The 56,431-nt window shown below is 60.7% G+C and carries 54 protein-coding genes (1 of these 54 cut by a window edge); 23 read left to right on the top strand and 31 right to left on the bottom strand.

Annotated features, from left to right (window positions below; genetic code table 11):
• The 6 genes from KUA23_RS00270 to prlC form a co-directional block, all read right to left on the bottom strand.
• Positions 1–972, bottom strand: the 5' portion of a protein-coding gene (locus tag KUA23_RS00270) for a PA0069 family radical SAM protein (RefSeq protein ID WP_078046235.1). Its footprint begins 87 nt before the window's first position; 972 of the gene's 1,059 nt are visible here — the first part of the coding sequence; its start codon is at positions 970–972; the stop codon falls past the left edge of the window.
• 81 nt (positions 973–1,053) lie between these two features.
• Positions 1,054–2,352: a cytochrome c gene (locus KUA23_RS00265; RefSeq protein ID WP_252993275.1), complete on the bottom strand. Its 1,299-nt coding sequence runs from the start codon at positions 2,350–2,352 to the stop codon at positions 1,054–1,056.
• A gap of 12 nt (positions 2,353–2,364) precedes the next feature.
• On the bottom strand, positions 2,365–4,149 hold the full coding sequence (locus KUA23_RS00260; protein WP_078046233.1) for a GMC family oxidoreductase: 1,785 nt from the start codon (positions 4,147–4,149) through the stop codon (positions 2,365–2,367).
• Positions 4,150–4,151: 2 nt separating this feature from the next.
• On the bottom strand, positions 4,152–4,904 hold the full coding sequence (locus KUA23_RS00255) for a gluconate 2-dehydrogenase subunit 3 family protein (RefSeq protein ID WP_078046232.1): 753 nt from the start codon (positions 4,902–4,904) through the stop codon (positions 4,152–4,154).
• 301 nt (positions 4,905–5,205) lie between these two features.
• Positions 5,206–5,481 (bottom strand): YheV family putative zinc ribbon protein, encoded by a 276-nt coding sequence (locus KUA23_RS00250; protein WP_010207776.1) that lies wholly within the window; start codon positions 5,479–5,481, stop codon positions 5,206–5,208.
• The gene (gene prlC, locus KUA23_RS00245) at positions 5,478–7,577 is read right to left on the bottom strand and encodes an oligopeptidase A (protein WP_177409482.1); all 2,100 of its coding nucleotides are present in this window, start codon (positions 7,575–7,577) and stop codon (positions 5,478–5,480) included. The genes KUA23_RS00250 and prlC overlap by 4 nt, the downstream gene beginning before the upstream one ends.
• Positions 7,578–7,631: 54 nt before the next feature.
• Here prlC and KUA23_RS00240 point away from each other — a divergent pair, with 54 nt between their 5' ends.
• Complete coding sequence (locus tag KUA23_RS00240) at positions 7,632–8,174, top strand: gamma carbonic anhydrase family protein (RefSeq protein WP_016978759.1); 543 nt, start codon at positions 7,632–7,634, stop codon at positions 8,172–8,174.
• A complete protein-coding gene (locus tag KUA23_RS00235; RefSeq protein ID WP_078046229.1) occupies positions 8,171–8,830 on the top strand; it encodes an HAD family hydrolase in 660 nt (219 codons plus the stop codon). Before KUA23_RS00240 ends, KUA23_RS00235 begins: the two co-directional genes overlap by 4 nt.
• Before the next feature lie 93 nt (positions 8,831–8,923).
• On the opposite strand, the gene KUA23_RS00230 is transcribed toward KUA23_RS00235, so the two are convergent.
• Positions 8,924–9,967 carry an aminopeptidase gene (locus KUA23_RS00230; protein WP_214497102.1) on the bottom strand — a complete coding sequence of 348 codons (1,044 nt, stop codon included), beginning with the start codon at positions 9,965–9,967 and terminating at the stop codon, positions 8,924–8,926.
• 142 nt (positions 9,968–10,109) lie between these two features.
• Here KUA23_RS00230 and KUA23_RS00225 point away from each other — a divergent pair, with 142 nt between their 5' ends.
• The gene (locus KUA23_RS00225; RefSeq protein ID WP_252993274.1) at positions 10,110–10,532 is read left to right on the top strand and encodes a PA0061/PA0062 family lipoprotein; all 423 of its coding nucleotides are present in this window, start codon (positions 10,110–10,112) and stop codon (positions 10,530–10,532) included.
• Here KUA23_RS00225 and KUA23_RS00220 read toward each other — a convergent pair whose 3' ends face one another.
• Together KUA23_RS00220 and KUA23_RS00215 are read right to left on the bottom strand one after the other, a co-directional pair.
• Positions 10,533–10,772 (bottom strand): DUF1161 domain-containing protein, encoded by a 240-nt coding sequence (locus KUA23_RS00220; protein WP_010207769.1) that lies wholly within the window; start codon positions 10,770–10,772, stop codon positions 10,533–10,535.
• Positions 10,773–11,008: 236 nt separating this feature from the next.
• The gene (locus tag KUA23_RS00215) at positions 11,009–11,440 is read right to left on the bottom strand and encodes an OsmC family protein (RefSeq protein ID WP_010207768.1); all 432 of its coding nucleotides are present in this window, start codon (positions 11,438–11,440) and stop codon (positions 11,009–11,011) included.
• Positions 11,441–11,657: 217 nt separating this feature from the next.
• On the opposite strand from KUA23_RS00215, the gene KUA23_RS00210 reads away from it, so the two are divergent.
• A complete protein-coding gene (locus KUA23_RS00210) occupies positions 11,658–12,659 on the top strand; it encodes an LLM class flavin-dependent oxidoreductase (RefSeq protein WP_099493303.1) in 1,002 nt (333 codons plus the stop codon).
• A 61-nt stretch (positions 12,660–12,720) separates the two neighbouring features.
• On the opposite strand, the gene KUA23_RS00205 is transcribed toward KUA23_RS00210, so the two are convergent.
• Positions 12,721–12,948 carry a DUF1161 domain-containing protein gene (locus KUA23_RS00205; RefSeq protein WP_078046225.1) on the bottom strand — a complete coding sequence of 76 codons (228 nt, stop codon included), beginning with the start codon at positions 12,946–12,948 and terminating at the stop codon, positions 12,721–12,723.
• A gap of 115 nt (positions 12,949–13,063) precedes the next feature.
• Positions 13,064–13,279: a dodecin gene (locus tag KUA23_RS00200; protein WP_003187305.1), complete on the bottom strand. Its 216-nt coding sequence runs from the start codon at positions 13,277–13,279 to the stop codon at positions 13,064–13,066.
• Positions 13,280–13,435: 156 nt separating this feature from the next.
• On the opposite strand from KUA23_RS00200, the gene KUA23_RS00195 reads away from it, so the two are divergent.
• Positions 13,436–13,762: an ElaB/YgaM/YqjD family protein gene (locus tag KUA23_RS00195; protein ID WP_003170746.1), complete on the top strand. Its 327-nt coding sequence runs from the start codon at positions 13,436–13,438 to the stop codon at positions 13,760–13,762.
• Between the two features lie 5 nt (positions 13,763–13,767).
• Here the strand turns inward: KUA23_RS00195 and KUA23_RS00190 are convergent, their stop codons facing one another.
• The gene (locus tag KUA23_RS00190; RefSeq protein WP_078046224.1) at positions 13,768–14,667 is read right to left on the bottom strand and encodes a LysR family transcriptional regulator; all 900 of its coding nucleotides are present in this window, start codon (positions 14,665–14,667) and stop codon (positions 13,768–13,770) included.
• A 110-nt stretch (positions 14,668–14,777) separates the two neighbouring features.
• On the opposite strand from KUA23_RS00190, the gene trpB reads away from it, so the two are divergent.
• The 4 genes from trpB (at position 14,778) to KUA23_RS00170 (ending at position 19,221) form a co-directional block, all read left to right on the top strand.
• Positions 14,778–16,004 carry a tryptophan synthase subunit beta gene (trpB, locus tag KUA23_RS00185; protein ID WP_078046223.1) on the top strand — a complete coding sequence of 409 codons (1,227 nt, stop codon included), beginning with the start codon at positions 14,778–14,780 and terminating at the stop codon, positions 16,002–16,004.
• Complete coding sequence (gene trpA / locus KUA23_RS00180; RefSeq protein ID WP_252993273.1) at positions 16,004–16,813, top strand: tryptophan synthase subunit alpha; 810 nt, start codon at positions 16,004–16,006, stop codon at positions 16,811–16,813. The genes trpB and trpA overlap by 1 nt, the downstream gene beginning before the upstream one ends.
• Positions 16,814–16,949: 136 nt before the next feature.
• A complete protein-coding gene (locus KUA23_RS00175; protein WP_078046221.1) occupies positions 16,950–17,390 on the top strand; it encodes an anti-virulence regulator CigR family protein in 441 nt (146 codons plus the stop codon).
• A gap of 172 nt (positions 17,391–17,562) precedes the next feature.
• Positions 17,563–19,221: a BBE domain-containing protein gene (locus tag KUA23_RS00170; RefSeq protein WP_252993272.1), complete on the top strand. Its 1,659-nt coding sequence runs from the start codon at positions 17,563–17,565 to the stop codon at positions 19,219–19,221.
• A gap of 38 nt (positions 19,222–19,259) precedes the next feature.
• On the opposite strand, the gene KUA23_RS00165 is transcribed toward KUA23_RS00170, so the two are convergent.
• The 6 genes from KUA23_RS00165 to KUA23_RS00140 all read right to left on the bottom strand — a co-directional run bounded on the left by KUA23_RS00165 (position 19,260) and on the right by KUA23_RS00140 (position 24,927).
• Positions 19,260–20,564, bottom strand: a complete 1,305-nt coding sequence (locus KUA23_RS00165; protein WP_078046219.1) for an MFS transporter — start codon at positions 20,562–20,564, stop codon at positions 19,260–19,262.
• A 177-nt stretch (positions 20,565–20,741) separates the two neighbouring features.
• Entirely contained in the window at positions 20,742–21,890 is a 1,149-nt protein-coding gene (gene dgoD, locus KUA23_RS00160) for a galactonate dehydratase (protein ID WP_003170741.1), read from the bottom strand.
• A 47-nt stretch (positions 21,891–21,937) separates the two neighbouring features.
• On the bottom strand, positions 21,938–22,558 hold the full coding sequence (locus KUA23_RS00155; RefSeq protein ID WP_214497106.1) for a 2-dehydro-3-deoxy-6-phosphogalactonate aldolase: 621 nt from the start codon (positions 22,556–22,558) through the stop codon (positions 21,938–21,940).
• 1 nt (position 22,559) lies between these two features.
• Positions 22,560–23,519 (bottom strand): 2-dehydro-3-deoxygalactonokinase, encoded by a 960-nt coding sequence (locus tag KUA23_RS00150; protein ID WP_078046217.1) that lies wholly within the window; start codon positions 23,517–23,519, stop codon positions 22,560–22,562.
• A 96-nt stretch (positions 23,520–23,615) separates the two neighbouring features.
• A complete protein-coding gene (locus tag KUA23_RS00145) occupies positions 23,616–23,945 on the bottom strand; it encodes a DOPA 4,5-dioxygenase family protein (RefSeq protein ID WP_078046216.1) in 330 nt (109 codons plus the stop codon).
• Between the two features lie 31 nt (positions 23,946–23,976).
• Entirely contained in the window at positions 23,977–24,927 is a 951-nt protein-coding gene (locus tag KUA23_RS00140) for a choline sulfate utilization transcriptional regulator (protein ID WP_100491826.1), read from the bottom strand.
• 103 nt (positions 24,928–25,030) lie between these two features.
• Between KUA23_RS00140 and betC the strand changes: the two genes are divergently transcribed.
• From betC to KUA23_RS00125, 3 genes are all read left to right on the top strand, one after another.
• A complete protein-coding gene (betC, locus tag KUA23_RS00135) occupies positions 25,031–26,545 on the top strand; it encodes a choline-sulfatase (protein WP_078046214.1) in 1,515 nt (504 codons plus the stop codon).
• 15 nt (positions 26,546–26,560) lie between these two features.
• Complete coding sequence (gene choX, locus KUA23_RS00130) at positions 26,561–27,475, top strand: choline ABC transporter substrate-binding protein (RefSeq protein ID WP_078046213.1); 915 nt, start codon at positions 26,561–26,563, stop codon at positions 27,473–27,475.
• 155 nt (positions 27,476–27,630) lie between these two features.
• On the top strand, positions 27,631–29,199 hold the full coding sequence (locus KUA23_RS00125; RefSeq protein WP_099493340.1) for a SulP family inorganic anion transporter: 1,569 nt from the start codon (positions 27,631–27,633) through the stop codon (positions 29,197–29,199).
• Between the two features lie 114 nt (positions 29,200–29,313).
• Here the strand turns inward: KUA23_RS00125 and aroE are convergent, their stop codons facing one another.
• Both aroE and hemF read right to left on the bottom strand, forming a co-directional pair.
• Positions 29,314–30,132, bottom strand: coding sequence for a shikimate dehydrogenase (gene aroE, locus KUA23_RS00120; protein ID WP_252993271.1), 819 nt, complete (start codon positions 30,130–30,132; stop codon positions 29,314–29,316).
• Complete coding sequence (gene hemF / locus KUA23_RS00115) at positions 30,132–31,064, bottom strand: oxygen-dependent coproporphyrinogen oxidase (RefSeq protein ID WP_078046211.1); 933 nt, start codon at positions 31,062–31,064, stop codon at positions 30,132–30,134. Before hemF ends, aroE begins: the two co-directional genes overlap by 1 nt.
• 159 nt (positions 31,065–31,223) lie before the next feature.
• Between hemF and KUA23_RS00110 the strand changes: the two genes are divergently transcribed.
• Positions 31,224–32,201 carry a quinone oxidoreductase family protein gene (locus KUA23_RS00110; protein WP_078046210.1) on the top strand — a complete coding sequence of 326 codons (978 nt, stop codon included), beginning with the start codon at positions 31,224–31,226 and terminating at the stop codon, positions 32,199–32,201.
• Positions 32,202–32,332: 131 nt separating this feature from the next.
• Here KUA23_RS00110 and tsaC read toward each other — a convergent pair whose 3' ends face one another.
• The 3 genes from tsaC to KUA23_RS00095 form a co-directional block, all read right to left on the bottom strand.
• Complete coding sequence (gene tsaC / locus KUA23_RS00105; RefSeq protein WP_252993270.1) at positions 32,333–32,890, bottom strand: L-threonylcarbamoyladenylate synthase type 1 TsaC; 558 nt, start codon at positions 32,888–32,890, stop codon at positions 32,333–32,335.
• 54 nt (positions 32,891–32,944) lie between these two features.
• The gene (gene dprA, locus KUA23_RS00100) at positions 32,945–34,039 is read right to left on the bottom strand and encodes a DNA-processing protein DprA (protein ID WP_252993269.1); all 1,095 of its coding nucleotides are present in this window, start codon (positions 34,037–34,039) and stop codon (positions 32,945–32,947) included.
• Between the two features lie 63 nt (positions 34,040–34,102).
• Entirely contained in the window at positions 34,103–34,879 is a 777-nt protein-coding gene (locus KUA23_RS00095; RefSeq protein WP_252993268.1) for a peptidoglycan-binding protein, read from the bottom strand.
• Between the two features lie 135 nt (positions 34,880–35,014).
• On the opposite strand from KUA23_RS00095, the gene def reads away from it, so the two are divergent.
• The 5 genes from def (at position 35,015) to KUA23_RS00070 (ending at position 39,602) form a co-directional block, all read left to right on the top strand.
• Positions 35,015–35,521: a peptide deformylase gene (gene def, locus KUA23_RS00090; protein ID WP_029290229.1), complete on the top strand. Its 507-nt coding sequence runs from the start codon at positions 35,015–35,017 to the stop codon at positions 35,519–35,521.
• 69 nt (positions 35,522–35,590) lie between these two features.
• Positions 35,591–36,544 (top strand): methionyl-tRNA formyltransferase, encoded by a 954-nt coding sequence (fmt, locus tag KUA23_RS00085; protein WP_078046206.1) that lies wholly within the window; start codon positions 35,591–35,593, stop codon positions 36,542–36,544.
• Complete coding sequence (gene rsmB / locus KUA23_RS00080) at positions 36,541–37,851, top strand: 16S rRNA (cytosine(967)-C(5))-methyltransferase RsmB (protein ID WP_252993267.1); 1,311 nt, start codon at positions 36,541–36,543, stop codon at positions 37,849–37,851. The genes fmt and rsmB overlap by 4 nt, the downstream gene beginning before the upstream one ends.
• Positions 37,852–37,873: 22 nt before the next feature.
• On the top strand, positions 37,874–39,247 hold the full coding sequence (gene trkA / locus KUA23_RS00075; protein ID WP_065875588.1) for a Trk system potassium transporter TrkA: 1,374 nt from the start codon (positions 37,874–37,876) through the stop codon (positions 39,245–39,247).
• Positions 39,248–39,290: 43 nt separating this feature from the next.
• Entirely contained in the window at positions 39,291–39,602 is a 312-nt protein-coding gene (locus KUA23_RS00070) for a hypothetical protein (RefSeq protein WP_100491831.1), read from the top strand.
• A 130-nt stretch (positions 39,603–39,732) separates the two neighbouring features.
• On the opposite strand, the gene KUA23_RS00065 is transcribed toward KUA23_RS00070, so the two are convergent.
• Together KUA23_RS00065 and KUA23_RS00060 are read right to left on the bottom strand one after the other, a co-directional pair.
• A complete protein-coding gene (locus KUA23_RS00065; protein WP_025854378.1) occupies positions 39,733–40,620 on the bottom strand; it encodes a lysophospholipid acyltransferase in 888 nt (295 codons plus the stop codon).
• Between the two features lie 40 nt (positions 40,621–40,660).
• Positions 40,661–41,218 (bottom strand): DNA-3-methyladenine glycosylase I, encoded by a 558-nt coding sequence (locus tag KUA23_RS00060; RefSeq protein ID WP_078046203.1) that lies wholly within the window; start codon positions 41,216–41,218, stop codon positions 40,661–40,663.
• An 81-nt stretch (positions 41,219–41,299) separates the two neighbouring features.
• On the opposite strand from KUA23_RS00060, the gene glyQ reads away from it, so the two are divergent.
• The 4 genes from glyQ to KUA23_RS00040 all read left to right on the top strand — a co-directional run bounded on the left by glyQ (position 41,300) and on the right by KUA23_RS00040 (position 45,696).
• Positions 41,300–42,253: a glycine--tRNA ligase subunit alpha gene (gene glyQ / locus KUA23_RS00055; protein WP_003187265.1), complete on the top strand. Its 954-nt coding sequence runs from the start codon at positions 41,300–41,302 to the stop codon at positions 42,251–42,253.
• A complete protein-coding gene (gene glyS / locus KUA23_RS00050; protein ID WP_078046202.1) occupies positions 42,250–44,304 on the top strand; it encodes a glycine--tRNA ligase subunit beta in 2,055 nt (684 codons plus the stop codon). The genes glyQ and glyS overlap by 4 nt, the downstream gene beginning before the upstream one ends.
• Positions 44,305–44,306: 2 nt before the next feature.
• The gene (gene gmhB / locus KUA23_RS00045; protein WP_163002115.1) at positions 44,307–44,843 is read left to right on the top strand and encodes a D-glycero-beta-D-manno-heptose 1,7-bisphosphate 7-phosphatase; all 537 of its coding nucleotides are present in this window, start codon (positions 44,307–44,309) and stop codon (positions 44,841–44,843) included.
• Between the two features lie 82 nt (positions 44,844–44,925).
• Positions 44,926–45,696, top strand: a complete 771-nt coding sequence (locus tag KUA23_RS00040) for a lysophospholipid acyltransferase family protein (RefSeq protein ID WP_078046201.1) — start codon at positions 44,926–44,928, stop codon at positions 45,694–45,696.
• A gap of 182 nt (positions 45,697–45,878) precedes the next feature.
• Here the strand turns inward: KUA23_RS00040 and KUA23_RS00035 are convergent, their stop codons facing one another.
• A complete protein-coding gene (locus tag KUA23_RS00035; RefSeq protein ID WP_078046200.1) occupies positions 45,879–48,158 on the bottom strand; it encodes a CHASE2 domain-containing protein in 2,280 nt (759 codons plus the stop codon).
• Positions 48,159–48,161: 3 nt separating this feature from the next.
• Complete coding sequence (locus KUA23_RS00030; RefSeq protein WP_252994319.1) at positions 48,162–49,034, bottom strand: FecR family protein; 873 nt, start codon at positions 49,032–49,034, stop codon at positions 48,162–48,164.
• Positions 49,035–49,384: 350 nt separating this feature from the next.
• On the opposite strand from KUA23_RS00030, the gene KUA23_RS00025 reads away from it, so the two are divergent.
• Positions 49,385–50,107 (top strand): response regulator transcription factor, encoded by a 723-nt coding sequence (locus tag KUA23_RS00025; RefSeq protein WP_078046198.1) that lies wholly within the window; start codon positions 49,385–49,387, stop codon positions 50,105–50,107.
• 106 nt (positions 50,108–50,213) lie between these two features.
• Here the strand turns inward: KUA23_RS00025 and gyrB are convergent, their stop codons facing one another.
• Genes gyrB through dnaA form a run of 4 tightly spaced genes read right to left on the bottom strand, consistent with a single transcriptional unit; the run spans position 50,214 to position 56,419 of the window.
• A complete protein-coding gene (gene gyrB, locus KUA23_RS00020) occupies positions 50,214–52,631 on the bottom strand; it encodes a DNA topoisomerase (ATP-hydrolyzing) subunit B (protein WP_078046197.1) in 2,418 nt (805 codons plus the stop codon).
• A 4-nt stretch (positions 52,632–52,635) separates the two neighbouring features.
• Positions 52,636–53,739: a DNA replication/repair protein RecF gene (gene recF / locus KUA23_RS00015; RefSeq protein ID WP_012721452.1), complete on the bottom strand. Its 1,104-nt coding sequence runs from the start codon at positions 53,737–53,739 to the stop codon at positions 52,636–52,638.
• 20 nt (positions 53,740–53,759) lie between these two features.
• Complete coding sequence (gene dnaN / locus KUA23_RS00010; RefSeq protein ID WP_010207719.1) at positions 53,760–54,863, bottom strand: DNA polymerase III subunit beta; 1,104 nt, start codon at positions 54,861–54,863, stop codon at positions 53,760–53,762.
• A 38-nt stretch (positions 54,864–54,901) separates the two neighbouring features.
• A complete protein-coding gene (gene dnaA, locus KUA23_RS00005) occupies positions 54,902–56,419 on the bottom strand; it encodes a chromosomal replication initiator protein DnaA (protein ID WP_078046196.1) in 1,518 nt (505 codons plus the stop codon).
• Between the last annotated feature and the right edge of the window lie 12 nt (positions 56,420–56,431).

Raw genomic sequence — 56,431 nt, 5'->3', positions numbered from 1 at the left:
GATCGCCTTGCTGAAGCGCTGGGCGAGCAAATCGGCAAACGGGCCTTCACCACGCATGCGCACACCAAAGCGGCTGTCATACACCTCACCACCGCGCACCTGGCGCACCAGGCTCATGACATGGGCCGCGCGTTGCGGGTAATGGGCCGCCAGCCACTCCTCGAACAATGGCGCCACCTCCAGGGGCAGGCGCAGCATCATGTACGCCGCACTTTGCGCACCCGCCGCGTGGGCTTCGGTCAACAGGCTTTCCAGCTCACTGTCGTTGATCATCGGAATCATCGGCGAACACAGCACACCCACCGGGATCCCCGCGTCGCGCATCACCCGGATCGCCCGCAACCGCGCCTTGGGCGCCGCCGTACGTGGCTCCAGGATGCGCTTGAGTTCGTCGTCCAGGCTGGTAAGGCTGATCATCACGGCCACCAGTCGCTGGCGGGCCAGTTCGGTGAGCAGGTCCAGATCGCGCAAAATCAGCGATCCTTTTGTGATGATCGTTACCGGGTGGCGATAGCGCAGCAGGACTTCCAGGGTTCGCCGGGTGATCTTGTACTCGCGCTCGATCGGCTGGTACGGGTCGGTATTGGAGCCCAGGTTGATCGGCGCACACACGTAGCCCGGCTTCGACAGTTGCTGTTCCAGCACATCGGCGGCATTGGTCTTGGCGATCAACCGGGTCTCGAAATCCAACCCCGGCGACATGTCCCAATAGGCATGGCTGGGCCGTGCATAGCAGTAGATACAGCCATGCTCGCAGCCACGGTAGGGGTTGATCGAGCGATCAAAGGGCAAGTCCGGCGAGTTGTTGCGGGTGATGATGGTCTTGGCCGTCTCTATGCGCACTTCGGTGCCCTGGGTCGGCGGCACTTCCTGGAACCAGCCGTCATCCTCGACCACGCTGACCGTGGGCGAAAAGCGGTTATGCAGGTTGGTGGCCGTGCCCCGGCCTCGGGGTGGCAGCGGAGTAGACATGAAAGCGCCTCGATACTGTTTTTATATACAGTATCGAGGCGCAAGGTTTCTGACCAGTCCCGTTTGGCGGCCAGGGAAGGATCAGTGCTTTTGTGTTACCTGCCCCAAGTCATCGCCGGAGGTAGTGCGCATATCGTTCTTGCGCAGGTCCGCCACTTCGCTGGCGTTGACTGGCGCGCCCTTGTTGCCCCAACTGCCACGAATGAAACTGACCACATCGGCGACTTCCTGATCCGACAGGCGCCAGGCGAACGCCGGCATGGTGAAGGTGGATGGCGTCGTGTGGGTCGCCGGCAAGGTGCCGCCGTTCAACACGATGTTGATCAATGACGTGGCATCCGCCGTCTGCAGCACCGGGTTGCCCGCCAACGCCGGGAACACACGTGTATAACCATGGCCATCGGTACGGTGGCAGGCGGCGCAGTTGTCGATGTACACCGAGGCGCCACGCTGACTGTCATCGCCTTTCCACAGGGCATCCGCTGCCTGCTTGTCGTACTGGTGCGGCTGATCCTTGGGGTCCACCGCCGGCAGGCTCTTGAGGTAACGGGCGATCGCCGTCAGGTCATTTTCCGACATGTACTGCATGCTATGGACGACAACATCGCTCATGCCACCAAACACCGCGCTACGATCACTGCGACCGGTCTTGAGGAATTGCACCAGTTGCTCCTCGCTCCAACTGCCCAGGCCGTCCTTGTGGTCACCGCGCAGGCTCTTGGCGATCCAGCCTTCCAGCGGCGCACTGCCGGACAGGAAAGCGTTGCCATCAGTGGCGCTCAGGGCTTTTTCCTGCATGGTCAACGCCCGTGGCGTATGGCACGCGCCGCAGTGGCCGAGGCCTTCCACCAAATAGGCACCGCGGCTGATCACCGGGTCGGCAGTGGCTTGCGCCGGGTGCTCCTCGACAGCCGGCGCGAACATCCAGCGCCACGCCGCCAGCGGCCAACGCATGCTCAAGGGCCACGGAATATCGCTGTCCTTGTTCTTCTGGGCAACGGGCTCAACGCCCTTCATGAAGTACGTGTACAACGCCTTCATGTCGCTGTCGCTGACGCGAGCATATGACGGGTAGGGCATCGCTGGGTAAAGGGTACTACCGCTCTTGGCGACGCCATGGCGCACGGCCTTGTCGAAGTCTTCGAAGCTGTAGTCGCCCAGGCCGGTCTTGTCCGGAGTGATGTTGGTGGAATAGATCACGCCAATGGGGGTTTCCATTGGCAGGCCACCGGCGAAGGGCTTGCCACCCTTGGCAGTGTGGCAGGCCACGCAGTCACCGGCGCGTGCCAGGTATTCGCCTTGCTTGATCACGTCGGTTTCGGCGGCGCTCACTGAGCAACTGCTGAAAAGGGCGAAGGTGGCGATAACAAGTGCTTTCATGGTCATCGCTCCTTATGCCTGAACCAGTGGGCCGGGGTTTTTCAGGTACTGCTCGCGGATTGCCCGGGCCGACCAGTAGGTCAGCGCCGCCACCAGGCCGGTAGGGTTGTAGCCCAAGCCTTGTGGGAAAGCGGATGCGCCTGGGACAAACACGTTGTGCACATCCCAGCACTGCAGATAACGGTTCAGCGCGCTGGTTTTCGGGTCGGTGCCCATGATCGCGCCGCCGTTGAGGTGGGTGGTCTGGTAGGACGCTGTATTGAAGTGCTCACCGACCTTTTTGCCCAACACCGCAATCGCCTTGGGGTTCATCGCCTCGGCGACCTTGCCCATTTTCTCGACCATGAAGCGGTTCATCTTGATGTCGTTTTCCTGCCAGTCGAACGTCATGCGCAGCAACGGTAGGCCATAGGCATCGCGGTAAACCGGGTCCAGATCCAGGTAGTTGCCCCGGTAGGATTGATGGGCGCCATGGGCATCCATCGACACTTGGTGGGTGTAGTAATCGGCGGTGGCGCGCTTCCAGGCGCTGCCCCAGGCTGGAGTACCCGGCGGGTTCGAGGTGCCGGCAATAGGTCGGCTGCCAGCCTGGTTCACCCACATCGGCGAACCGCCCACAAAGCCGTGGGGCCCATGGTCGAAGTTGTCGGCGTTGAAGTCATCGATGGCCACGCCATTGCCGCCCGCACCGATGAAGTTGTTGGTGTGGGTGTCCTTGTCGAAGAACGCCTTGATGGTCGCCATGTTCTGGTAGGCGAAGTTCCTGCCCACCACGCCTTCATTGGTAATCGGGTCGTACGGCTTGCCGATACCGGAGAGCAGCATCAGACGCACGTTATGGAACTGGAACGCGCCGAGGATCACCAAGTCCGCCGGTTGCTCGCATTCGCGGCCCTGGGCGTCGATGTAGGTCACGCCGGTGGCTTTGCGCTTGGTGCTGTCGAGGTTGACCTTGAGCACGTGGGAATTGGGCCGCAGCTCAAAGTTCGGCACCTGGCGCAACGCCGGCAGGATATTCACGTTCGGCGAGGCTTTGGAATACATGTAGCACACGTAGCCACTGCAGAAGCCGCAGAAATTGCACGGGCCCATCTGCGCACCATAAGGGTTGGTGTAAGGCCCCGAGGTATTGGCTGACGGCAGGTTGTAAGGCTTATACCCGACGCTGGCCGCCGCTTTCTGAAACAGCTGTGCGGAGACGGTGTTCTTCTGCGCTTCCAATGGGAAGGGGTTGGAGCGATCCGGTGCATAAGGGTTGCCGCCACGGCCTTCGCCGACCAACTGGCCCTTCACGGTCCAGGCTTGGCCGGACGTACCGAAGACTTTTTCCGCATAGTCGAAAAACGGCTCCAGCTCTTCATAGCTCACGCCGAAGTCCTGGATGGTCATGTCCTTGGGGATGAAGTTTTTCCCGTAGCGTTCCTCGTAGTGGCTGCGCATACGCAGTTCAATTGGATCGACACGGAAATGCACCCCCGACCAGTGCAGGCCCGCCCCGCCCACGCCGTTGCCCGGCAAGAACGCACCCAACTGACGGTTAGGCAGGGCAACATCATTCACGCTATGACGAATGGTCACCGTCTCCTTGGAGATGTCCTGAAAGAGCTTCTTACGCACGCTGTAGGTCAGTTCGTCGATGACCTGGGGATAGTTGCCGTCCGGGTATGTGTCCTGCATCGGGCCGCGCTCCAGCGCAACCACGTTGAGGCCCGCTTCCGTCAGTTCCTTGGCCATAATCGCGCCGGTCCAGCCGAAGCCTACGATCACTGCATCCACTTTCTTCATGATGGTCGCCACGCTTATGCCCTCTCGCCGCGGATTGAAACGGCCGGGAAGGGGTACTGCTCGTTGCGTTCCACCCAGTCCATGAAATCGGCGCGGGCGCCGGGGAAACCGATCATGGTCCAGCCGACCATGCCTTTATTGCCGCCGTGGATCGGGTCGCAGAAGAACCCTTCCTTGGTGTTTTGCAGTAACAGGTTGAAGAAAATCTTCGGCGGCACCGCGTCAAAATGCGCGGTCACCTCACTGCCGCCGGCTTCGAGACGGTGCAACATATCGTCTCGGGTAGCGCTGTCTTGCGCAGCAAAAACCTTACCGTTGAACGCCTTCGACCAGGCATCCGTCGCGGCAATGCCCAGGCGATAGATATCCTTGGGCACCAGTTTGCTCTGCCAGCCCATTTCCGGCGGCGCGTCGGCGTTGAACGGGCCCTGCATGAACCACAACGCACCGCTGGCGTAAGGGGTATTCATCTGGCGGTCGATGTATTCCGGCGCACCCGCTTCCAGGGCACCCGGGCCTTGGGCATCGGCGGGGATCAAGCGCTCGACGGCGGCGTTGATAAACGCCCATTCCTCGGCGGTGAAGTACGTGGGCTCGTAGGCCTTTTCGCTCGCCACAGGCTTGGCGGGCGCCGCCTGGGCCGGCTCGGGCGTAGCCATCAGCATCGAACCGCCAAGGCCGGTGCTGGCAACCGTGACCACCGGGATCAAGGTCAAGGATTTGCGCAAAAAGTCACGCCGGGGGTTGTCTTGATCTTGATCAGACATGGTGGCACCTCATCATGTGGTCACGGGTTATCAGCCGCTTCTGGGAGCGGCTTCTGATTTTTTTCAGCAGCGAATTGGATCCAACCGACCCAAGGAGATAGAACGCAGCGGCAATCAATAGTTACAAATGATAGCAGGCTAAGGATGTAGAGAATCGATTCAGCGACCTAAGTCGAATAAATGCGGGCAAAAAAAGTGGGAGGAGGCTTGCTCCCGATGGTGGTTTATCAATGCCAATAGGCTGGCTGATACACCACCATCAGGGGCAAGCCCCCTCCCACATTAGGTCTGCGTACGCTGGCTAGTCTTTTTTCAGCTTCGGATTAGGAAAGAACTGCACCGCCTGCACTTTTGGGTCCGCAGGGGCTTTCAACGCCGAGGTATTCACCCGGGTGCCCAATTCCTTGGGCACCGACAGACCCTGGTCATTCAAGGTGTCGGTGTAACCGCACGCCACGCACTCACGGTGTGGCACGTTGTCTTCGGTCCACATCTTCAGCTTGTCCGGCTCACTGCACGCCGGGCAGACCGCCCCGGCGATAAATTGCTTTTTGGTAATCACAGGCCCTTCACTCATGCTGCCGCGTCCTCACTCAGGCCGCTGTGGCGCAAGAGTGCGTCAATCGACGGCGCACGTCCGCGGAAGTCGACGAACAGCACCATTGGCGCCTGGGAGCCGCCACGCGCGAGGATGGCTTCGCGGAAGGCGCGGCCGGTTTCGGCATTGAGCACGCCGTCTTCCTCGAACTTGGAGAAGGCATCTGCCGACAGCACTTCAGCCCACTTGTAGCTGTAGTAACCCGCGGCGTAACCACCCGCAAAGATGTGAGCAAAGCTGTTGGGGAAGCGATTGTAGGCCGGCGGACGCATCACCGACACCTCATCGCGCACGCCTTCCAGCACCTGCGCCACACTGCGGCCATCACCGTGAGTGGCATGCAGTTCGAAGTCGAACAGCGAGAATTCCAGCTGGCGCACCATCATCAGGCCGGACTGGAAATTCTTCGCCGCGAGCATTTTTTCCAGCAGATCCTGTGGCAATGGCTCGCCGGTTTCATAGTGACCGGAGATCAGCGCCAGGCCTTCGGGCTCCCAGCACCAGTTCTCCATGAACTGGCTCGGCAGCTCCACCGCATCCCAGGCCACGCCGTTGATGCCGGACACACCAGCGTGTTCAACGCGGGTCAGCAGGTGATGCAGGCCGTGGCCGAATTCGTGGAACAGCGTGGTGACTTCATCGTGGGTCAGCAGGGCAGGCTTGCCGCTGTCAGCCGGGGTGAAGTTGCACACCAGGTTGGCCACCGGGCTTTGCAGTACACCGTCTATCGTGCGGCGACGGTCGCGGGCGCCGTCCATCCAGGCACCGCCACGCTTGTTGGCGCGGGCGTAGAGGTCGAAGAAGAAGCGACCGACATGCTGGCCGTTTTCCTTGATTTCAAACAGGCGGACATCCGGGTGCCAGGTGTCGAAGCCTTTCTGCTCGGCGATCTCGATGCCGTACAGGCGCTGCACAATGGCGAACAGGCCGCCCAGCACTTTGTCGATCGGGAAGTAGGCGCGCAGGGCTTCCTGGGAGACGCTGTAGCGCTGCTCACGGAGTTTCTCGCCGTAGAAACCGCTGTCCCAGCTTTGCAGGTCGGCGCAGCCTTGTTCGGCGGCGTAGGCCTTGAGCTGTTGCAGGTCCTGGACGGCAAACGGCTTGCTGCGCTTGGCCAGGTCGCGCAGGAAGCTCAGCACCTGGTCACTGGACTCGGCCATCTTGGTCGCCAGGCTCAGTTCGGAGAACGACGCGTAACCGAGCAACTGGGCCAGCTCCTGACGCAGGTCGAGGATCTGTTCCATCACCGGGCCGTTATCGTTCTGACCGGCATTCGGGCCTTGGTCCGACGCTCGGGTGCAGTAGGCCGCGTAGACCTCTTCACGCAGGGCACGATCCTGGGCGTAGGTCATCACCGCGTAGTAGCTCGGGAATTCCAGGGTGATCAGCCAGCCGTCGAGGCCTTTGGCCTGGGCAGCGGCAGCCATCTGCGCCTTGGCCGAGTCGGTCAGGCCGGCGAGGGTGGCCTCATCAGTCACGTGTTTGGTCCAGGCCTGGGTGGCGTCCAGCAACTGGTTGGAAAATTTGCTGCCCAACTCGGACAGTTTGCTCTGCACTTCGGCGTAGCGCTTTTGCTGCTCGGGCGGCAGATCGATGCCGGACAGGCGGAAGTCACGCAGCGAGTGTTCCAGGATAGTTTTCTGCGCCACATCGAAACCGGCGGCTTCCGGGCTGTTGGCCAGGGCTTCGAAGGCCTGGAACAGCGCGCGGTTCTGGCCCATCTCGGTGGAGTAGGCGCTCAACGCCGGCAGGCAGCCTTCATAGGCTTCGCGCAGTTCAGCGCTGTTGCACACGGCGTTGAGGTGGCTGACCGGGCTCCAGGCAGCACCGAGGCGGTCATTCAGTTCGTCCATGGCCAGGACCAGGCCGGCCCACGTCGGATTTTTACCCTGGCTGTGCAGGATGCCTTCGATGGCAACGCGGTTGTCGGCGAGGATCTGTTCAATGGCCGGCTGGACGTGCTCGGCACGGATCGCCGAGAACGGCGGCAGGTCGTAGGACTGCAGAAGAGGGTTGTTCGCGCTCACGGTTGGCACCTTGGCTGAAGAAACATGTAAGAACAAAGATGGGGCCATCTTAATTACAATCAACGTCCACCGCAGCTATCAGCAGAAGAGAGAGAGGCTATCGTGACCCTTCGCACCTATCAGAACCACACGCCAGCCCTGGGCGCCGGGGCTTTTGTCGATATCTCGGCGGTGGTGATCGGCGACGTCGAAATCGGCGCCGACAGCTCGGTCTGGCCGCTGACCGTGATCCGCGGCGACATGCACCGCATCCGCATCGGTGCGCGCACCAGCGTGCAGGACGGCTGCGTGCTGCACATCACCCACGCCGGTCCTTTTAACCCGGACGGCTTCCCGCTGTTGATCGGCGACGACGTGACCATCGCCCACAAAGTCATGCTGCATGGCTGCACCGTGGGCAACCGCATCCTGATCGGCATGGGCAGCATCGTGATGGACGGCGCCGTGGTGGAAGACGACGTGATCATCGGCGCTGGCAGCCTGGTGCCGCCAGGCAAGAAACTCGAAAGCGGCTTCTTGTACGTGGGCAGCCCGGTTAAACAAATCCGCCCACTGACTGACAAGGAGCGCGCCTTTTTCACCTACAGCGCCGCGAACTACGTGAAGCTCAAAGACCTGCACCTGGCTGAAGGATTCGACCGATGACCCTGCACTACCAAACCGTGCTGTTCGACCTGGACGGCACCCTCACCGACCCGCGCGAAGGCATCACCCGCTCGATCCAGTACGCCCTCGGCAAACTCGGCATTGATGAGCCGGACCTGACCAAGCTGGAACACTTCATCGGCCCACCCTTGCTGCAAGCCTTCATGCAGTTCTACGGCTTTGACGAGGCCAAGGCCTGGGAAGCGGTGAATTTCTATCGCGAGCGCTTCAAGGTCACCGGCCTGTATGAAAACCGTGTGTTCGACGGCGTGATGCCGCTGTTGGAAGACCTGAGCGGCCAAGGTCGCCAGCTGTACGTGGCGACGTCCAAGCCGTGGGTATTTGCCCGCGAGATCGCTCGGCACTTCGATTTCGCCAAGCACTTCAAGGTGATCTACGGCAGCGAATTGGATGGCACACGCACCAATAAGGTCGAGCTGATTGCCCATTTGATCAACGAAGAGCATCTGGACCCGGCCACCACCCTGATGATTGGTGACCGCAAGCATGACCTGATCGGTGCGCGCAGCAATGGGCTGGATTCGGCAGCGGTGGGGTATGGGTTCGGCAGCTTTGAAGAATTGAATGCCGAGGCGCCGACTTGGCATTTTGAGACATTGGCGCAGATGCACCAGGCATTTTTGCAGCGGCCTTAAAATAACTATCGCAGGCAAGCCAGCTCCCACAGTTGAAAGCGTTCTCATGTTGAAAATCGGTCAACTGTGGGAGCTGGCTTGCCTGCGATGGCCCTAAAGGCCACCACCTTGCAAGTGCCTCAACGCCGCCTTGCGCTGCTCCACCGGCAACCCTCCCAACCGTTCCACCGCCGCATAAAACCTCACCCAATCCCCACCTTCCTGCGCAAACAACGCCGCAAACGCCGGCACCCACTGGTCGTACAGCCCAAATGGCAACAGCCGCGCATTGTTCATGGGCTGGTTGATCCAGGCGTCATAACGTTTATCGCCGCCCCATTGGCTGTCGCGCAGTTGCCGGTAATCGCTGCGCAAACGCTCGAATTGCGCCGCCTTGGCCTGACGCATCGCATCCTCAGCCAAGGGTTGGGCGTAGAGCGTTTGCAAGCGTTGACGGGTATCGAGGACCAACTGGATAAACTGGTCACGCTGTTTGGACGTGGACAAGCTATCAGGCGCCAGCCCCCGCGCAGCGCGCCATTGGCGTGTACCTTCCTGCTCGACGAAATTGGCAAACGACTCATTGAACTCGGTGTCGTCCTTCACATAGAAACGCTGGTGCGCCAGCTCATGGAAGATCAGCGTGGCCAAGCGTTCATCGCCCCAGTTCATCATTGAATTCATGATCGGGTCGTTGAACCAACCCAAGGTGGAATACGCCTCGACGCCGCCTATCGAGACGTCCATGCCCTGCTGCTTCAGCAACGCAGCCTCGCCACGCGCCGCGCCCTGGTTGTAATAGCCGCGATAGGCCACACAGCCGGCGATGGGGAAGCAATGGGTTTCGGGGGACAAGGAAAATTCCTGCGTGGCAAAGACATTCCAGACCACATAGGGCCGGCCGATGTCGGCGTACAACCTGTAACTCTGGTTGTCAGGCAGGTGCAGGTGTTCACTGGCGAACGTGCGCGCCTTTTGCGATTGCACCAGGTGCTCGCGCAATAAGGCAGGGCGGGAGGGGTCGGCAATCACCTGAGCCACCGGCTCCCTGGCCCGCAGCAACTGCCACTGACCGCTGGCCAATTGACCGTAGTAACTGACACTGGAGCAGCCGCTGAGCAGCACAACCATCAACCCTGGAAGAAAACGCCTGACCATGCCCCGACCACTCCTGGGTAATTTGCTCGCCAGACTATCGTGCCTGCGCGGAATTTTTCCACGGCATGACGTGTTTATACTCATAGGGAGCCTGCTGCCGTCGGCGCCGGGCTCCATTCTCTCCTTTCGTCGAGTGCCTGCCATGCGTCAGCTCTTGTTTCCCGTCGCCGCCTTGTTCCTCAGTGCCTGCACGACTACCCCCGTTCCACCGGCGGATCCGCAGCAAGCCTGGGTCGATTTCACCACGCCAACGCCGGGCTCCAAGCTGGTGATGGCGCAGCGTCTGGACGGCAAGAACCTGGATGACGGACGTTTCTTCCAATTTCCGCCCGGCCATCACGAATTGATGGTGCGCTTCGACTTTGAAGTCCCGGCGGGTGGCGGTTTGGGTGGGCTGAGCCAGATGATGTACCGCACCTGCTTCATGACCCTGCAATACGACCACTTCCAGGCCGGCCAGCGCTATGTGCTGGAAGGGCGCTCGTTGGCCTTCACACCCAATATCCGGTTGTATGACTCGGCGCGTCAGTTGCTCGCGGAGGAACGCAGCGTCAACTGCATCTGATCAGTCGTTGTTCTTCTGGTAGACGATGGCCTTGGTGCCATTCTCACAGCTGCCGACAACCATGGCGCTGTCGTGCTTGTCGGCTTCTTCCTTGCTGACGATCTCCAGGGTGTAGGACGGAACCGCATTAGCCTGGATCTTGACCTCGATCTCTTTCCTGAGCTCTTCGCAGTCTTTTGGTGCGGCCACAGCCGATGTGGCCAATACACCGCAGATGATCGCCAAGGCAAAACGTTTCATGTTTGAAGCTCCCTAAATGCATTGCGCACGGGTGTGCGGCTAAGGCTGCATAGGCTATAGGACCACATCGGTGAAACACGAGTTCTGATTTAACGCATAACTAAATGTCGGAACGACCTCTGTGGGAGCCGCGCTTGCCCGCGATGCAGTTGCCTCGGCTTCGCAGTGACTCCGAGGTGATGCTTTCGCAGGCAAGCCAGCTCCCACAGAAACCGGCTGCTACAGGTTTAGCGGTGTCAGTTTACGAGCGTGGCATCCAGGCTGATTTTTGCATTCAGCACCTTGGACACCGGGCACCCTTCCTTGGCCTTTTTGCTCAACTCATCGAACTGCGCCTGGCTTGCGCCCGGAATCTTGGCCTTGAGGATCAAGTGCACGGCGGTGATCGCAAAACCACCGTCGACCTGGTCCAGGGTCACTTCGGCCTGGGTGTCGATGCTGTCAGCCTTGAGCCCGGCATCGCCGAGAATCATGGAGAAGGCCATGGAGAAACAGCCGGCGTGGGCCGCCCCGATCAGTTCTTCCGGGTTGGTGCCCTTGCCACCCTCGAAACGCGCCTTGAAGCCGTAGGGCGCTTCACGTAGCACGCCGGTTTCCGTGGAAATGGAACCCAGACCAGTCTTCAGGTCACCTTCCCAATGCGCGGATGCTTTTTTCACGATACTCATAGCGGTCTCCTCGAACGGTGGTTTTGCGTCAGTAAGGGTTCTGAGAGTAGTCGGACTGGCAAAGTTCATCCTGTCGGAGAAACCTAGCAATACAGTAGGAATTTTCCTAGCGTGCTATTGAATCTCGGGTATATGCCCTCATTGCATAGGTATGCACATGAAGCGGCAGGTTTTGGTTCGTCTATAAAGCCTGCGGCCCCCTTGGAGAAGCAGGCTTATGAAATCGCTGTCCGACGTAAAGTTCTCGACCCTCGACCTGGTGCCCGTGCGGGCCAATGGCAGCCCGGCGCAGTCGCTGCGCAATTCCCTGGACCTGGCCCAACATGTGGAAAAGTTCGGCTACAACCGTTTCTGGGTGGCCGAACACCACAACATGGACGGCATCGCCAGCTCCGCGACCTCGGTGCTGCTGGGATACCTGGCCGGTGGCACTTCGACCATTCGCGTCGGTTCCGGCGGCGTGATGCTGCCCAACCACGCGCCCCTGGTGATCGCCGAGCAGTTCGGCACCCTGGAGAGTCTCTACCCTGGCCGTATCGACCTGGGCCTGGGCCGTGCGCCCGGCTCTGACCAAATGACCGCCCGCGCCCTGCGCCGTGAGCGCTCCGGCAGCGCCGATGAATTCCCGGAAGATGTCGCCGAGTTGATGGCCTACCTCGGCCCACGCACGCCCGATCAACGGATCATTGCCGTACCGGGTACCGGCACCAATGTGCCCGTGTGGCTGCTGGGCTCCAGTCTGTTCAGCGCACAGCTGGCTGGCGAGCGCGGCTTGCCCTACGCCTTCGCTTCGCACTTCGCACCCCGCCTGATGCATGAGGCGATTCGCGTGTACCGCAACCACTTCAAGCCTTCAGCAGTGCTGGACAAACCCTACGTGATGCTCGGCATTCCGTTGGTGGCGGCGGACACCGATGAGCAGGCCGACTACCTGGCCACCTCCGTGTATCAACGCATTCTGGCGCTGATGCGCGGGCAAAGCCTGGTGCAGCGCCCACCGGTCAAAACCATGGACGGCCTGTGGCTGCCCCATGAAAAAGACGCAGTGGGTAGCTTCCTCGGCCTGGCCATGGTCGGTAGCCCGGCGAAGATCCGCGCCAAACTGGAAGTGCTGATCGAGCAGACCGGCGCTGATGAGCTGATCTTTACCTGCGACCTGTACGAACACGCCGACCGGATTCATTCCTACGAGTTACTGGCGCAGTTGATGAAGGGCTAAAAACTTCAGGCGAAAAAAAACCGACGCACTTGCGTCGGTTTTTTATGTCTGCAACACGGGATTAACCGCGCTTGTAGGCAATTTCCTTGGTACCACCTTCGCAGCTGCCGACCACTGTGTGATCGCTCGGCGCAGCGCCTTTTTCCACCACTTCCAGCGAATAACCCGAAGCGCCCTTGGCGTCGATTTTCGCTGCAATTTCGCTTTTCAGCTCTTCACAAGGCTTGCCCGCCGCCAGGGCTGTGCCTGCAATGCTCAACAAACCTACCGCTAACAGGAACTTCTTCATCCGTTACTTTCCTTGCGCTGATCTAATAGAGCGTGCCGACGCGCGTGGCGTCGGCACCCATTGGTTGTAGCGCAGGTTATGGCAATCGGCCAGTCGGCAAGTTCAACCGAGGTGATCAACTACTGGCAATACGGAACCCCACTTTGAGGGTGACTTGGAAGTGCGCCGCCTTGCCGTCCTTGATGTGACCACGGGTTTCAGTCACCTCGAACCATTCCAGGTGCTTGATGCTTTTGTTGGCTTCGGCCAAGGCATTGTTGATCGCGTCTTCAATGCTGGTGGCGGACGAGCCGACCAATTCGACTTTCTTGTAGGTGTGATGATCACTCATGGCAATTCTCCTAAGGGTCGTTAAGCAAGCGTAGCAGTCAATGTTCGTACTGCTTCTGGCGACCATTCCTACCCGAAAGTTCAGATTTACTGCACTTTCTGAAACGGCCGCAGTCGGTATCTACACACGCCACTCAATCATTTCAGGAGAGTCCACATGGCCAACACTTCTTTACGCAAAGCGTCGCTGGAAAGCATGGAAGCCGAGATTTCGAGCCTGCTCAAGTCCCTTGAGAGCCTCAAGGACGATGCGTCCGACGAGTCGCGCAAAACGCTGAAGGCCCTGAAAAGCAATGCCGAGAATGCCCTCAAGCACTCCCGTCATCTGATCAGCGATGCCTACGAAGAAAGCAAAGTCAAAATCCGCGAAACCGGTGTTGCAACCCGCGATTACGCACAAGAGCACCCATGGACCACAGCCGGCGTCGCTGTCGGTGCACTGGGCCTGCTGGCAGCCTACCTGCTGTGCAAACGCGGTGACTGATAGTTTTACCGGCCAGGCTGGCGCAACAGCTCAGCCTTGAGCCACTGCGCCAGTTGCCCGGCGCGCCCGTCTGCGGCGCGCTTGGGTAGCCACAACGCCAGGTGCGCCGGGGTTTTGCTGAAACCCCACGGCGCCACCAGGCGACCCGCGCGCAGGTCCTCTGCCACCAGCGGTTCCGGCGCAATCGCTACACCCAATCCTGCTACCGCTGCCTCCAGCAAATAATACAAATGCTCGAACCCCTGGCCGTGTTTCAACGCGTCGGGCGCGATGCCGTGTTGCTGCGCCCAACTGGGCCAGGCTTGCGGGCGAGACGTGGTATGTAACAACGCTTCATCACACAAGGCCTGGGCGGGTGCCTGGCGCAAGCGCTCGTAGCCGGCAAACCGTGGGCTCATCACCGGGCCGATGCGTTCACTGGCCAATTCATACACCTGCATGTCCGCGGGCCAGGGTGGCTCGGCAAACACCAGCAGGGCATCCAGTCCTGGACGGCGAGGATCGAGATCACCGTCACCCGCCGACAGGTGCAGGCGCAGGTCCGGCAGGTCCGCGTTCAAACGGCCCAGGCGCGGGATCAACCAACGCGCCAGCAAACTGCCCGAACAGCCAAGCACGAAAGGTGCATCGGCACCGGCCTGGGTCAGCTCTGCACACACATCCCGCAACCGCTCGAACGCTTCGGCACTGGCATCGCGCAGGCGAACACCGGAATCTGTGAGTTTAAGGCCGCGTCCATCCTTGACGAACAAACTCACCCCCAAGTGCTCCTCCAGCACCTTCAACTGTCGGCTGACGGCGCCGTGGGTCACGTGCAACTGCTCGGCGGCCTGGCTGACGCTGTTCAGCCGCGCGGTGGCTTCAAAAGCGCGCAAGGCATTGAGGGGAGGAAGGTCTCGGCTCATCTGTGAGTTTTCCTGACAGGTTTCGGCGATCTTATCGGTTTTCAGCACCGCATGTGAGGGGTAGAGTGGCCGTCATTGCCTCTCACACGAATTATTTCCTGGAGCGCCCCATGACTCAGTCCCAGACCGATCTGCGCAACGGCCCTGACGCCAACGGCCTGTTTGGCGCGTTCGGCGGCCGCTACGTCGCTGAAACCCTGATGCCGTTGATCCTCGACCTGGCCCGCGAATACGAAGCGGCCAAGGAAGATCCTGCATTCAAAGAAGAATTGGCCTACTTCCAACGCGATTATGTTGGTCGTCCAAGCCCGCTGTATTTCGCCGAGCGCCTGACCGAGTTCTGCGGCGGCGCCAAGATCTACCTCAAGCGCGAAGAGCTGAACCACACCGGCGCGCACAAGATCAACAACTGCATCGGCCAGATCCTGCTGGCCCGGCGCATGGGCAAGAAACGCATCATCGCCGAGACCGGCGCCGGCATGCACGGCGTAGCCACTGCCACCGTGGCTGCACGCTTCGGCCTGCAATGCGTGATCTACATGGGCACCACCGACATCGAGCGCCAGCAGGCCAACGTGTTCCGCATGAAGCTGCTGGGCGCTGAAGTGATCCCGGTGGTGGCCGGCACCGGCACCCTGAAAGACGCGATGAACGAAGCCCTGCGTGACTGGGTGACCAACGTCGACAGCACCTTCTACCTGATCGGCACCGTGGCCGGCCCGCACCCGTACCCTGCGATGGTGCGCGACTTCCAGGCCGTGATCGGCAAGGAAACCCGCGACCAGTTGCAAGCCCAGGAAGGCCGCCTGCCGGACAGCCTGGTGGCGTGCATCGGCGGTGGCTCCAACGCCATGGGCCTGTTCCACCCATTCCTGGATGACACCAGCGTCGAGATCATCGGCGTGGAAGCCGCCGGCCACGGCATCGAGACCGGCAAGCACGCCGCCAGCCTCAACGGCGGGGTACCCGGCGTACTGCACGGCAACCGTACCTTCCTGCTGCAGGACGACGATGGCCAGATCATCGACGCCCACTCCATCTCTGCTGGCCTGGATTACCCCGGCATCGGCCCGGAACACGCGTGGTTGCATGACATCGGGCGCGTCCAGTACACCTCGGTGACCGACGACGAAGCCTTGGACGCCTTCCACAAATGCTGCCGCCTGGAAGGCATCATTCCTGCCCTGGAAAGCGCCCACGCCCTGGCCGAAGTGTTCAAACGCGCACCGACCCTGCCGAAGGATCACCTGATGGTGGTTAACCTGTCTGGCCGTGGCGACAAAGACATGCAGACCGTGATGCACCACATGGAAACCGCCAAGCAGGAGAAACACTGATGAGCCGCCTGCAAACCCGCTTCGCACAGCTTAAAGAACAAAACCGCGCCGCCCTGGTGACCTTCGTCACCGCCGGCGACCCGGGTTATGACACCTCCCTGGCGATCCTCAAGGGCTTGCCAGCCGCTGGCGCCGACGTGATCGAGTTGGGCATGCCCTTCACCGATCCAATGGCGGACGGCCCGGCCATCCAACTGGCCAACATCCGCGCGCTGGAAGCCAAGCAGAACCTGCTGAAAACCCTGCAGATGGTCCGCGAGTTCCGCCAAGACAACAACGACACGCCGCTGGTGTTGATGGGCTACTTCAACCCGATCCACAAATACGGCGTGCCGCAGTTCATCGCCGACGCCAAGGAAGCCGGCGTGGACGGCCTGATCGTGGTCGACATGCCGCCCGAGCATAACGGCGAGCTGTGCGACCCGGCCCAGGCCGCTGGCATCGACTTTATCCGCCTGACCACGCCGACCACTGACGATGTGCGCTTGCCGACAGTGCTGAATGGCAGCTCCGGTTTTGTGTACTACGTGTCAGTGGCCGGCGTGACCGGCGCCGGTGCCGCGACACTGGAGCACGTGGAAGAGGCCGTGACCCGCCTGCGTCGCCACACCGACCTGCCGATCAGCATCGGTTTTGGTATCCGTACACCGGAACAAGCAGCGGCCATTGCCCGCCTGGCCGACGGTGTGGTGGTGGGTTCGGCGCTGATCGATCACATCGCCAACGCCAGCAACGACCAGCAAGCCATCGATGGCGTGTTGGGCTTGTGTGCAGCGCTGTCGGAAGGTGTGCGTAACGCTCGTAAGTAAGCGCCCCGTAAGCAGTAGGTAAAGTTCCTGATACAGAGGAATCAACCCGCTCGGGCACGGCCTAAACATCAAGACCAAGGGATTTCGAACCTCGTTCGAAATCCCTTTTTTGCTTGTGTGCCCCGAGGAATACCCGATGAAAATGCCTAAATCCGTGATTGCAGGCCTTGGCGTGCTGGTGCTTGGCGCCAGTGCCCTGGTGCAGGCCGCGCCGTATGACCAAGGCGGCCCCGACCGTGGCGGCCCGCAAGGCCAGCACGAACAACGTGGCGACGACCATCGCGGCCCGCAGGACAACCGTCGCGGCGGCCCACCCCAGGACTTCGGCCCGGTCCGACAGATCATCCATGACAACCACGGCCAGTTTTCACGTGGCGCGCCACCGCCACCCAACGTACGGCTGGTGCGCGGCCAGCCGATGCCCCGTGGTTACTACGGCGAACGCCTCGACAACCGCGCCCTCGCACGCCTGCCGGTGTACCCAGGTTATGAGTGGCGCCGTTCGGGGCCGGATGTGGTGCTGATCGCAGTGGGAACAGGCATCGTCTACGAGATCCTCGACGGCGTACTCAACTAACCCCCCAGCGCCTTCACCTTTTCCGCTAGGCTTGAGGGTGGACATTGCGTCCTCCCTCAACGCACTTCATGCCTATTGCCGTCTAACCGCCTGCGCAAGCCCCGCATTCCTTGCCCTCCCGGTCGTTAAGTTAGCCGCATCAGAAGTCATTCTTGGCTCTTTGGAGTACATCATGGCATTTGATCTCATTACCGCTGCGGACCGTCGTCATTCAACGCTGCAAAAAGGTTTCAACCTGCGCTGGCCGCTGGGCAATGTGCAGGGTGAATCGTCGTCGAACGGCGCCAACTTGATTTATCTCTGTTATAGCCCCCAGGACATCATCGACGCCGCCGCCCAGGCGTTGGCGATCCCCGATGGCCGGATTACGGTGCGCAGCGGTGGCCACTGCTATGAGGGTTTTGTCGCGAACAAGATGCCCGACAGTCCCAACGAAGTGCTCTCGATCATCGATATCAGCCAACTGAACCAAGTGGTCTACGACGCCACGGGGCAGATCACCTCACAACTGGTGCCCGCCTCGCCTCATCGCTACAGCTACCGCCTGGAAGCGGGCGGCCAGAACTGGGATGCCTATGTGGCGCTGTACAAACTGGCCAACACGAGCCTGCCCGGCGGCTCGTGCTATTCGGTCGGGCTGGGTGGCCATATTTGCGGCGGTGGCTACGGGGTGCTGTCACGCAAGGATGGCCTGGTGTGCGATTGGTTGAGCGGCGTCGACATACTGGTGCCGAACGCCCAGGGCAACGGCCTGGTCCCTGTGCATGTCGCCCGCAACAGCGCCCAACAGGACGAACTGGATCTGTTCGCCGCCTGCTGCGGCGCAGGCGGCGGGCAGTTCGGGATTATCACCAGTTACTACTTCGAACGTTTGCCACAAGCCCCCAAGGAAGTACTGTGGCTGGTACTGGAATGGGACTGGTCCCTGCTGACCAAGCCAGCCCTCGACAGATTGCTGGCGGCCTATCAGGACTGGTTTGCCCGCAACCAGGCCAACCCGGACACCTGGGGCCTGGCGACCAAACTGGAGATGCGCCATCAGAACACTGGCAACGTCACGATGGATGTTCATTACGTGGACAAGCAGGGCGAGTTGAATGATCAAGCGCCCTTTGAAGACTTTGTCAGGTCGATGCTCAATGCCATCGGCATTCCTGCCACCGAATGCCTGAGTCCTTCCCCAACGACCCACCTGCCACGCAGCAACCCGCCAGGGCCGACGATCAATTCACTGACGTCTGCCCTGGCGGCGACCCGTCGAATGGATTGGCTGCATTGCCAGCAGACACTCAACGGCTCAGGGCCCAACCAGCGTGGCCGGTATAAGTCGGCCTACCAGAAGGGTATTTTCACCGCCACTGTGCTGCAGGCGATCTGGGACACGCTGACGTGGGACGATCCCGATAAACGGCTGACTCAAAGCCTGATCCAGATCCAGTCCTTCGGTGGGCAAATCAATCAGGCCAGCGCCGCCGTGCGGCGGGAATCATCGGTTGCACAGCGTTCGTCCTACTTGAAGTGGCAACCACAATGCTACTGGCGTGACGAAAGCAGCGCTTCGGATCAAGCCCATGCGCAATGGATCCAGGGACTGTTTTTCGCGGCATTTGCCAATGACAACGGCGTTCCGGTCAATGCCCAGTTCGAAGGGTGCTACATCAATTACCCCGACCGCGACATGCTGTTTATCGACGGCGACCCCAGCAAGGGACCCAACCCGCAGTGGTACAAGATCTTCTTCCCCGACCTCATGATTGAAAGCCGCCTGCGCCGCACCAAGCAGCGCTGGGACCCGCTGAATGTGTTCCGTAACGAGATGTCGGTGCCCTGAGCCGAAATGAAAAAGGGCGACCGCAAGGTCGCCCGTTTTTACAACTCGATCCGCTCGACTTTACCGACCAGCAACACGTAGGAAAGCGCCCCGAGCAGGGCCAGCACCGCGATATAGGTAATCGCCGGCGCAAACGAATCACCGCTGGCCAAAAAGCCGATCACAATCGGCGTGGCAATCGCCGACAGGTTGCCGATGAAGTTGAACACCCCACCGGTCAGCCCCAACAGGCGCGCCGGTGCCAGGGTCGACACCAGCGACCAGGTAATCGAAGCCAGGCCATTGCCAAAGAACGCCACCGCCAGGAACGCAATCACCCAGGCCGTCGAGTCGACATAGTTGGCGCCGATGATCGCCGTGGAAATCAGCAGCCCGCCAATGATCGGCAACTTGCGCGCAAACCCCACCGACGCGCCGCGACGAATCAGCCAGTCGGAAAAGATCCCGGAACACAGGACGCCGACAAACGCCGCCAGGAACGGCAACGATGCCAGCAGGCCGGATTTGATGAAGTCCATCCCGCGATATTTCACCAGGTAGGTGGGGAACCACGTCAGGAAAAACCACAGCGTGGAGTTCAGGCAGAACTGCCCCAGGTAGATGCCCCAGAGTTTGCGCTTGCTCAGCACGATCCCCAGGTCGACCCAACTGAACGGGGCCTTGGCGGTTTTTTCCTGCATGTCCACCAGGCCGCCGCCTTCGCGGATCAGCTCGATTTCAGCGGCGTTGGCGCCTTTGAAATCCTTCGGCTCGCGATACACCGCGTACCAGATGATCCCCCACAGGATGCCAACGCCACCGGTGACGACAAACACCATGTGCCAGCCGAAGGCGTGTTGCAGCCAGGCCAGTACCGGCGTGAGGAATGCCAGCCCGACAAACTGCCCGGAGGTGTAGAAGCCAATCGCCGTGGCGCGTTCGCGCTCGGGAAACCAGGTGGTGACCACGCGGCTGTTGATCGGATACGCCGGGGCTTCCAGGGCCCCCACCGCCATGCGCAGCACGAACAACGCAATAAAGCTGGCAGCGAAGCCGAGCATCACGGTGGCGATGGACCACAAGATCAGTGCGACGGTATAGAGAATGCGCGGCGGCACGCGGTCCACCAGCCAGCCGCCAGGGATCTGCATGGCTGCATAGGTCCAGCCGAACGCGGAGAAAATCAGCCCGACGTGCACTGGGTCGATGCCCAGTTCGCTGGTCAGTGCCGGGGCGGCGATGGACAGGTTGCTGCGGTCGAGGTAGTTGATCACCACGGTGATAAACAGCAGCACCATGATGAAGAAACGCTTTCTGGTAGGCGTGACTAAAGATGCCTGCCCGGTGAAGGATTCAGGGTGCATGGGGGGTGCCTCTTCTTATGTTTGTTGAGGACAAGTCTTACTGAAGGAACCGGATCTAAATGTGGGAGCTGGCTTGCCTGCGAAGACCGTGTATCAGTGCCAGCGATGCAAGCTGACCCACCGCCTTCGCAGGCAAGCCAGCTCCCACATTTTTTACCGCGTTCCTTCAGAGGACTATTACCACTCGGCGAAGCTGCCGTCGGCATGCCGCCAGATCGGGTTGCGCCAGCGGTGACCAATGGCAGCGCGTTCGATCACGTATTCTTCGTTGATCTCGATGCCCAGGCCCGGTCCGTTGGGAATCTTCACGAAGCCTTGGTCGTAGTCGAACACGCCCGGATCGCGCACGTAGTCGAGCAAGTCATTGCTCTCGTTATAGTGAATGCCCAGGCTTTGCTCTTGGATAAACGCGTTGTAGCAGACCGCATCCAGTTGCAAACACGCCGCCAGGGCAATCGGACCCAGCGGGCAGTGCAGTGCCAGGGCCACGTCATAGGCCTCGGCCATGTTGGCGATCTTGCGGGTTTCGGTGATGCCACCCGCGTGGGAAGCATCGGGCTGGATGATGTCGACATAGCCTTCGCTGAGCACACGCTTGAAGTCCCAGCGCGAGAACAGGCGCTCGCCCAGGGCAATCGGGGTGCTGGTCAGCGGTGCCAGTTCTTTCAGCGCTTCGTAGTTTTCGCTGAGCACCGGCTCTTCGATAAACATCAGCTTGTAGGGGTCCAGCTCCTTCATCAGCACCTTGGCCATGGGCTTGTGCACGCGGCCATGGAAGTCGACGCCGATGCCGACGTTGGGTCCGACCGCATCACGCACGGCGGCGACGTTGGCCAGGGCCAGGTCGACCTTTTCGAAGCTGTCGACGAACTGCAGCTCTTCGGTGCCGTTCATTTTTACCGCCGTGAAGCCTCGGGCTACGGCCTCTTTGGCAGCGCGGGCGGTGTCTGCGGGGCGGTCGCCGCCGATCCATGAGTACACGCGGATCTTGTCGCGCACCTGGCCACCGAGCAAGTCGCTGACGGACACGCCGAGGGCCTTGCCCTTGATGTCCCACAACGCCTGGTCGATACCAGCGAGGGCGCTCATGTGCACGGCGCCGCCGCGATAAAAGCCGCCGCGATAGAGCACGGTCCAGATGTCTTCGATATTGCGTGGGTCTTTGCCGATCAGGTAGTCGGACAGTTCTTCAACGGCAGCCGCCACGGTGTGAGCGCGGCCTTCGACCACGGGCTCACCCCAGCCGGTCACACCCTGGTCGGTCTCGACCTTGAGGAAGCACCAGCGCGGCGGGACGATAAAGGTCGTCAGTTTGGTGATTTTCATCTCTTGTCTCTCTTATAGATGCAGCGCCAGGGGCGCGAAACTTGATGTCAGCTCAGGGCTTTCCAGGCGGCGACATAAGCCTGGGCGCGGCTCGCTACCTGATCCACGGTCATACCCGGTTTGAACAACCCGGAACCCAGCCCGAAACCTTTGGCGCCGGCGTCGGTGAACACCTGCATGTTGTCCGGGGTAATGCCACCCACCGGCAGCAGCAAAGTGCCTGCCGGCAATACCGCCAGCCACGCCTTGATCACCGCCGGGCCCATCTGCTCGGCCGGGAAGAGCTTCAAAACGTCGGCGCCTTCGGCCAGTGCGGCGAAGGCTTCGGTTGGCGTCGCGACACCCGGCGACAGAAACAGGCCTGCGGCTTTGGCGGCGCGCAACACCTTGGCATCGCTGTGAGGCATTACGATTACCTGACCACCGGCTGCCTTCACCTGCTCGACTTGCTCAGGCGTCAACACCGTACCGGCACCGATCAGGCAATCGGCGGGCAGGCTGTCGCGCAGGGTGCGGATGCTGGTGTAAGGGTCAGGCGAATTGAGCGGGACTTCGATTACACGAAACCCGGCCTGGTACAGCACCTGGCCGACGGCCTGGGCTTCGTCCGGGCGAATGCCACGCAGAATGGCGATCAAACCGTTTTGCGCGAGTGCTTGCTTGAGCATGTCAGGCCTCCGATACAAGTTGAGTGAGCCCGGCCGCTACGGCCAGTTGCCACAGGCCACGCTCGGTGGCTTCTTGTGCCAGGCTGACGTGGGCAAAGCCGCAAAGGGCGAGGGCGCGTTGATAGCGGGCGCAGAGGGGAGCGGCGCCGACCAGGACGATCGGCTGGTGTTTTGCGCTGTCGGGCAAACCGGCGAGTTCATGGCCGATGAGCAAGCCCGAGAGGTAATCGGGCTGCTGGTCAGGAGCGAGTTCGCCGGTGAGTCCCAGGGTGCGTGCGCTGAACAGGGTCGACAGCACACCGCGCTGGCCGTCCTCTGACAGCGCCACCTGCACGCCTCGGTCAAAGGCGTCGGCCTGGAATCGTTCGCTGGGTTGCTGGGTGCGCCCGAGGATGCTGTGCTTGCTCAGCACCGCGAACAGCTCGCCGGTCATAAAGGTGTCGAAGTGGGTGATGCAGCCCTCGACCACCTCGACCCACTTGGAATGGCTGCCGGGCAGGCCGATCAACCCATCCGCGCTCAGCCCTTGCAGCACGCCCAATACTTGGGTTTCTTCGCCGCGCATCACGTTGGGCAAGCCAACGTGCTCAATCACGCCCGGCACGATATTCACATCGACCCCACGCAAACTGCGCACGCGGTGCAGGGCCTGGCCCAGGCTCGCCACGTCGACCGGGGTGTTGCGATAGGCCGCTTCGCTCCAGCCCTGGGCGCTGCCGACCATGCCGCAGGCGATCACCGGCAGGTTTGGCGCGGCGTCGAGCCAATCGCCGCAGGCCGCATCGAACGCCAACTCGAAGCCATCGCTGCAGCGCACGCCGGCGATGTCCCGCGGCTCGCTGGGCAAATGCATGATGCCCCACCCCAGCGAGCGCTGTTCGAGCACCACGCCTGCGGGGCCGAGTTTATAAGCACGAAGGGAGCTGGTCCCCCAATCGAGCGCGATCAATTGCGCCTGCATCGCTTCACCTGAGTTCTGAGCGGATGCAGCGAATATAAACCTATGGGCGAGAAAGTCTCAATATATAAATATTGATCCCATATTTAGGGATGCAGTTTAGGAAAAGGCTGACAAGTCCAGCTCCCGCATCGCACCCATCCAGACCGCATAGTCGGTGTGATCCTTCAGGTCATCGCCCGTATCGGGGTGCAGGAACACCACCAGCCCATTGCGATGGATCACCAGCCACGGCAGCACCACGCCGATGTATTCCGGCTCGAACGCCAGCTGGCAGCTCCAGTCTGGGTGCGGGCCCACCGGGCGTTCATGCACACGGCCCATGCGCAGTGGGAAGAGTTTGGCGGCGTCTTCGCACAAGGTGCGCGCCTGGTCGATCGTGTGTGCGTCGAAGTAGATATGGGCGTGGTAGCCCTTGATACGTTGCATAGCGGGCTCCGGATCCAATATGCGCCAGATGCTAGACCGCAATGGACGGCAGGGCCAGCCCGGTCAAGGACTGCGCGCTGCTGGCTTGCTCGGCCACCAGCCAGTCAACGAAACGCTCGACCAATTGCCCCCGACGTTTGCGCTGGGGTTGCACCACGTAATAGCCAAAGCGCGAGATCACCGTGTCGCTGACCGGCCGGCACAACCAGCCCTGTTCCAGCAGGTTATCCACGAGGTGCCGCCAGCCGATAGCCACGCCCTGGCCAGCAATCGCCGCCTGAATGAGTAGGGTGTAGTTGTCGAAACGCAGTTGGCCGGGCGTTGGCGCGCTGGCGATGCCCAGCTCACGGAATACGCCGCTCCAGTCGAACCACTGGCTGTTGTTTTCCTGACGCAGGTGCAACAAGGGAAAATCGTGCAAATTTTGTACAGACAGTGGGCTGGCCTGTGCCTGGAGCCATTGCGGGCTGCACACCGGGAACACTTCCTCGTTGAATAGCCACAGGCTGTCACCTTGCTTGAAACGACCGTCGCCAAACAGCACCGCTACGTCGATGTCGCTGCGCAAGGTCGCGTGGTTGCGTTCGCTGGTGACCAGGCTCACATCCACCTGGGGGTTCGCCGCGTGAAAGCGATGCAGGCGCGGCATCAGCCAATAGGCAGCGAAGGCGAAGTCGGTGGCCACTTGCAGCACTTCGTGCTGATCTTGCTGGGTGATCGCGCTGAGGCCCGCGTTGATGGCCTGCAAACCGCCCTGCACATGCTCGAACAGCAGGGCGCCAGCATCGGTGAGTTCGATGCCACGGTAGATGCGATCAAACAGACGGATCGCCAGTTGCTCTTCCAAGCGCTTGATCTGCTGGCTGATCGCAGGCTGGGTGGTGCCCAGTTCCATCGCGGCGGCGGTAAAGCTGCGATGACGGGCTGCCGCTTCAAAGGCGCGCAGCAGGTCGAGGGACAGGTCACCGAGGGCTTCATACATAAGCTGTGCTTATCCTAGACATTGCTTTTCATGGGCTTTACCCCATTTTCCATGGGCTGCATGCTCATTCGCATAAACACCGCCTATGGAATGCCGATAGATCATGAAGCGCAAGAACATTCTTTTCATCATGGCCGACCAAATGGCCGCACCCCTGCTTCCGTTCTACGGTCCTTCGCCGATCAAGCTGCCCAACCTGAGCCGCCTTGCCGCGCAAGGCGTTGTGTTCGATGCCGCCTATTGCAACAGCCCGCTGTGCGCACCGTCGCGCTTCACCCTAGTGAGCGGGCAATTGCCGAGCAAGATTGGCGCCTACGACAACGCCGCCGATTTCCCCGCCGATGTGCCAACCTACGCCCACTACCTGCGTCGCCTCGGCTACCGCACCGCACTGTCGGGCAAGATGCACTTCTGCGGCCCCGATCAACTGCACGGTTACGAAGAGCGCCTGACCAGTGACATCTACCCCGCCGACTATGGCTGGGCGGTGAACTGGGACGAGCCGGACGTGCGCCCCTCCTGGTACCACAACATGTCGTCGGTGCTGCAAGCCGGGCCATGCGTGCGCACCAACCAGCTGGATTTCGACGAAGAGGTGGTGTTCAAGGCCCAGCAATACCTGTTCGACCATATCCGTGAAGACGGCGACCAGCCGTTTTGCCTGACCGTGTCGATGACCCACCCCCATGACCCGTACACCATTCCCAAGCCGTTCTGGGACCTGTACGACGACGCCGACATCCCTTTGCCGACGACCCCTGCGCAAGGCGATCTCGACCCCCACTCCCGGCGCCTGCTCAAGGTCTACGACCTGTGGGACAAGCCGCTGCCTGTGGATAAGATCCGCGACGCACGCCGTGCCTATTTCGGCGCGTGCAGCTACATCGACAGCAATGTCGGCAAGCTGCTGCAGACCCTGGAAGATACCGGCCTGGCCGATGACACCCTCATCATCTTCTCCGGCGACCACGGCGACATGCTCGGCGAGCGGGGCCTCTGGTACAAAATGCACTGGTTTGAAATGGCCGCCCGCGTACCGCTGCTGATCAGTGCGCCAGGGCAATTCGCGGCGGGCCGCGTCAGCAAAGCCGTGTCCACCGCCGACCTGTTGCCGACCCTGGTGGAACTGGCCGGCGGCGAGTTGGACCCGCGCCTGCCGCTGGACGGCCGCTCGCTGGTTCCGCACTTGCAAGGGCAGGGCGGGCACGACGAAGTGTTCGGCGAATACATGGCTGAAGGCACCATCAGCCCACTGATGATGATTCGCCGTGGCGCCTACAAATTCATCTACAGCGAAGACGACCCTTGTCTACTGTTCGATGTACACAACGACCCTCGGGAGCAGGAAGAACTCAGCCAGTCGCCGCAGCATCAGGCGCTGTTTGCAGCCTTCCTGGACGAGGCGCGGGCCAAATGGGACATCCCGGCGATCCACCAGCAGGTGCTCGCCAGCCAACGTCGCCGCCGTCTAGTGTTTGACGCACTGACCCAGGGCAAGCTGAAGAGCTGGGATCACCAGCCACTGGTGGACGCCAGTCAGCAATACATGCGCAACCATATCGACCTCGACGACCTGGAGCGCAAGGCACGTTATCCACAACCCTGCCAAAACCAATAACACTGAGGGAAGGCCATGCAAAAGTTAACTGTGATGCTGGGGCTCCTGGCGCTGGGAAGCGCCAATGTTTACGCAGACGCCAGTTGTGAAACGGTAAAGATGGCCGATCCCGGCTGGAGCGATATCGCCGCCACCAATGCCATCACCGGTTTCCTGTTGAGCGGCATGGGCTACAAGGCCAAGGTCGACACCCTCGCGGTGCCGATCACATTTGGCGGGCTCAAGGACGGTCAGGTAGACGTGTTCCTCGGCAACTGGATGCCGGCGCAGCAGGGCTTCTACGACAAGTTCGTGGCCAATGGCGATGTGGTGCAACTGGCGAAGAACCTCGACGGCACTGAGTTCACCCTCGCCGTGCCCGACTATGTGTGGGACGCCGGGGTGCATGACTTTGCCGACCTGAACAAATTTGCCGACAAGTTCGACAAGAAGATCTACGGCATCGGCTCCGGCGCGCCGGCGAACATCTCGCTGCAGGAGATCATCAAGAAGAACGACTTCGACCTTGGCCAATGGAAGCTGATCGAGTCCAGCGAACAAGCGATGCTCGCCGAAGTGTCGCGGGCGGTGAAGAAGCAAAAGTTCGTCACCTTCCTCGGCTGGACCCCGCACCCGATGAACGTGCAGTTGAAAATGCACTACCTCAAAGGCGGAGAGAAATACTTTGGTGACACCGGCAGCGTGTATACCTTGACCCGCAAGGGCTATGCACAAGCCTGCCCGAACGTAGGAAAGCTGCTGACCAACCTGAGTTTTACCCAGGAGATGGAGAACAGCATCATGGCCGAGGTGGCCAACAACAAGGTCAGCAATGCCGAAGCGGCGAAGGCGTGGATCAAGGCCAACCCGGCGGTATTGGATAAGTGGCTGGATGGCGTGAAGACCGTGGATGGCAAGGATGCGCTGGCCGCTGTAAAAGCCAAACTCTGAGCCTCAAACTGGCTTGTGTGGGAGCTGGCTTGCCTGCGATAGGATCACCTCGGTCTTACTGACAGACCGAGTCGCCTGCATCGCAGGCAAGCCAGCTCCCACAGGGACCGGTGTGTGCTGATAACCTGATGCAAACCTTTCAATCCGAGCCTTTCATGCCCCGGCCCAACCGCCAATCACTTTTCCCCTTTCTCGCCTGGCTGCCGCGCCAGACCCGCGCCAGCGTCGGTCGGGACGCACTGGTTGGCCTCAGTGGCGCCGTGCTCGCCCTGCCACAGTCGATTGCCTACGCGCTGATCGCCGGCCTCCCCCCCGAATACGGCCTTTACGCCGCGATCATCCCGGTGTTGATCGCCTGCCTCTGGGGCTCCTCCTGGCACCTGATCTGCGGGCCCACGGCGGCCATTTCCATTGTGCTTTACGCCAGCGTCAGTCCCCTGGCTGTGCCGGGGTCCCAGGACTACATCACGCTGATCCTGCTGCTCACCTTCCTCGCCGGCATCTTCCAGTGGCTGCTGGGCATGCTGCGCTTTGGCGCGCTGGTGAATTTTGTCTCTCACTCGGTGGTGCTCGGTTTCACCCTGGGCGCCGCAGTGGTGATCGCCCTGGGACAGTTGCCCAACCTGTTGGGGCTGGACCTACCGAGCCAGGCCACGGCAATCAATAGCCTGCTGGCACTGATCCACCACAGTGGCGAATGGGACCGTGCGTCCCTTGCCCTGGGGTTGGGCACTTTACTGCTGGGCGCGCTGCTCAAATACCTGCTGCCGCGCTGGCCGACGTTGTTGATCGCCCTGGCACTGGGCAGCTTGGTGGCGTGGCTGTGGCCGGCGATGTTCGGGCATGTGGCGCTGGTCAGTTCGTTTATTGGCAAGCTGCCGCCGTTCAGCCCGTTGCCGATGGACCTGGACATGATCTTGCGCCTGCTGCCCAGCGCCGTGGCGGTGGGCATGCTCGGGCTGGTGACCAGCCTGTCGATTGCCCGCTCGCTGTCGGCCCGTTCGCAACAATTGCTCGATGCCAACCAAGAGGTTCGCGCGCAGGGTTTATCCAATATCGTGGGCGGATTTTTCTCCGGCTACCTGTCAGCCGGTTCCTTTACGCGCTCCGGCCTCAGCTACGAAGCAGGCGCCTGCTCGCCGTTGGCTGGCGTGTTTTCCGCTCTGTGGGTGGCGTTGTTCGCATTATTCGGTGCAGCGTTGATTGCGCACATCCCGATACCGAGCATGGCCGCAAGCATCCTGTTGATTTGCTGGGGCCTGGTGGACCATCGCGGCATTCGAGCGTTGTTCCGTGTGAGTCGCGCCGAGTTTGTGGTGATGGGCCTTACCTGCGTCGCCACTTTGCTACTGGAGCTGCAGACGGCGATTTATGCCGGGGTACTGGCGTCGCTGTTTTTCTACCTCAAGCGCACCTCGCAACCACGGGTACAGCAATGGCGCGACGGGGATGAGGATGTGCTCCGGGTGGGCGGCTCGATCTTTTTCGGCGCCAGCCATTACCTGCAAGTGCGCCTGCAGAGCCTGCAGGGTGAACGGGTGGTGATCGAGGCCCAGCAGATCAACTTTATCGACTATTCCGGTGTGGAGATGCTGCACCAGGAGGCGCGGCGACTACGTGGGTTGGGACGTAGTTTGACCTTGCGCCGGGCTCGGCCGCAGGTGATGGAAGAGTTGAGGAAACTGGAAGGGGCCGACAACTGCCCCATCCAGTTCCAAGACTGAAAACGATCAACAATGTGGGAGGGGGCTTGCCCCCGATAGCGGTGTGTCAGCCATGGATGTATCAACTGACACTCCCTCATCGGGGGCAAGCCCCCTCCCACATTCGGATCAGTGTCAGATCAACTGGCGGCGCAGCTCAGCCAACACTGGCGCCGAATCCGGGCGCACGCCGCGCCACAGGAAGAACGCTTCCGCCGCTTGCTCAACCAGCATGCCCAGGCCATCCATCGCCACGGCTGCGCCTTGTTCGTTGGCCCAGCGGCAGAACGCGGTCGGCTCCTTGGCGTACATCATGTCGTAGCAAAACGTCTTGCCTGGTTCGATCAGGCTGCCGGCAATCGGCGGTAAATCGCCTGACAGGCTGGCGGAGGTGGCGTTGATGATCACGTCCACCGGCTCACGCAGCCAGTCGAAACCACTGGCAGACACCGGGCCCAGATCGTCGAACAACTCGGCGAGCAATTCCGCCTTTTCCACGGTGCGGTTGGCGATGATCAGCGAGGCCGGCTGCTCGGCCAGCAGCGGCTCCAGCGCGCCACGTACCGCGCCACCCGCGCCCAGCAACAGGATGCGCTTGCCTTGCAGGGTCAGCCCGGCATTGACCGTGAGGTCGCGCACCAGGCCGGCGCCGTCGGTGTTGTCGCCCAGCAGGCTGCCATCGGCCAGCTTGCTCAGGGTGTTCACCGCACCCGCGCGTTGGGCGCGCTCGGTGAGGCTGTTGGCCAGGCGGTAAGCGTCTTCCTTGAACGGCACTGTGACATTGGCGCCTCGGCCCTGTAGAAAAAACTCACGGGCGCAGCCGGTGAAATCCTCCAAGGGCGCGAGCAAGGTGCTGTAGTCCAGTTGCTCGCCCGTCTGCTCGGCGAACATCCGGTGGATCAGTGGTGACTTACTGTGGCCGATGGGATTGCCGAAGACGACATAACGGTCCATCAGACAGCCGCCTTGGGCGTGGCAACGCCCAGCCAGTCGCGGTCTTGCAGGAAGTAGTCGGTGAGGCGTGCCTCTTCGCTGCCGGCCTGGGCCTTCCAGTCATAGCTCCAGCGCACTTGCGGCGGCAGCGACATCAGGATCGACTCGGTGCGCCCGCCCGACTGCAGGCCGAAGAGGGTGCCACGGTCATAGACCAAGTTGAATTCTACGTAGCGGCCACGGCGGAATTCCTGGAATTCGCGCTGTTGCTCGGTGTAGGCGATGGCCTTGCGGCGCTGCACAATCGGCAGGTAAGCGTCGATGTACGCGTCGCCGATGGCGCGAATGAAGGCGAAGCAGGTGTCAAAGTCCCACTCGTTCAAGTCATCGAAGAACAGACCGCCGATACCGCGCGGTTCGTTGCGGTGCTTGATGTGGAAGTAGGTGTCGCACCAGGCCTTGTAGCGCGAATACACGTCCGGTCCGAACGGCGCACAGGCCTGCTCGGCCACGCGGTGCCAGTGGATGCAGTCTTCTTCGTTGCCGTAGTAAGGCGTGAGGTCGAAACCGCCGCCGAACCACCACACCGCCTCTTCGCCTTCTTTTTCGGCGATGAAAAAACGCACATTGGCGTGGGAAGTCGGCACATGAGGATTGTGTGGGTGGATCACCAGCGACACGCCCAGGGCCTCAAAACCACGGCCGGCCAGTTCAGGCCGATGCGCGCTGGCGGACGGTGGGAGGCCGCTGCCAAACACGTGGGAAAAGTTAACGCCGCCTTTTTCGATCACCGAGCCGTTTTCGATCACACGGGTGCGACCACCGCCACCGGCAGGCCGGGTCCAGGCGTCTTCGATAAAGCGAGTGTCCGTCTCGAAGGTTTCCAGGGCGCTGCAAATACGGTCTTGCAGGTCAAGCAGGTAGGCCTTTACAGCCTCGGTGCGGGTAGTCATGGCATCACCTTGAATCGGGCAAAGCTACGCGAGGCCATTGGGCGTCGGCGGCAAATGGGCGCACAGGATACCACTGCACCCCATTGCGCCGCAGTTGACGAAGATCAAGCTTAGGAGTGGGATAGGGGGCTACGCGAATTCGACCCAAGGAGAAGGCAGATGGCAAAACGTATCCAGTTCAGCGCCCATGGCGGCCCCGATGTACTTGAGTATGTGGACTACACGCCGGCCGAGCCGGGCCCGCAGCAGGTTCGCGTGCGCAACGAGGCGATCGGCCTCAACTTCATCGACACCTATTTCCGCAGCGGCCTGTATGCGCCACCCGCGTTGCCATCGGGATTGGGCGCAGAGGGCGCTGGCGTAGTCGACGCTGTCGGTAGCGAAGTCACCCAATTCAAGGTCGGCGACCGCGTGGCCTACGGCAGCGGCCCGCTGGGCGCCTACAGCCAATTGCATGTGTTGCCCGCCGCCAACCTGGTGCACCTGCCCGACGACATCAGCTTCGAACAAGCCGCCGGCGCCATGCTCAAGGGCCTGACCGTGCAATACCTGTTGCGCCAGACCTATGAACTCAAAGGCGGCGAAACCATCCTGTTCCATGCCGCCGCAGGTGGCGTGGGCTCCCTGGCCTGCCAATGGGCCAAGGCCCTGGGCGTCAAGCTGATCGGTACCGTGAGTTCGCCGGAAAAAGCCGCGCTGGCCAAATCCCTCGGCGCCTGGGAAACCATCGACTACAGCAAGGAAGACGTCGCACAGCGCGTGCTGGAGTTGACCGACGGCAAAAAAGTCCCAGTAGTGTATGACGGTGTCGGCAAGGACACCTGGCTGACGTCGCTGGACAGCGTCGCGCCGCGAGGGCTGGTGGTAAGTTTCGGTAATGCGTCGGGCGCGGTGGACGGGGTGAACCTGGGGATCCTGTCGGCCAAGGGCTCGCTGTACGTCACCCGGCCGACCTTGGCGACCTATGCCAACAACCCGCAGAACCTGCAGGTGATGGCCGATGACCTGTTCTCGATGATCAAGAGCGGCAAGGTGCGCATTGATATCAACCAGCGCTACCCGCTGGCGGAAGCGGCGAAGGCGCAGACGGAGTTGTCGGGGCGGCGCACGACGGGGTCGACCATTCTGTTGCCGTAAGGCAACCGATATCTGGAGTCTGTAAGGGCCTCATCGCGGGCAAGCCCGGCTCCCACATTTGACCGCGTTGTCATGAAAGACGCGGATCAGGTGTGGGAGCCGGGCTTGCCCGCGATGGCCACACCTCGGTCTCAAGCAGGCCGCACCACCTCACCCGTCGCCAGATCGCGAATCAGGCTCGGGTTCTTGCGCCCACCCAGGGCGCCACCCAACACCAGGTCCACCTGGCCACGGAAGTACTGCTCCACGCGAATCCGCGTGCGTGCCGCCGGGCGGCCCTGCGGGTTGGCCGAGGTGGAAATCAACGGCCCCACCAGCGAGCACAAGTCGCACACCAGTGGATGGTCCGTCACGCGCAGCGCCACGGTGTCGTGCACACCCGTTACCCATTCCGGCAGCAAATCCTGGTGCGGTACCAGCCAAGTATTCGGCCCCGGCCAGGTGCTGGCCATGCGGTCGATCCAATCCTGCGGGAAGTCTTCAAACAGGAAGTCGAACTGGCGGATGTTGTCCGCCACCAGGATCAGGCCCTTGTCCACCGAACGGTTCTTGATGGCGAGCAAACGGTCCACTGCTTCTTCGTTCCACGGGTCGCAGCCCAAGCCCCAAACCGCTTCGGTTGGATAGGCAATCACTGCGCCTGCGCGAATTTCTCGTGCGGTTTCCAGCACACGCCACCGGTTGACCATTGTTCACTCTCCAGACTAAAGCTCTGCGCAGTTTACCGATCTTCGTTACAAAACCTAGCAGCGCGCAAGCCAGCGTCCGCTTTCGCAGATGACCTGGCCTTCGAGCTCAAGCTCGGTCAGGGTCGCCAACACCTGGGACAACGGCCGCCCACTGGCAATCGACAGCGCCTCACTGGTGTGGGGCGCCGCGTGCAGCAGCGCCACGAGCGGATGCACGACAGGGATCGGCGTCGGGCGGGACAGGGCCTGCCAGCCGCGCAACCCTTCAAGAATGTGCTCGATGGTTTCCACCAACACCGCACCGTCGCGGATCAACTGATGACAGCCCTTGGCACCGGGATGGTGGATGGAACCCGGAATGGCATACACCTCCCGTCCTTGCTCGGCCGCCAGTTTCGCGGTGATCAGCGAACCGCTGGCCATGCTGGCTTCCACCACCAGCACGCCCAGGGACAGGCCACTGATGATGCGGTTACGCCTGGGGAAGTTGCCGGCCTGGGGCGGAGCGTCCAGGGGAAACTCGGAAACCACGGCGCTGCCCTGGTCAATCATCGCCGCTGCCAACCGTTTGTGGCGCTGTGGATAAAAATTTTCAAGCCCGGTGCCGAGCACGCCGATTGTCTGGCCGCCCACGTCCAATGCCGCTTGATGGGCGGCGCCGTCAATGCCCAAGGCCAGGCCGCTGGTGATGACAAAACCCGCGCTCGCCAAACTGCGGGAAAACGCAGCCGCCGTGTCCATGCCAGGACGGGATGCACGACGGCTGCCCACCATCGCCAGTTGCGGTTTTTCCAGGATCAGAGGGTCCCCTGCAACGAATAACAGCGGTGGCGCGTCATCGATCTGGGCGAGCAACGCGGGGTACTCCGGCTGGTCCCACATCAGCAAATGCTGGCCCGGACGCGCCAGCCAGGCCAATGCCGCACTGGCACCGTCGCGGATTTCATGACTGCGCCGTGCATCGGCACTGGTGGCAGGCAAGCCCAGTGAACGCCAGGCACTGGCGGGGGCGCTGATCGCCTTCGACGCAGAGCCGAAGGCTTCGATCAGTAGGTGAAAACGTTTCGGACCCAGTTCCGGCAGCCTGTGCAAGCGTAGTCGGGCTTCCAGTTCTGACGGGGATATTTCATGATTGTTTATCGGATTCATTGGATCGTCCTTGACCAGAACAAGCTGTGGATAACTCTGTTGGTAACTTATTTAGCAGGCTATTTATTGTGTTTGATGAGCAGTCTCGAAACGGTCCATCACCACCAAGGGTCGTGAGGCACTGAGCACCAGGCCGTAACTGAGCTTTTCGTAGGTGCGAAACACCAGCAGGGTGCCGGCGTGCTCATCGGGAAGTGCCACCGGGGCACCAGTGAGGGTGTCGCGGACGGTGGCGCCTGTCTTGATCACGCTGAGCAGTTGGCCTTCGGCCAGGCCATCGCGGCGACCTTTGTTGAGCGTGACGGCATCGAGCACGCCGATCTGAGTGACGCCTTTGGGGATATCGATGATTTGCCCTTTCACGAAAGCCGCGCTTGGCTTGCGCGAAAAAGTCGCCGGGTCGACGGGAGACTCCGCGCTTAACAGGCGGTCGCCGGGTCGCACCTCTTGAGTGACCCGCTGTACGGCCAGGGTCGTCAGGTCGCCGGCCACGACAAATTGCGCCGTGCCGATGTCGTCGGCATTGATGCCCAGCAGCTCCTGGGTCTGAGGGTCGGTATAGACCTTGCCGCGTCGGAATATTCCGTAATGGGGTTGGGAAGGTTCCAGGTTGCCTCGGGCATACACCCGCTCACCGTTAGCCCCCAGCACACGCCCTGCATCGGCGGCGATAATGTAAGGGGCGTTGTCCAGATCCTGGGGCGAATCAAGAATGCGGTTATGCAGTAAAAAGCGCTGTATGGCCTGTTGCGTCGTTTGATCCAGACGCTGGACGGGCTGGGGCAGCAGGGCCATGGCAAGCGGGGCCCACAGCAGCAAGACGAGTAGCGATTTCCTCATGGGGTGAATCTCCTTTATTATGTGCGTTCGCGTGAAATGCCAGGGCCTTCGCGGCTTAGGGACGTTTCACACCGGCTGTCTGGGTCCATCCCAAAGCCGATTTGCCTCTACCTCACATGTGCAGCAATTACGCTTATGGCTATTTTGAACATCCTCGAATTTCCCGACTCGCGCCTGCGCACGATCGCCAAACCGGTGGCCGTAGTGGACGACAAGGTTCGTCAGTTGGTCGATGACATGTTTGAAACAATGTATGAAGCCCCGGGCATCGGCCTCGCCGCTACCCAGGTCAACGTGCATCTGCGCGTCGTGGTCATGGACCTGTCGGAAGATCGCAGCGAACCGATGGTGTACATCAACCCAGAGTTCGAACCGCTGACCGACGAGATGGGTGAATACCAGGAAGGCTGCCTGTCGGTGCCGGAGTTCTACGAGAACGTCGAACGCCCGCTGCGCGTCAAGATCAAGGCCCTGGACCGCGACGGCAAGCCGTTCGAGCTGATTGCCGAAGGCCTGCTGGCGGTGTGCATCCAGCACGAATGCGACCACCTCAATGGCAAGCTGTTTGTCGACTACCTGTCCACGCTCAAGCGCGACCGGATCAAGAAGAAGCTGGAAAAAAAGCATCGCCAGCAAGCTTGATGCCCTTCTTCCAAAGGCTTGCTGCGGCAAGCCTTTTTCTTTTGTGACTGCTTTTAACCGAGAACTCCCATGACCGAGCCACTGCGCATTGTTTTTGCCGGTACCCCCGAATTTGCCGCCGAACACCTCAAGGCGCTGCTTGCCAGCCCTTATGACATCGTCGCGGTATACACCCAGCCGGATCGCCCGGCCGGTCGCGGGCAAAAACTGATGCCGAGCCCGGTCAAGCAGTTGGCGCTGGAGCACGACATTCCCGTGCTGCAACCGCCGACCTTGCGCAATGCCGAGGCCCAGGCCGAACTGGCGGCGCTCAAGCCAGACCTGTTGGTGGTCGTTGCCTACGGCTTGATCCTGCCGCAAGCGGTGCTGGATATCCCGCGCCTGGGTTGCATCAACAGCCATGCGTCGCTGCTGCCACGCTGGCGCGGGGCGGCGCCGATCCAGCGGGCCGTGGAAGCCGGCGACAGCGAGAGCGGCGTGACCGTGATGCGCATGGAGGCTGGCCTGGACACCGGCCCGATGTTGCTGAAAGTCACCACCCCGATCACCGCCGCAGACACCGGCGGCAGCCTGCACGACCGCCTTGCCGAGCTGGGCCCGCCTGCCGTGATCCAGGCCATTGCCGGCCTGGCAGCCGGTACGCTGGAAGGCGAAATACAGGACGACAGCCTCGCGACCTACGCCCACAAACTGAACAAAGACGAAGCGCGCATCGACTGGAGCCGCCCGGCCGTGGAGCTGGAACGCCTGGTACGCGCCTTCAACCCGTGGCCGATCTGCCATAGCACGCTAAATGGCGAAGCCTTGAAAGTGCTGGCCGCAACCCTGGCCGAAGGCAGGGGCGCGCCCGGTGAAATCATCGGCGCCAGCAAGGACGGCCTGTTGGTCGCTTGCGGCGATCAGGCGCTGTGCCTGACCCGTCTGCAATTGCCCGGGGGCAAGGCGCTTAATTTCAGCGATTTGTTCAACAGCCGTCGTGAGAAATTTGCCCTGGGCACCGTCCTCGGGGTGGTCGCCCAATGAACCCGCGTCTGGCCGCCGCCAAGGCTCTCGCCGCCGTTCTCAACGGCAAGGCGTCGCTGAACAGTTCATTGCCGACCCAGTTGGACAAGGTCGAAGACCGCGATCGCGGTTTCACCCAGGACCTGGCCTTTGGCACGGCCCGCTGGCAGCCACGCTTGTCGGCGCTGGCGGCCAAGCTGCTGCAGAAGCCGTTCAAGGCCGCCGATGCGGATGTCGAGGCGCTGCTGCTGGTGGGCCTGTATCAGTTGCTCTATACCCGCGTCCCCGCTCACGCCGCGATCGGCGAAACGGTCGGTTGCGCCGACAAGCTGAAAAAACCTTGGGCCAAAGCCCTGCTCAATGCCGTGCTGCGCCGCGCCCAGCGCGAAAGCGAAGCGCTGCTGGCCGAATTGGAACATGACCCGGTGGTGCGCACCGCCCATCCGCGCTGGCTGCAAAAATCCCTGAAGGCGTTCTGGCCTGAGCAGTGGGAAGCCATTTGCGCGGCGAACAATGCGCACCCGCCGATGATCCTGCGGGTCAACCGTCGTCATCACAGCCGTGACGCCTACCTGCAATTGCTCACCACCGCCGGCATCAATGCCACGCCGTGCGTGTACAGCGTCGACGGCATCGTGCTCGAAGCGGCCACCGATGTGCGCAGCCTGCCGGGCTTTGCCGAAGGCTGGATCAGCGTGCAGGACGAAGCGGCGCAACTGGCTGCCGACCTGCTCGACCTGGCGCCCGGCCAACGCGTGCTGGATGCCTGCTGCGCGCCAGGCGGCAAGACCTGCCACATCCTTGAGGTACAACAAGACCTCGCCGGTGTGGTGGCTGTCGACCTGGAAGCCAAGCGCCTGGTGCGCGTGCGCGAAAACCTCGCCCGCCTGGGCCTCAGCGCCGAACTGATCGCCGCCGACGGCCGCGACACCGCCACCTGGTGGGACGGCAAACCGTTCCAGCGCATCCTGCTCGATGCGCCGTGCTCCGCCACTGGGGTGATCCGTCGCCACCCGGACATCAAGCTCACCCGCCAACCCGATGACATCGCCGCGCTGGCCGTGCTGCAAGGCGAATTGCTCGACGCGCTGTGGCCAACCCTGGAAGTCGGCGGCATCCTGCTCTACGCCACCTGCTCCACGTTGCCGACTGAAAATACCGAGGTGATCGAAGCCTTCCTCGCCCGCACCAGCGGCGCCCGGGAGCTGGACCTTGCCACCACGGCCGGCATCAAGCAGCCCCATGGCCGCCAGTTGCTCGCGCAAGAAGGCGGACACGATGGCTTCTACTACGCCAAACTGATCAAGATCGCCGCCGCGCGCGGCTGAATGGTTTTAAGGGAGTGACCGGATGAAAATCATCATCCTTGGGGCAGGGCAGGTCGGCGGTACGCTGGCCGAACATTTGGCCAGTGAAGCCAACGACATCACCGTGGTCGACACTGATGCCGAGCGCCTGCGCAACCTCGGCGACCGCCTGGACATCCGCACGGTGCAGGGTCGCGCGTCGTTTCCAACCGTGCTGCGCCAGGCCGGCGCTGACGATGCCGACATGCTCGTCGCCGTGACCAACAGCGACGAAACCAACATGGTCGCCTGCCAGGTCGCCCACACCCTGTTCCACACCCCGACCAAGATCGCCCGCGTGCGCGAAGCGGCCTATCTGACCCGCGCCGGCCTGTTCGACAACGATGCGATTCCGGTGGACGTGTTGATCAGCCCCGAGCAAGTGGTCACCCACTACATCAAGCGCCTGATCGAAATCCCCGGCGCCCTGCAGGTGATCGACTTTGCCGGCGGTAAGGCGCAACTGGTCGCGGTAAAGGCCTATTACGGCGGCCCGCTGGTGGGGCAGCAACTGCGTCAGTTGCGCGAGCACATGCCGAATGTGGAAACCCGCGTAGCCGCGATTTTCCGCCGTGACCGCCCGATCCTGCCCCAGGGCGATACGGTGATCGAGGCTGACGACGAAGTATTTTTCATCGCCGCCAAGGCGAATATTCGCGCGGTCATGAGCGAAATGCGCCGCCTCGACGAGACCTACAAACGCATCGTCATCGCGGGGGGAGGGCAGATCGGCGAGCGCTTGGCCGAAGCCATCGAAAGCCGCTACCAGGTCAAGATCATCGAGATGAGCCCGGCACGTTGCCGGCATTTGTCCGACACCCTCGACAGCACCGTCGTCCTGCAAGGCAGCGCCTCGGACCGCGACCTGCTGATGGAAGAAAACATCGCCGACGCCGATATCTTCCTGGCCCTGACCAACGATGACGAAGCCAATATCATGTCGTCATTGCTGGCCAAGCGGCTGGGTGCGAAAAAGGTGATGACCATCATCAACAACCCGGCTTATGTGGACTTGATCCAAGGTGGCGATATCGACATCGCCATCAGCCCGCAGTTGGCCACCATCGGCACCTTGCTCGCCCACGTGCGCCGTGGCGATATCGTCAGCGTGCACTCCCTGCGTCGAGGCGCGGCGGAAGCCATCGAGGCGATTGCCCACGGTGACTCGAAATCGAGCAAGGTGATCGGCAAGGCCATCCGTGATATCGGCCTGCCGCCGGGGACGACCATAGGCGCGATCATTCGTGATGAAGAAGTGATCATCGCCCATGACGATACGGTGATTGAAACCGGGGACCATGTGATCCTGTTTCTGGTGGATAAGAAACATATTCGCGATGTGGAGAAGTTGTTCCACGTGGGGCTGAGTTTTTTCTGATGGCGCTACCGCCGGCAAGCCGGCTCCTACAGGGGGGGGTTGTATGCTTGAGTCACTGGAGAAAATGCTCGCCAAGGGTGTGGATAACGCGCTGCTGCGATTTGGCTTGGGCAAGGGTTATCTGGACTTGAAAGACAACGCCAAGGCGGCGGAGCATCTGCAAAAGTGCGTCGAGTTTGATCCGAAATATTCGGCGGCGTGGAAGCTTCTGGGCAAGGCGCAGTTGGGCTTGGAAGATCGTTCGGCGGCGCGGCTGGCGTGGGAGAAGGGCATCGAAGCGGCCCAGGCCCATGGCGACAAACAAGCTGAAAAAGAGATGACGGTGTTCCTGAAGAAACTCGACCGCCAACCTTGAGCCGATTCCTTGTGGGAGCTGGCTTGCCTGCGATGGCATCAACTCGGTTTAACTCAAAGACTGAATTGCCTGCATCGCAGGCAAGCCAGCTCCCACATTAGATCTTCATGGGTCTTGAGTCAGGGGTGGCTCAATACCACCGCGCCTCACCCGGCGGGCGCTTCTTGAAGCGTTTCATGCTCCACATGTACTGGCTCGGGTACGCGCCGACATAACGTTCCACCACCTTGCTCATCGCCGCGCAGGACGTGGCGGTGTCGGTGCTGTACATGTCTTCCGGCGCCGCTTCCAGGATCACTTTGTAACCCGAACCGTCCGGCAGCCGCAGCGCATGCAGGAACACGCCTACCGCCTTGTGACCGGCGAGCATGTTCGGCACGAACTTGCTGGTCAGCGCCTGGGTGGCGAAGAATGGCACGAAGATCCCGGCGGATTCGGCCGGCTCCGGGTCGGCGGGGATACCTACCTGGCCGCCTTTACGCACTTCCTTGATCACACTGAGAATGCCTTCCTTGGTCGACGCGGCCACACGGTTGCCCAATTGCACGCGCTGCTTGCGCAGCAATTCGTCCACCGCCTTGAGTTTGGGCGGGCGGTAGAAAATGATCGGTTTGCATTGGCTGCAATAGAAGTGGTTCAGCACTTCCCAGTTGCCCAAGTGGCTGGTGATGCCGACCACGCCTTTGCCCGAGGCGAGGGCTTCATGCAGCACCTCCAGTCCTTCGACTTCACGCACCAGGTCAATGGAGCGCTGGGCCGGCCAGATCCAGGCGCAGGCGCTTTCGGTCAGGGACTTGCCGATGTCCATCAGGCTGCGGCCGACCAGCGCTTCGCGCTCGGCGGGGTCCATGTCCGGGAAGCATTTGGAGAGGTTGATCCGCACGGTGTCGCGGGAACGGTTGGGGGTTTTCCACATAATCCAGCCAATAGCCGTGCCGACGGCCTGGACAGCGCGCCATGGCAGCAGGGCAAACAGCCGGAGAGCGCCTACCAGCAAGGCGCCTTTAAACTTTTCCACAGGTCACTCCTGATCGTGTGTGGTGCGCAAAGCCGGCATTCTAACCGGCGTTGGCCAGGTCCGCGTAACGGTCGCAGTCCTGAGTGTGGTCCATGACCATGCCCGAGGCCTGCATGAACGCGTAGCAAATGGTCGGGCCGACAAAGGTAAAGCCGGCTTTTTTCAGCGTCTTGCTCATCGCTTCGGCCTCGGGCGTGATCGCCGGGACTTCGCTGCGATCCTTGAAATGGTTGACCTTGGGTGTGCCGCCGACGAAGGACCAGAGCAACCCCACCGGGTCCTCCAGCGCCAGCCAGGCGGCGGCATTGCGTCGGGTGGCATTGAGTTTCAGGCGGTTACGCACGATGCCCGGATCGAGCATCAGCGCTTCGATCTCGGCGTCGCTCAGTTGGGCCAAGCGCTGCGCATTAAAACCGAACAAGACCTTTCGATAATGCTCGCGTTTGCGTAAAACGGTGATCCAGGACAGGCCCGCCTGGAACCCTTCGAGTAAAAGCAACTCGAACAAACCCTGCGCATCGCGCAGCGGCGTTCCCCACTCCTGATCGTGATAAGCCATGTACAGCGGATCTTCAGAACACCAAAAGCAGCGTGGCATAAGGCTCCAGGGGATGGTGGCGCGGCCGAATCGGGTATACTCCCGCTCTTTAAATCGCAGCCCAAGTAACAGGTGAATTTCGTGAGCCAGCCTACGCCAGCCGTGCGTACCTTCCAAGACTTGATCCTCGCCCTCCAGCAATACTGGGCCGAGCAAGGTTGTGTGGTACTTCAGCCCTACGATATGGAAGTAGGCGCCGGCACTTTCCACACCGCTACCTTCCTGCGGGCCATTGGCCCGGAAACCTGGAACGCCGCTTATGTGCAGCCCAGTCGTCGCCCGACTGACGGCCGCTACGGCGAAAACCCGAACCGTCTGCAGCACTACTACCAGTTCCAGGTGGTACTGAAGCCGAACCCGGACAATTTCCAGGAACTGTACCTGGGCTCGCTCAAGCATGTGGGCCTCGACCCACTGGTCCATGACATCCGTTTTGTCGAAGACAACTGGGAATCGCCGACCCTGGGCGCCTGGGGCCTGGGCTGGGAAGTCTGGCTCAATGGCATGGAAGTGACGCAGTTCACTTACTTCCAGCAAGCCGGTGGCATCGAGTGCTACCCGGTGACCGGCGAGATCACCTACGGTCTCGAGCGCCTGGCCATGTACCTGCAAGGCGTGGACTCGGTCTACGACCTGGTGTGGGCTGACGGTCCGTTCGGCAAAGTGACCTACGGCGACGTGTTCCACCAGAACGAGGTGGAGCAGTCCACCTACAACTTCGAACACGCCAACGTCGACAAACTGTTCGAACTGTTCGACTTCTATGAAAGCGAAGCCAAGCGCCTGATCGAACTCGACCAGCCGCTGCCGTTGCCAAGCTATGAAATGGTGTTGAAGGCCTCCCATACCTTCAACCTGCTGGATGCCCGCCGTGCCATCTCGGTTACCGCGCGCCAGCAATACATCCTGCGTGTGCGCACCCTGGCGCGTTCCGTCGCCCAAGCCTACCTGCTGGCTCGCGCCAAGCTGGGCTTCCCGATGGCAACCCCGGACCTGCGTGATGAAGTGTTGGCTAAGCTGGAGGCTGCACAATGAGTGCTCAAGATTTCCTGGTTGAACTGGGCACCGAAGAGCTGCCACCCAAGGCACTGAACACCCTGGCCGACGCGTTCCTGGCCGGTATCGAAAAAGGCCTGCAGACCGCTGGCCTGAAATTCGCCGCGAAAAAAGTCTACGCCGCGCCACGTCGCCTGGCCGTGTTGCTGACCGCGCTGGAAACCCAGCAGCCGGACCGCAGCATCAACCTCGACGGCCCGCCACGCCAGGCGGCTTTCGATGCTGAAGGCAACCCGACTCAAGCTGCACTGGGTTTTGCCAAGAAGTGTGGCGTCGAGCTAAGCGAGATCGACCAGAGCGGCCCGAAACTACGTTTCAGCCAGGTCATCACCGGCAAGCCGACCGCCAGCCTGTTGCCGACCATCGTCGAAGATTCCCTGAACGACTTGCCGATTCCCAAGCGCATGCGCTGGGGTGCTCGCAAGGAAGAGTTCGTACGTCCGACCCAGTGGCTGGTGATGCTGCTCGGTGATCAAGTCATCGACTGCACCCTCCTCGCCCAGAAAGCCGGTCGTGATTCCCGTGGCCACCGCTTCCACCACCCGCAAGCCGTACGCATCACGTCGCCGGCCAACTACCTCAACGACCTGCGCGCCGCCTATGTGCTGGCCGACGCCAACGAGCGTCGCGAGCTGATCAGCAAGCGTACCGAAGAGCTGGCCCGCCTGCAGGAAGGCACCGCTATCGTGCCGCCAAGCCTGCTCGACGAAGTGACGGCGTTGGTTGAGTGGCCAGTGCCGCTGGTGTGCTCGTTCGAGGAACGTTTCCTCGACGTGCCGCAAGAAGCGCTGATCACTACCATGCAGGACAACCAGAAGTATTTCTGCCTGCTGGATGTGGATGGCAAGTTGCTGCCGCGTTTCATCACCGTGGCCAACATCGAGAGCAAGGACCCGCAGCAGATCATCGCCGGTAACGAAAAAGTCGTTCGCCCGCGCCTGACCGACGCCGAGTTCTTCTTCAAGCAAGACAAGAAGCAGAAGCTCGAAGACTTCAACCTGCGCCTGCAAAACGTGGTGTTCCAGGAAAAACTCGGCAGCGTCTACGACAAGGCCGTACGGGTCTCCAAGCTGGCCGCCTACATTGCGCCACGCATTGGCGGCGATTCCGCCTGGGCTGCGCGTGCAGGCTTGCTGTCCAAGTGCGACCTGGCCACCGAGATGGTCGGCGAGTTCCCGGAGATGCAAGGTGTCGCCGGCTACTACTACGCGCTCAACGACGGCGAGCCGCAAGATGTCGCCCTGGCCCTGAACGAGCAATACATGCCACGCGGTGCCGGCGCTGAACTGCCGACCACCCTGACCGGTGCAGCCGTGGCGATCGCCGACAAGCTGGATACCCTTGTGGGTATCTTCGGTATCGGCATGTTGCCAACCGGCAGCAAAGACCCGTATGCCCTGCGCCGTGCGGCCCTGGGCGTGCTGCGTATCCTCATCGACAAGAAGCTCGACCTCGACCTGACCCAGGCCGTGGTGTTCGCCGTCGGCCAGTTCGGTGCCAAGGTCAAGCAGGCCGGCCTGGCCGAGCAAGTGCTGGAGTTCGTGTTCGACCGCCTGCGTGCGCGCTACGAAGACGAAGGCGTGGACGTGTCGGTGTACCTGTCGGTACGTGCCCTGCAGCCGGGTTCGGCGCTGGACTTCGACCAGCGCGTACAAGCCGTGCAGGCCTTCCGCAAACTGCCGGAAGCCGATGCACTGGCCGCCGTGAACAAGCGTGTGTCGAACCTGCTGAGCAAGGCCGAAGGCCTGGGCAATGCCGACGTCGACCCTGGCCTGTTTGCAGACGCCAAGGAGTTTTCGCTGAACTCGGCCATCGCCAAGGCTGAAAACGCCGTGAAGCCGCTGATCGCCGAGCGCAACTACGCCGAAGCATTGGCGCGCCTGGCCACCTTGCGTGAGCCGGTGGATGCGTTCTTCGAAGCCGTGATGATCAATGCCGAAGATGCCGGCGTGCGGAAAAACCGCTACGCCATGCTGGCGCGCCTGCGTGGCTTGTTCGTCAATATCGCTGACATTTCGACGCTGAGCTGACCATGTTGAAACTGCTGATTCTCGATCGGGACGGAGTGATCAACTACGACTCCGACGCTTACATCAAGTCGGTGGCGGAATGGATTCCACTGCCCGGTTCGATCGAGGCCATCGCGCAGTTGAGCAAAGCTGGCTGGACAGTGGCGATCGCCACCAACCAGTCCGGCATCGCCCGTGGTTACTACGACATCGCCACCCTGGACGCCATGCACGCACGCCTGCGCGCGTTGGTGGCCGAGCAGGGCGGTGAGGTGGGGCTGGTGGTCTACTGCCCCCACGGGCCGGATGAGGGCTGCGATTGCCGCAAACCCAAACCCGGCATGTTGAAAACCATTGCAGAACATTACAAGGTGCCCTTGGCTGGGATATGGTTCGTCGGGGACAGCCTCGGTGACCTGGAGGCGGCCAAAGCCGTCGACTCTCAGCCAGTTTTGGTTAAGACCGGGAAAGGCGAAAAGACCCAGGCGAAAAACCTGCCGGTAGGCACCTTGATTTTTGACGATCTGGCGGCCGTTGCCGCAGAACTTATCAACAACTAGCCGCCCTCGACTTCCTGACCAAGGATTGTTCGGGAGTGCGCTTTTAACAGGCGGGCGTTGTCCCGCAACGGTAAATGCCGCCATGTCGATTTTGCAGGCCATCAGAACCTTCTTCTTTTACCTGCTGTTGGGCACCAGTTCGTTTCTCTGGTGCACCCTGAGCTTTTTTATCGCGCCTTTCCTGCCGTTCAAGGCGCGCTATCGCTTTATCAACGTCTATTGGTGCCGCTGCGCGTTGTGGCTGACCAAGGTGTTCCTGAACATCCGCTTCGAGATCAAGGGCGCGGAAAACGTACCGGACCAGCCCTGCGTGATTCTGTCTAACCACCAGAGCACCTGGGAGACGTTCTTTCTCTCGGCGTACTTCTCGCCGTTGAGCCAGGTGCTTAAGCGCGAATTGCTGTATGTACCGTTCTTCGGCTGGGCCATGGCCATGTTGCGGCCGATCGCCATTGACCGTGACAACCCCAAGGCGGCCCTCAAGCACGTGGCCAAGAAGGGCGACGAGTTGCTCAAGGATGGTGTTTGGGTGCTGATCTTCCCCGAAGGCACTCGTGTGCCCTACGGCACCGTGGGCAAGTTCTCACGTGGAGGCACGGCGTTGGCCGTCAACGCCAACCTGCCCGTACTGCCGATTGCCCACAACGCCGGCAAATTCTGGCCAAAAACCGGCTGGGCTAAACGCGAAGGCACCATCACCGTAGTCATCGGCGAACCGATGTACGCCGAAGGTGAAGGGCCACGGGCGATTGCTGCGCTGAATGACCGTGCTGCGGCCTGGAATGAAGCGCAGCAACGGGCCATGGGTTCGCTGCCGCCTGAGCCCGTTGTGGTGGACACGCCGGTGATCTGAGCATCTGTGGATAACCTGTGCACGGTTTGTTGGCGAATTGCACTTTTTGACTTATAAGAAGCTGATTTTATTACATATTTCCCAAGCTCATAAAATCACGGAAAAGGTGCATAAGTTTTTTCCGCAGAAAAAAACCGGTCCTTGCGACCGGTTTTTTAAGCACAGCAGTAAAGTAGGATTTCTCAGTCTTCCAACAGGGGCAATTGCAGGCTGAACGTGGTGCCTTTGCCTACCACGCTTTCACAGCTGATACGTCCACCATGGCGCTCCACCACCGCTTTGACCATGGTCAGTCCAAGCCCCAAACCTTCGCTGCCCTGGGCGGAATCAAAGCGCCGGTATTGGCTGAACAACTCGGGCAGGTCCTCTGCCGCAATCCCAGGCCCCTGGTCACTGATACGACATTCCAACCAGCCCTGCGCACTGCTATGTCTGAGCCGGACAGTGGTGCCGGAGGGCGAATACTTGATGGCGTTCTCCAGCACGTTAAACAATGCCCGCGTGAGCAGTGACTGATCCGCAGACACCATGCCCTCATCGGCTTCATCCAGATCGTGAACCAGGTGGATACCCTTGAGCTGGGCAATCAACGCGACTTGATCAAAGGCATCCATGACCAACATGGCGAACAATGTTGGCTGGAACTGGTAACCGTCAGCCTCGGCCTTGGCCAGTTGCACAAAGGATTCCGTGAGGCTCAAGGCGCGACGAACTTGCTGTTCGATTTGGGCGAACACTTGGGACTCGCCGTTATGCACATCCAGTAGCGCCAGGATCGCCGAGTGTGGTGCACGCAGGTCGTGGGAGAGGAACCGTAACATCGTCTCGCGATGTTGCTGGGCTTCGCGCTCCTTGCTCAAGTCCGTCAGGCTCAGCAGCCAGCCCAGTGCGACATCGCCTTCGGCCGGCAACAAGGGCGCCAACTCCATGCGCAGGCTGCGTTGGTGGATATCCCGGAACTCGACCAGCTCCAGCGCCGAGAGGGCAGGGCGAACGCCATTGTGCAGCGGCGGGTAGCCCAGGTCGGCCAACTGCTCCAGCAGGTTTTCGGTAACAAGGTCATTGCCGAACACGTCACGGGCGATACGGTTGGCCAACAGGATATTGCCCTTGGGGTCTGTGATCAGCGTTGCAACCGGTAGGCATTCCAGGCCATCGGCCATAAAGCGCCGCGTGTCACGCGTGCGGCTTACGGCCTGCTCCAAGGCAAAGATACGCGCCTGCAAGACATCCCCCCTGCTGGCGGGCGCACGGCGGCGTTCGGGCAGGACTTTGGGTTCGTTGTCCAGGCGCGCCAGTTCCCAGCCGAAGTAGGCGAGGATCACACTGAGGCGACGCCAGTTCCAAATCAGGTAACTGAGCAGCAAACCGATCAAGCAGGCCGCGGGCGACCACCAGTGCCCCAGGCGCAACAGGGCCAAGGAACCCAGCAGTGCGGCAGACATGCAGCCCAGGGTCATCCACAACGCGTAGCGCGGACGGTAGAGCAGCAAGCCCAACAGCAATGCCACCAGGGACGTCGCCATAAGCGCCGCGAGCCATCCCGGCAAATCGACAATGCTGCGGCCTTGAAGCAAGCCATTGAGTACGTTGGCTTGGATCTCCACGCCCGCAGTGGTGCCAACCGTGGAGGACAGCGGCGTGACAAAACGATCGCCCAAGCCTGAAGCTGTTGACCCCACCAAAATCAGGCGACCGCGCAACTGCTCGGGCGGTACTTCACCGCGCAGAACGCTGACGTAGGACACGCTAGGAAAATGGGTGTGTGGTGCGATGAATGGGATGCGGATCGAGTGTTCACGGTGCCAGTGTTGGGTGAGCGCCTGCAGAGGCTCACCCGGCATCTCTGACAACTCGCCGCTCATCTCGTAGGCCAGCCAAGCCAGTTGGGGCGCCGTGGCGTCTGGTGGACCTTCACGCAGGTACAGGCTGCGGACCACACCGTCGTTGTCGGCCTCCACATTGATATGGCCCACACCCTTGGCGCATTTATGCAGCGGCTGCATCTGTGCGCTGGGTTGGCTGTAGCTCGCCGTGCCCTCACGCACCAGCGGCAGCAACACATTGCCGGCATTGCAGACCGCCTCTGCCAGGCGTTTGTCATTGGTCGGGTCGCCGGCTTCACTGAAGATCACATCGAACAGGATACCCGCCGGTTGTGCCGCATTGAGACGATCGATCAGGTCAGCATGCAAACTGCGCGGCCAGGGCCATTGACCGAGCTTTTTCAGGCTGGGGTCGTCGATGGTCACCAGCAGGATACGCGGGTCTACCGGTAGCGGGGTGAGGCGGCGCAGGCTGTCATACAACGGATTATTCAGCGCCAGGCCAGGGCTCAAGGACAGGTAAGCGGTGATCGGCAATAGCAGCAAGCCAATCCACAGCCACTCGCGCACTAAGCCGTGGAACAGGCGCTGGGCATGGGTAGGTTGGCGTTTCTCGGCCTTGCCCCAAAGCATCATAGGTCAACGTGCCTGGGCGGTGGGTGGGTAGTAGAAGATGTCATAGACCCCGGTTTCTCCCTCCAGGCCGTTTTCATCGTATGCCGACAAGCGCACGTGATAGAACGAGGCTTTGAGCCCAGTGAAGCTCATTTTCGGCGTGCTGGAAAAGTTTTCCTGCTTGATGTTCATAAAGGCTTTATCAGTGGCGACTTGGGCGCGGTACCGCTGGGCACCCGGCAGTGGCCGAAGGTACAGACTCCAGACCGGCGCATCGCCCTTTTGGCCATCCTGCCCCACGAGCTTCGGTGCGGTAAGCAACTCAACGGGTTTCAAATCACCGTGTTTCTTGAACAACAAACCTTCCCGGGCGCCCACGTTGACCTCCTGTTCCACGGTCCGGGTCTTAGTCTCGCGATTGACGGCGACCTGACCGTCCAACACTTCGAGTACCGATTGCTCAGTGTCGTTACGCACCCGAAAGTGTGTGCCTCGTACACCCAGCACACCCACGGGGGTGACGATCTGGAAACGGTCATGTTCGCTGGCGCGCTTGATCACATACGCTTCCGCCTGGCCCTGATCGAGTACAACCTGGGGAATCGACTGCTTCTTTTCCAGATGCAATCGCACCTGGGAACTGGAAGGTAATACCACCCGGGATCCGTCACCGAGCAACAAGCTGACGAACGCCGACGCCGATGTCTTTACACCTTCCTGTTCATCAATGGTCATGCCTTCCAGCAAAGGGCTTGCCTTGCCTTTGGTATCGAGTTTCCACGCTTCCCCGGTGAGGTGCTGAACCACTGCCGGTAGAGGCTGGGCTCGGCACAGAAAGTCGTCATCAATGTAAGGCGAACGATTCTTGGCGGCAGCCCCCACAGAGCCGACCGCCATGATCAGCAGTGGGGGGAGGGCGCGGCGTAACCGGTTCGGTGAAAGGATCATGATGCTCATCAAGGTCGGGGTTCCAGAGGGCGTCGGCTATCAGCGCACAGGAGTTTACGACAGCGCATGCGTCGGCTGATCCTTTTCCTTATGGTCGGGAGCCGGTATCTTTCCCACATAGGTCGCGACGACTTTCAGTGGGTTCACCCCTCATTGATCCCAGCGTACCGAGAGATCCAAGGGGTCGACGAATCTGAGCACAATTCTTCAGATTCAACGGCCGGCATCTGCGCAGTACGTACCCATCAATAACACCAGGCTGACGGCTGCCGTACTCTTTAAGTAGAAAGGACCCACCCATGCGTGTCGCAATACTGGATGACGAACCCGCGGAACTGCGCCGGGTGGAACAGACACTGCGACAAATCCCCAGCACCGCCGAACACCCCTGGACCCTGCATTGCTTCGAACGCGGTGAAGACCTGCTTCGCCAACTGCGCCGGGAAACGTTCGACCTGTTGATACTCGACTGGCAATTGCCCGATATCACCGGGATTGCATTGCTACGCTGGACCCGCGAACACATGGAGTCGCCTCCTGCCGTCATCATGCTCACCAGCCGTGACGCCGAGAGCGATATCGTCACTGCGCTGAACAGCGGTGCGGATGACTACGTCAGCAAACCCTTTCGCCCCAATGAACTGAAGGCGAGGGTCACGGCGGTTCTGCGTCGCCACGGCCTACAGAAATCCGCCAACCATGAAGTGCAAAGCTTCAACGACCTGACCTTCGATGACGCAGAATTGACCGTCACCCGCGCGGGTAAACCTATCAACCTGACCGAGCGAGAATACCGACTGGCCAGTTGCTTATTTGCCAATTTGGCGCGGCCACTGTCTCGCGAGTACCTCTACGAGCGGTTCTGGACCCATGAAGAAATGGTGTCCTCACGTCCGCTGGATACGCATATCTACCGGTTGCGCAATAAGCTGGGGCTCACCGCCGATCGCGGTTGGCAGCTGCTGACCATCTACGGGTATGGGTACCGATTGGAGAGCGTGGCGACTGTTTCGGAAAGCTAGAAACGCTGATGTTCCACGTGGAGCAATTTGTAGATCACTGAACACTGCCCAATAAAAAAGGCCAACGCTAAGCGTTGGCCTTTTTTGGTTTGGCTGTTTGCCTGAATCAGAAGTCCAGGTTAGACACCGCCAACGCATTGCTCTCGATGAAGTCACGACGAGGCTCGACCGCATCACCCATGAGGGTGTTGAAGATCTGGTCCGCGCCAATGGCGTCTTCGATGGTCACGCGCAGCATACGACGCTGAGCCGGATCCATAGTGGTTTCCCACAGTTGATCCGGGTTCATTTCGCCCAGACCTTTGTATCGCTGGATAGTGTGACGCTTGGTGCTTTCGGCCATCAGCCAGTCGAGGGCTTCCTTGAACTCCTTGACCTGCTTCTTGCGTTCGCCACGCTGAATATAAGCACCGTCGTCCAGCAGGGTGCTCAGTTGCGCGCCCAGGGTAACCACGGTCTTGTAGTCATTGCTGCCGAAGAAGTCGCGGTTGAAGGTGACGTAGTTCGACAGGCCGTGGGAGATCAATTCGACCTCTGGCAGCCAGACGTTACGTTCACGGTCTTCACGCAGGCTGGCTTTGTACACCAGGCCGGACTTCTCCGAAGTGCGCAGGCGGGTTTCGTATTGAGCCAGCCAATTCTGCATGTGGGCGTGATCACCCAATTGCTCCAGACTCACGGACGGCAGGTAGATGAAGTGCTCGGTCAGTTCCTGCGGGTACAGGCGCGACAGACGCTTGAGGGTCTTCATTACCATGCGGAAATCGTTAACCAGACGCTCCAACGCCTCACCGGAGATACCCGGCGCTTCGTCGTTCAAGTGCAGGCTGGCATCTTCCAAGGCCGACTGCGTCATGTACTCTTCCATGGCGTCGTCGTCTTTGATGTATTGCTCTTGCTTGCCTTTTTTCACTTTGTACAACGGCGGTTGGGCGATGTAGATATAGCCGCGTTCGATCAGCTCAGGCAACTGACGGAAGAAGAAGGTCAGCAGCAGGGTACGGATGTGCGAACCGTCGACGTCAGCATCGGTCATGATGATGATGTTGTGATAACGCAGCTTGTCGATGTTGTATTCGTCACGACCGATACCGCAACCCAACGCCGTGATCAAGGTGCCAACTTCCTGGGAAGAAATCATCTTGTCGAAGCGCGCCTTCTCGACGTTGAGGATCTTACCCTTCAACGGCAGGATGGCCTGGGTGCGACGGTTACGACCCTGCTTGGCGGAACCGCCAGCAGAGTCACCTTCCACCAGGTACAGTTCGGAGAGGGCAGGGTCCTTCTCCTGGCAGTCAGCGAGTTTGCCCGGCAGGCCGGCAATGTCCAACGCGCCTTTACGACGGGTCATTTCACGGGCCTTACGCGCGGCTTCACGGGCACGTGCAGCGTCGATCATCTTGCCGACGACCAACTTGGCTTCGTTCGGGTTCTCCAGCAGGAAGTCGGAGAAGTACTTGCCCATCTCCTGCTCCACTGCGGTCTTCACTTCGGAAGACACCAGCTTGTCTTTGGTCTGGGAGCTGAACTTCGGATCCGGTACTTTCACCGAGATAATCGCGGTCAAGCCTTCGCGGGCATCGTCACCGGTGGTGGCAACTTTATGCTTCTTCGCCAGGCCTTCGGCTTCGATGTAGGTGTTCAGGTTACGCGTCAGTGCCGAACGGAAACCCACCAGGTGAGTACCGCCATCGCGCTGAGGAATGTTGTTGGTGAAGCACAACAGGTTCTCGTTGAAGCTGTCGTTCCACTGCAAGGCGATTTCCACGCCAATGCCGTCTTCACGCTGGATGTTGAAGTGGAACACCTGGTTGACCGCAGTCTTGTTGGTGTTCAGGTATTCAACGAACGCACGCAAGCCGCCTTCGTACTTGAACAGCTCTTCCTTGCCGCTGCGCTCGTCCTTGAGGACGATACCCACGCCGGAGTTAAGGAACGACAGTTCACGAATACGCTTGGCCAGGATGTCCCAGCTGAAGTGAATATTCTTGAAGGTTTCAGCCGATGGCTTGAAGTGAATCTGGGTGCCGGTGGTTTCACTGTCGCCGACGATTTTCATCGGTTCTTGTGGAACGCCGTGAACGTAGGTCTGTTCCCAGATCTTGCCGCTGCGGCGCACAGTCAGGATCAGCTCTTCGGACAGTGCGTTCACTACCGAAACGCCCACACCGTGCAAACCGCCGGAGACTTTATAGGAGTTGTCGTCGAACTTACCGCCAGCGTGGAGCACGGTCATGATGACCTCTGCCGCCGAAACGCCTTCTTCTTTGTGCACGTCTACCGGAATGCCGCGACCGTTGTCGCGTACGGTAATCGACTCATCCGGGTGGATGATAATGCTGATGTCGTCGCAGTGACCGGCCAGAGCTTCGTCGATGGAGTTGTCGACCACCTCGAACACCATGTGGTGCAGACCGCTACCGTCATCAGTGTCGCCAATGTACATACCGGGACGTTTGCGTACGGCATCCAAACCTTTCAGCACTTTAATGCTGGTCGAGTCGTACGTGTTTTCTTCGCTCATGCCTTCACTCCCGATGGTCGTGGGTCTGGGTGATACGGCCTTGTTCCACGTGGAACAAAGCGACTGGCGTTTCCGTCTGCCAGCCTTCCCTCAATAATTCGTGGTCTACACAGGTGATAAACACCTGGCAGCGTAATTCTTCCAACAAGCGGCATAGCGCGCGGCGGTGTTGCTCGTCGAGCTCAGACGGCAAGTCATCCACCAGATAAATACACTGACCGCGTCGGGCCTGACTAACCAGATGGCCCTGGGCGATCCGCAATGCACATACCACCAACTTCTGCTGGCCACGGGACAAGATATCCGCAGCATTGTGAGCGCCTAACCTAAGGCGCAAATCAGCTCGCTGGGGTCCGGCTTGGGTATGGCCAATTTGCTGATCCCGCTGCAAGGACGTTGCGAGCACTGCACTCAGCTCACGCTCTTTGTCCCAACCCCGGTAGTAACTCAGCGTCAGTCCCTCGAGATCCAACAATTCACTCAAGGTCTGTTCAAAGACTGGTTTCAAGGCTTTGATATAGGCACGGCGGTATTCATCTATTTCGTCGCTGGCCAGGCACAGTTCCCGGTCCCAGGCCGCTTGCGAAGCGGCGTCAAGTGTACCATGCCGCAGCCATGAGTTCCGCTGCCGCAGGGCCTTCTGCAAGCGCTGCCACGTGGCCATGAACCGGGGTTCCACGTGGAACACCCCCCAATCGAGGAATTGCCTGCGGATTTTGGGCGCACCTTCCAATAGGCGGAAACTGTCAGGGTTGATCAATTGCAGCGGCAGGATCTCCGCCAACTGCGCAGCACTGCGAGCATTTTGCCCGTCAATGCGAATTTGGAACTCTCCGCCACGATCACGGGAAATCCCCAGGCTGCTGTGCCCACCTTCTGCCAGTTCAACCTGGCCAAACACCGTGCATGCCAACTGCTCATACTGGATGACTGGTAACAACCGAGCACTGCGAAAGGAACGGGCAAGCCCCAACAGGTGAATGGCTTCCAGCACGCTGGTTTTGCCACTGCCGTTGGCGCCGTGGAGGATATTGATGCGGGGGGAGGGGGAGAAGGTCACCGGGTGCAAATTGCGCACCGCGGTGACCGAGACGCGACTGAGGGACATCTAGCTTCTGCTGAGCATGGTTACAGGCGCATCGGCATGACAACATAAGCCGAGTCGTCGTTGTCGGATTCCTGTACCAGGGCGCTGCTGTTGGAGTCCGACAGAATCAGGCGAACCTGTTCGGTGGTCATCACACCCAGCACGTCCAGCAGGTAGCTCACGTTGAAGCCGATCTCCAGCGAACCGCCATTGTAATCGACGCCCACTTCTTCTTCCGCTTCTTCCTGCTCCGGGTTGTTCGCCTGGATCTTCAACTGACCGTTGGCCAGTTGCAGACGGATACCGCGGTACTTTTCGTTGGACAGAATCGCGGTACGGCTAAACGCTTCGCGCAGTGCCTGACGATCACCGAGAACCAGCTTGTCGCCACCTTTAGGCAGCACGCGCTCGTAATCCGGGAATTTGCCGTCCACCAACTTGGAAGTGAAGGTGAACTCACCGGTGGTGGCGCGAATATGGTGCTGACCCAGCACGATGCTGACATTGCCTTCCGGCTCGGTGAGCAGGCGCGCCAGCTCAAGGATACCCTTGCGTGGCACGATCACCTGGTGACGGTCCGGCTGGCCGATATCGGCGCGCATCGAACACATGGCCAGACGGTGACCGTCTGTAGCCACGGCGCGGATGATGCCTTCCGATACTTCCAACAGCATACCGTTGAGGTAGTAACGCACGTCCTGCTGGGCCATGGCGAAGCTGGTGCGCTCGATCAAGCGACGCAGCTTGCTCTGCTCCAGGCTGCAGGTCAGCGAGCCCGGGCCTTCTTCAACGGTCGGGAAATCATTCGCCGGCAACGTGGACAGGGTGAAACGGCTGCGGCCGGCCTTGACGACCAATTTCGCTTCATCAACCTTGATGTCGATCAGCGCGTCGTTCGGCAGGCTTTTGCAGATATCCATCAGCTTGCGCGCCGGTACGGTGATCTCGCCCGGCTCGGCAGGCTCTTCCAACTGCACACGACCGACCAGCTCGACTTCCAAGTCAGTACCGGTCAAGGACAATTGCTGGCCTTCGACTACCAGCAATACGTTGGAGAGCACCGGCAAGGTCTGTCGGCGCTCGACGACGCCTGCGACCAGTTGCAGGGGTTTCAACAGGGCTTCGCGTTGAATGGTGAAATGCATGGTCTAGTCCCTTGCCTTAATAAGCTGCGCTGGTGTCATCAAGTTGTCAGTGTACGCAGCAGGTTCTTGTAGTCCTCGCGAATATCCGCGTCGGATTCCTTAAGTTCGTTGATCTTGCGGCACGCGTGCAAGACCGTGGTGTGGTCGCGTCCGCCAAACACATCACCGATTTCCGGCAGGCTGTGGTTGGTCAACTCCTTGGAGAGGGCCATGGCCACCTGACGAGGACGTGCCACCGAGCGCGAGCGGCGCTTGGACAGCAGGTCGGAAATCTTGATCTTGTAGTACTCGGCCACGGTGCGCTGGATGTTATCCACACTCACCAGTTTGTCCTGCAGTGCCAGCAAGTCTTTGAGGGATTCGCGGATCAGCTCGATGGTGATGTCGCGGCCCATGAAGTGCGAATGCGCAATGACCCGCTTGAGTGCGCCTTCCAGCTCACGCACGTTGGAGCGGATACGCTGGGCGATGAAGAACGCTGCATCGTGCGGCAAATCGACTTTGGCCTGGTCGGCCTTTTTCATCAGGATCGCGACCCGGGTTTCCAGCTCCGGCGGCTCTACCGCAACGGTCAGGCCCCAGCCGAAGCGCGATTTAAGGCGTTCTTCCAAACCTTCGATTTCTTTCGGGTAACGGTCGCTGGTCAAGATGACCTGCTGGCCACCTTCGAGCAGGGCGTTGAAGGTGTGGAAAAACTCTTCCTGGGAACGCTCTTTGCGGGCAAAGAATTGAATGTCATCGATCAGCAACGCATCAACCGAGCGGTAGAACCGCTTGAATTCATTGATCGCGTTGAGCTGCAAGGCCTTGACCATGTCAGCCACGAAGCGCTCCGAGTGCAGGTACACAACCTTGGCATTCGGGTTCTTCTTTAATAGGTGGTTACCCACAGCGTGCATCAAGTGGGTCTTACCCAAGCCAACGCCGCCATATAGGAAGAGCGGGTTGTAACCATGCTTGGGGTTATCGGCTACCTGCCAAGCGGCTGCACGAGCCAGTTGGTTGGATTTACCTTCAACGAAGTTCTCGAAGGTGAACGTACGGTTCAGGTAGCTGGTGTGCTTGAGCGCGCCTTCGACCTGCACGGTGCGCTGTTCGGCGCGGACCGGGGCCTGCTGGGAACTGGCGCCTGCCATCGGATCGAAGCTGTCGCGGGACGGCTCTTCATTTATAGGCGCGTTTTTCTGCGACGCGGATTTCGAAGCCGTCTGGGCCACCGGTGCTGGCGAGTTATTAACAGGCGCTGCTGCCTGTGCCTGCGAGGCACTAGCCGCCAATGGCGCGTTCGGCGCAGCGCGAGGCGCGGAGCTGCGTTTGCTGCCTATTAACAAGGAGAGCACGGGCGCGAGTCCGTTGCCATGTTCGTCGAGCAATTCGAGAACGCGGCTCAGGTACTTCTCGTTTACCCAGTCGAGAACAAAACGATTGGGCGCGTAGACACGCAACTCGTCGCCTTCGGCTTCGACCTGTAGCGGACGGATCCAGGTGTTGAATTGCTGGGCAGGCAGCTCATCGCGCAAAAGCTCCACGCACTGCTGCCAAAGTTCCACTGACACGGATATCCCCTA

It is taken from the genome of Pseudomonas pergaminensis (assembly GCF_024112395.2).
In the GTDB taxonomy this organism is placed as follows: Bacteria; Pseudomonadota; Gammaproteobacteria; order Pseudomonadales; family Pseudomonadaceae; genus Aquipseudomonas; species Aquipseudomonas pergaminensis.
Note: the sequence above shows the minus strand (reverse complement) of the source record. Positions and strands in the feature narration are given on the sequence as shown.

Excerpts from the sequence above, each read along its gene's own strand:
- choX (WP_078046213.1), top strand. The coding sequence starts at position 26,561 with ATGCAAAAGTTAACTGTGATGCTGGGGCTCCTGGCGCTGGGAAGCGCC.
- trpA (WP_252993273.1), top strand. The coding sequence starts at position 16,004 with ATGAGCCGCCTGCAAACCCGCTTCGCACAGCTTAAAGAACAAAACCGC.
- KUA23_RS00150 (WP_078046217.1), bottom strand. The coding sequence starts at position 23,519 with ATGCAGGCGCAATTGATCGCGCTCGATTGGGGGACCAGCTCCCTTCGT.
- KUA23_RS00155 (WP_214497106.1), bottom strand. The coding sequence starts at position 22,558 with ATGCTCAAGCAAGCACTCGCGCAAAACGGTTTGATCGCCATTCTGCGT.
- KUA23_RS00230 (WP_214497102.1), bottom strand. The coding sequence starts at position 9,967 with ATGGTCAGGCGTTTTCTTCCAGGGTTGATGGTTGTGCTGCTCAGCGGC.
- trpB (WP_078046223.1), top strand. The coding sequence starts at position 14,778 with ATGACTCAGTCCCAGACCGATCTGCGCAACGGCCCTGACGCCAACGGC.
- KUA23_RS00125 (WP_099493340.1), top strand. The coding sequence starts at position 27,631 with ATGCCCCGGCCCAACCGCCAATCACTTTTCCCCTTTCTCGCCTGGCTG.
- aroE (WP_252993271.1), bottom strand. The coding sequence starts at position 30,132 with ATGGACCGTTATGTCGTCTTCGGCAATCCCATCGGCCACAGTAAGTCA.
- KUA23_RS00170 (WP_252993272.1), top strand. The coding sequence starts at position 17,563 with ATGGCATTTGATCTCATTACCGCTGCGGACCGTCGTCATTCAACGCTG.
- betC (WP_078046214.1), top strand. The coding sequence starts at position 25,031 with ATGAAGCGCAAGAACATTCTTTTCATCATGGCCGACCAAATGGCCGCA.
- hemF (WP_078046211.1), bottom strand. The coding sequence starts at position 31,064 with ATGACTACCCGCACCGAGGCTGTAAAGGCCTACCTGCTTGACCTGCAA.
- prlC (WP_177409482.1), bottom strand. The coding sequence starts at position 7,577 with ATGGCCCCATCTTTGTTCTTACATGTTTCTTCAGCCAAGGTGCCAACC.
- def (WP_029290229.1), top strand. The coding sequence starts at position 35,015 with ATGGCTATTTTGAACATCCTCGAATTTCCCGACTCGCGCCTGCGCACG.
- KUA23_RS00035 (WP_078046200.1), bottom strand. The coding sequence starts at position 48,158 with ATGATGCTTTGGGGCAAGGCCGAGAAACGCCAACCTACCCATGCCCAG.
- KUA23_RS00095 (WP_252993268.1), bottom strand. The coding sequence starts at position 34,879 with ATGAGGAAATCGCTACTCGTCTTGCTGCTGTGGGCCCCGCTTGCCATG.
- fmt (WP_078046206.1), top strand. The coding sequence starts at position 35,591 with ATGACCGAGCCACTGCGCATTGTTTTTGCCGGTACCCCCGAATTTGCC.
- gmhB (WP_163002115.1), top strand. The coding sequence starts at position 44,307 with ATGTTGAAACTGCTGATTCTCGATCGGGACGGAGTGATCAACTACGAC.
- KUA23_RS00195 (WP_003170746.1), top strand. The coding sequence starts at position 13,436 with ATGGCCAACACTTCTTTACGCAAAGCGTCGCTGGAAAGCATGGAAGCC.
- KUA23_RS00265 (WP_252993275.1), bottom strand. The coding sequence starts at position 2,352 with ATGAAAGCACTTGTTATCGCCACCTTCGCCCTTTTCAGCAGTTGCTCA.
- KUA23_RS00175 (WP_078046221.1), top strand. The coding sequence starts at position 16,950 with ATGAAAATGCCTAAATCCGTGATTGCAGGCCTTGGCGTGCTGGTGCTT.
- dnaN (WP_010207719.1), bottom strand. The coding sequence starts at position 54,863 with ATGCATTTCACCATTCAACGCGAAGCCCTGTTGAAACCCCTGCAACTG.
- KUA23_RS00040 (WP_078046201.1), top strand. The coding sequence starts at position 44,926 with ATGTCGATTTTGCAGGCCATCAGAACCTTCTTCTTTTACCTGCTGTTG.
- glyS (WP_078046202.1), top strand. The coding sequence starts at position 42,250 with ATGAGTGCTCAAGATTTCCTGGTTGAACTGGGCACCGAAGAGCTGCCA.
- KUA23_RS00225 (WP_252993274.1), top strand. The coding sequence starts at position 10,110 with ATGCGTCAGCTCTTGTTTCCCGTCGCCGCCTTGTTCCTCAGTGCCTGC.
- rsmB (WP_252993267.1), top strand. The coding sequence starts at position 36,541 with ATGAACCCGCGTCTGGCCGCCGCCAAGGCTCTCGCCGCCGTTCTCAAC.
- dprA (WP_252993269.1), bottom strand. The coding sequence starts at position 34,039 with ATGAATCCGATAAACAATCATGAAATATCCCCGTCAGAACTGGAAGCC.
- KUA23_RS00070 (WP_100491831.1), top strand. The coding sequence starts at position 39,291 with ATGCTTGAGTCACTGGAGAAAATGCTCGCCAAGGGTGTGGATAACGCG.
- gyrB (WP_078046197.1), bottom strand. The coding sequence starts at position 52,631 with ATGAGCGAAGAAAACACGTACGACTCGACCAGCATTAAAGTGCTGAAA.
- KUA23_RS00210 (WP_099493303.1), top strand. The coding sequence starts at position 11,658 with ATGAAATCGCTGTCCGACGTAAAGTTCTCGACCCTCGACCTGGTGCCC.
- KUA23_RS00205 (WP_078046225.1), bottom strand. The coding sequence starts at position 12,948 with ATGAAGAAGTTCCTGTTAGCGGTAGGTTTGTTGAGCATTGCAGGCACA.
- KUA23_RS00025 (WP_078046198.1), top strand. The coding sequence starts at position 49,385 with ATGCGTGTCGCAATACTGGATGACGAACCCGCGGAACTGCGCCGGGTG.
- trkA (WP_065875588.1), top strand. The coding sequence starts at position 37,874 with ATGAAAATCATCATCCTTGGGGCAGGGCAGGTCGGCGGTACGCTGGCC.
- KUA23_RS00030 (WP_252994319.1), bottom strand. The coding sequence starts at position 49,034 with ATGGCGGTCGGCTCTGTGGGGGCTGCCGCCAAGAATCGTTCGCCTTAC.
- KUA23_RS00165 (WP_078046219.1), bottom strand. The coding sequence starts at position 20,564 with ATGCACCCTGAATCCTTCACCGGGCAGGCATCTTTAGTCACGCCTACC.
- recF (WP_012721452.1), bottom strand. The coding sequence starts at position 53,739 with ATGTCCCTCAGTCGCGTCTCGGTCACCGCGGTGCGCAATTTGCACCCG.
- tsaC (WP_252993270.1), bottom strand. The coding sequence starts at position 32,890 with ATGGTCAACCGGTGGCGTGTGCTGGAAACCGCACGAGAAATTCGCGCA.
- KUA23_RS00110 (WP_078046210.1), top strand. The coding sequence starts at position 31,224 with ATGGCAAAACGTATCCAGTTCAGCGCCCATGGCGGCCCCGATGTACTT.
- dgoD (WP_003170741.1), bottom strand. The coding sequence starts at position 21,890 with ATGAAAATCACCAAACTGACGACCTTTATCGTCCCGCCGCGCTGGTGC.
- KUA23_RS00215 (WP_010207768.1), bottom strand. The coding sequence starts at position 11,440 with ATGAGTATCGTGAAAAAAGCATCCGCGCATTGGGAAGGTGACCTGAAG.
- KUA23_RS00235 (WP_078046229.1), top strand. The coding sequence starts at position 8,171 with ATGACCCTGCACTACCAAACCGTGCTGTTCGACCTGGACGGCACCCTC.
- KUA23_RS00190 (WP_078046224.1), bottom strand. The coding sequence starts at position 14,667 with ATGAGCCGAGACCTTCCTCCCCTCAATGCCTTGCGCGCTTTTGAAGCC.
- KUA23_RS00145 (WP_078046216.1), bottom strand. The coding sequence starts at position 23,945 with ATGCAACGTATCAAGGGCTACCACGCCCATATCTACTTCGACGCACAC.
- KUA23_RS00255 (WP_078046232.1), bottom strand. The coding sequence starts at position 4,904 with ATGTCTGATCAAGATCAAGACAACCCCCGGCGTGACTTTTTGCGCAAA.
- KUA23_RS00200 (WP_003187305.1), bottom strand. The coding sequence starts at position 13,279 with ATGAGTGATCATCACACCTACAAGAAAGTCGAATTGGTCGGCTCGTCC.
- KUA23_RS00140 (WP_100491826.1), bottom strand. The coding sequence starts at position 24,927 with ATGTATGAAGCCCTCGGTGACCTGTCCCTCGACCTGCTGCGCGCCTTT.
- KUA23_RS00250 (WP_010207776.1), bottom strand. The coding sequence starts at position 5,481 with ATGAGTGAAGGGCCTGTGATTACCAAAAAGCAATTTATCGCCGGGGCG.
- KUA23_RS00060 (WP_078046203.1), bottom strand. The coding sequence starts at position 41,218 with ATGCCACGCTGCTTTTGGTGTTCTGAAGATCCGCTGTACATGGCTTAT.
- KUA23_RS00220 (WP_010207769.1), bottom strand. The coding sequence starts at position 10,772 with ATGAAACGTTTTGCCTTGGCGATCATCTGCGGTGTATTGGCCACATCG.